The 49,136-nt window shown below is 61.5% G+C and carries 47 protein-coding genes; 30 read left to right on the top strand and 17 right to left on the bottom strand.

From position 1 onward, the window contains the following. Window positions 1-203: 203 nt before the first annotated feature. The 3 genes from NR126_RS26870 (at window position 204) to NR126_RS26860 (ending at window position 1,303) form a co-directional block, all read left to right on the top strand. Complete coding sequence (locus tag NR126_RS26870) at window positions 204-488, top strand: hypothetical protein (protein WP_027617271.1); 285 nt, start codon at window positions 204-206, stop codon at window positions 486-488. A gap of 98 nt (window positions 489-586) precedes the next feature. After that, window positions 587-883, top strand: a complete 297-nt coding sequence (locus NR126_RS26865; protein WP_027617270.1) for a hypothetical protein — start codon at window positions 587-589, stop codon at window positions 881-883. 66 nt (window positions 884-949) lie between these two features. Then, a complete protein-coding gene (locus NR126_RS26860; protein WP_027617269.1) occupies window positions 950-1,303 on the top strand; it encodes a DUF1493 family protein in 354 nt (117 codons plus the stop codon). Window positions 1,304-1,363: 60 nt separating this feature from the next. Here NR126_RS26860 and NR126_RS26855 read toward each other — a convergent pair whose 3' ends face one another. Together NR126_RS26855 and hslO are read right to left on the bottom strand one after the other, a co-directional pair. Continuing rightward, window positions 1,364-2,905: a phosphoenolpyruvate carboxykinase gene (locus NR126_RS26855; protein ID WP_027617268.1), complete on the bottom strand. Its 1,542-nt coding sequence runs from the start codon at window positions 2,903-2,905 to the stop codon at window positions 1,364-1,366. A gap of 179 nt (window positions 2,906-3,084) precedes the next feature. Further along, window positions 3,085-3,987: an Hsp33 family molecular chaperone HslO gene (hslO, locus tag NR126_RS26850; RefSeq protein WP_027617267.1), complete on the bottom strand. Its 903-nt coding sequence runs from the start codon at window positions 3,985-3,987 to the stop codon at window positions 3,085-3,087. Between the two features lie 100 nt (window positions 3,988-4,087). On the opposite strand from hslO, the gene NR126_RS26845 reads away from it, so the two are divergent. Continuing rightward, window positions 4,088-4,888, top strand: a complete 801-nt coding sequence (locus NR126_RS26845; protein WP_105754109.1) for a phosphatase PAP2 family protein — start codon at window positions 4,088-4,090, stop codon at window positions 4,886-4,888. Window positions 4,889-4,936: 48 nt separating this feature from the next. Here NR126_RS26845 and NR126_RS26840 read toward each other — a convergent pair whose 3' ends face one another. Continuing rightward, window positions 4,937-5,341: an RNA-binding S4 domain-containing protein gene (locus NR126_RS26840; RefSeq protein WP_027617265.1), complete on the bottom strand. Its 405-nt coding sequence runs from the start codon at window positions 5,339-5,341 to the stop codon at window positions 4,937-4,939. Window positions 5,342-5,621: 280 nt separating this feature from the next. Between NR126_RS26840 and NR126_RS26835 the strand changes: the two genes are divergently transcribed. Next, window positions 5,622-6,044 (top strand): ATP-dependent zinc protease, encoded by a 423-nt coding sequence (locus NR126_RS26835; RefSeq protein WP_256351100.1) that lies wholly within the window; start codon window positions 5,622-5,624, stop codon window positions 6,042-6,044. Continuing rightward, window positions 6,041-6,946: a 30S ribosomal protein S6--L-glutamate ligase gene (gene rimK, locus NR126_RS26830; protein WP_010214091.1), complete on the top strand. Its 906-nt coding sequence runs from the start codon at window positions 6,041-6,043 to the stop codon at window positions 6,944-6,946. Before NR126_RS26835 ends, rimK begins: the two co-directional genes overlap by 4 nt. 118 nt (window positions 6,947-7,064) lie before the next feature. Here rimK and NR126_RS26825 read toward each other — a convergent pair whose 3' ends face one another. Together NR126_RS26825 and ompR are read right to left on the bottom strand one after the other, a co-directional pair. Beyond that, window positions 7,065-8,378: an ATP-binding protein gene (locus NR126_RS26825; protein ID WP_027617263.1), complete on the bottom strand. Its 1,314-nt coding sequence runs from the start codon at window positions 8,376-8,378 to the stop codon at window positions 7,065-7,067. Window positions 8,379-8,486: 108 nt separating this feature from the next. After that, window positions 8,487-9,230, bottom strand: a complete 744-nt coding sequence (gene ompR / locus NR126_RS26820; protein WP_027617262.1) for a two-component system response regulator OmpR — start codon at window positions 9,228-9,230, stop codon at window positions 8,487-8,489. Between the two features lie 361 nt (window positions 9,231-9,591). Here ompR and NR126_RS26815 point away from each other — a divergent pair, with 361 nt between their 5' ends. The 8 genes from NR126_RS26815 to NR126_RS26780 all read left to right on the top strand — a co-directional run bounded on the left by NR126_RS26815 (window position 9,592) and on the right by NR126_RS26780 (window position 18,152). Further along, window positions 9,592-11,916: a Tex family protein gene (locus NR126_RS26815; protein ID WP_105754110.1), complete on the top strand. Its 2,325-nt coding sequence runs from the start codon at window positions 9,592-9,594 to the stop codon at window positions 11,914-11,916. After that, window positions 11,916-12,299, top strand: a complete 384-nt coding sequence (locus NR126_RS26810) for a PaaI family thioesterase (protein WP_256832371.1) — start codon at window positions 11,916-11,918, stop codon at window positions 12,297-12,299. Before NR126_RS26815 ends, NR126_RS26810 begins: the two co-directional genes overlap by 1 nt. A 196-nt stretch (window positions 12,300-12,495) precedes the next feature. Then, complete coding sequence (gene gshA, locus NR126_RS26805) at window positions 12,496-14,079, top strand: glutamate--cysteine ligase (RefSeq protein ID WP_027617260.1); 1,584 nt, start codon at window positions 12,496-12,498, stop codon at window positions 14,077-14,079. A 228-nt stretch (window positions 14,080-14,307) separates the two neighbouring features. After that, window positions 14,308-15,285 carry a taurine ABC transporter substrate-binding protein gene (gene tauA, locus NR126_RS26800; protein WP_027617259.1) on the top strand — a complete coding sequence of 326 codons (978 nt, stop codon included), beginning with the start codon at window positions 14,308-14,310 and terminating at the stop codon, window positions 15,283-15,285. Window positions 15,286-15,300: 15 nt separating this feature from the next. After that, window positions 15,301-16,095 carry a taurine ABC transporter ATP-binding subunit gene (gene tauB / locus NR126_RS26795; protein ID WP_027617258.1) on the top strand — a complete coding sequence of 265 codons (795 nt, stop codon included), beginning with the start codon at window positions 15,301-15,303 and terminating at the stop codon, window positions 16,093-16,095. Then, window positions 16,092-16,925, top strand: coding sequence for a taurine ABC transporter permease TauC (tauC, locus tag NR126_RS26790; protein ID WP_027617257.1), 834 nt, complete (start codon window positions 16,092-16,094; stop codon window positions 16,923-16,925). Before tauB ends, tauC begins: the two co-directional genes overlap by 4 nt. A gap of 67 nt (window positions 16,926-16,992) precedes the next feature. After that, complete coding sequence (tauD, locus tag NR126_RS26785; RefSeq protein WP_256832370.1) at window positions 16,993-17,829, top strand: taurine dioxygenase; 837 nt, start codon at window positions 16,993-16,995, stop codon at window positions 17,827-17,829. A 62-nt stretch (window positions 17,830-17,891) separates the two neighbouring features. Beyond that, window positions 17,892-18,152: a hypothetical protein gene (locus NR126_RS26780; protein ID WP_256832369.1), complete on the top strand. Its 261-nt coding sequence runs from the start codon at window positions 17,892-17,894 to the stop codon at window positions 18,150-18,152. Window positions 18,153-18,169: 17 nt separating this feature from the next. Here the strand turns inward: NR126_RS26780 and betT are convergent, their stop codons facing one another. Further along, a complete protein-coding gene (gene betT / locus NR126_RS26775; RefSeq protein WP_256832368.1) occupies window positions 18,170-20,170 on the bottom strand; it encodes a choline transporter BetT in 2,001 nt (666 codons plus the stop codon). Between the two features lie 232 nt (window positions 20,171-20,402). After that, window positions 20,403-21,329, bottom strand: coding sequence for a serine O-acetyltransferase EpsC (gene epsC / locus NR126_RS26770; protein WP_027617253.1), 927 nt, complete (start codon window positions 21,327-21,329; stop codon window positions 20,403-20,405). 193 nt (window positions 21,330-21,522) lie between these two features. Here epsC and NR126_RS26765 point away from each other — a divergent pair, with 193 nt between their 5' ends. From NR126_RS26765 to NR126_RS26710, 12 genes are all read left to right on the top strand, one after another. Further along, window positions 21,523-22,518 (top strand): D-cysteine desulfhydrase, encoded by a 996-nt coding sequence (locus NR126_RS26765; RefSeq protein ID WP_256832367.1) that lies wholly within the window; start codon window positions 21,523-21,525, stop codon window positions 22,516-22,518. Between the two features lie 194 nt (window positions 22,519-22,712). Next, entirely contained in the window at window positions 22,713-23,513 is an 801-nt protein-coding gene (gene tcyJ / locus NR126_RS26760; RefSeq protein WP_027617251.1) for a cystine ABC transporter substrate-binding protein, read from the top strand. Continuing rightward, window positions 23,513-24,178, top strand: a complete 666-nt coding sequence (gene tcyL, locus NR126_RS26755) for a cystine ABC transporter permease (protein ID WP_033865998.1) — start codon at window positions 23,513-23,515, stop codon at window positions 24,176-24,178. The genes tcyJ and tcyL overlap by 1 nt, the downstream gene beginning before the upstream one ends. A gap of 4 nt (window positions 24,179-24,182) precedes the next feature. Then, the gene (tcyN, locus tag NR126_RS26750) at window positions 24,183-24,929 is read left to right on the top strand and encodes an L-cystine ABC transporter ATP-binding protein TcyN (protein ID WP_256832366.1); all 747 of its coding nucleotides are present in this window, start codon (window positions 24,183-24,185) and stop codon (window positions 24,927-24,929) included. Window positions 24,930-25,391: 462 nt separating this feature from the next. Further along, window positions 25,392-26,168, top strand: a complete 777-nt coding sequence (locus NR126_RS26745; protein ID WP_027617248.1) for a hypothetical protein — start codon at window positions 25,392-25,394, stop codon at window positions 26,166-26,168. A gap of 193 nt (window positions 26,169-26,361) precedes the next feature. Next, a complete protein-coding gene (locus NR126_RS26740; RefSeq protein WP_027617247.1) occupies window positions 26,362-27,603 on the top strand; it encodes an SfnB family sulfur acquisition oxidoreductase in 1,242 nt (413 codons plus the stop codon). Window positions 27,604-27,629: 26 nt separating this feature from the next. Continuing rightward, window positions 27,630-28,823 (top strand): SfnB family sulfur acquisition oxidoreductase, encoded by a 1,194-nt coding sequence (locus NR126_RS26735; RefSeq protein WP_105754114.1) that lies wholly within the window; start codon window positions 27,630-27,632, stop codon window positions 28,821-28,823. Further along, the gene (locus tag NR126_RS26730) at window positions 28,823-30,187 is read left to right on the top strand and encodes an LLM class flavin-dependent oxidoreductase (RefSeq protein WP_033865997.1); all 1,365 of its coding nucleotides are present in this window, start codon (window positions 28,823-28,825) and stop codon (window positions 30,185-30,187) included. Before NR126_RS26735 ends, NR126_RS26730 begins: the two co-directional genes overlap by 1 nt. Window positions 30,188-30,304: 117 nt before the next feature. Then, complete coding sequence (locus tag NR126_RS26725) at window positions 30,305-31,114, top strand: MetQ/NlpA family ABC transporter substrate-binding protein (protein ID WP_027617244.1); 810 nt, start codon at window positions 30,305-30,307, stop codon at window positions 31,112-31,114. Between the two features lie 2 nt (window positions 31,115-31,116). Beyond that, on the top strand, window positions 31,117-32,238 hold the full coding sequence (locus tag NR126_RS26720) for a methionine ABC transporter ATP-binding protein (RefSeq protein ID WP_105754115.1): 1,122 nt from the start codon (window positions 31,117-31,119) through the stop codon (window positions 32,236-32,238). Then, the gene (locus NR126_RS26715; protein ID WP_105754116.1) at window positions 32,228-32,872 is read left to right on the top strand and encodes a methionine ABC transporter permease; all 645 of its coding nucleotides are present in this window, start codon (window positions 32,228-32,230) and stop codon (window positions 32,870-32,872) included. The genes NR126_RS26720 and NR126_RS26715 overlap by 11 nt, the downstream gene beginning before the upstream one ends. 53 nt (window positions 32,873-32,925) lie before the next feature. Beyond that, window positions 32,926-33,555 (top strand): bifunctional 2-polyprenyl-6-hydroxyphenol methylase/3-demethylubiquinol 3-O-methyltransferase UbiG, encoded by a 630-nt coding sequence (locus NR126_RS26710; RefSeq protein ID WP_027617241.1) that lies wholly within the window; start codon window positions 32,926-32,928, stop codon window positions 33,553-33,555. 47 nt (window positions 33,556-33,602) lie between these two features. On the opposite strand, the gene NR126_RS26705 is transcribed toward NR126_RS26710, so the two are convergent. The 3 genes from NR126_RS26705 to NR126_RS26695 are packed head-to-tail and all read right to left on the bottom strand — an operon-like array spanning window position 33,603 to window position 38,814. After that, entirely contained in the window at window positions 33,603-36,656 is a 3,054-nt protein-coding gene (locus NR126_RS26705) for an efflux RND transporter permease subunit (protein ID WP_027617240.1), read from the bottom strand. Further along, entirely contained in the window at window positions 36,653-37,720 is a 1,068-nt protein-coding gene (locus NR126_RS26700) for an efflux RND transporter periplasmic adaptor subunit (protein ID WP_256832365.1), read from the bottom strand. The genes NR126_RS26705 and NR126_RS26700 overlap by 4 nt, the downstream gene beginning before the upstream one ends. Beyond that, entirely contained in the window at window positions 37,717-38,814 is a 1,098-nt protein-coding gene (locus tag NR126_RS26695; RefSeq protein WP_027617238.1) for an efflux RND transporter periplasmic adaptor subunit, read from the bottom strand. Before NR126_RS26695 ends, NR126_RS26700 begins: the two co-directional genes overlap by 4 nt. A gap of 206 nt (window positions 38,815-39,020) precedes the next feature. On the opposite strand from NR126_RS26695, the gene NR126_RS26690 reads away from it, so the two are divergent. Continuing rightward, complete coding sequence (locus NR126_RS26690; RefSeq protein WP_105754119.1) at window positions 39,021-40,190, top strand: AAA family ATPase; 1,170 nt, start codon at window positions 39,021-39,023, stop codon at window positions 40,188-40,190. 153 nt (window positions 40,191-40,343) lie between these two features. On the opposite strand, the gene NR126_RS26685 is transcribed toward NR126_RS26690, so the two are convergent. The 7 genes from NR126_RS26685 to NR126_RS26655 form a co-directional block, all read right to left on the bottom strand. After that, complete coding sequence (locus NR126_RS26685) at window positions 40,344-41,126, bottom strand: MetQ/NlpA family ABC transporter substrate-binding protein (protein WP_256832364.1); 783 nt, start codon at window positions 41,124-41,126, stop codon at window positions 40,344-40,346. 153 nt (window positions 41,127-41,279) lie between these two features. Continuing rightward, complete coding sequence (locus tag NR126_RS26680; protein WP_027617235.1) at window positions 41,280-42,212, bottom strand: sigma 54-interacting transcriptional regulator; 933 nt, start codon at window positions 42,210-42,212, stop codon at window positions 41,280-41,282. A gap of 57 nt (window positions 42,213-42,269) precedes the next feature. Continuing rightward, window positions 42,270-42,851, bottom strand: coding sequence for an alpha/beta hydrolase (locus tag NR126_RS26675; RefSeq protein WP_027617234.1), 582 nt, complete (start codon window positions 42,849-42,851; stop codon window positions 42,270-42,272). A 177-nt stretch (window positions 42,852-43,028) separates the two neighbouring features. Next, window positions 43,029-43,430 carry a biopolymer transporter ExbD gene (locus tag NR126_RS26670; protein WP_027617233.1) on the bottom strand — a complete coding sequence of 134 codons (402 nt, stop codon included), beginning with the start codon at window positions 43,428-43,430 and terminating at the stop codon, window positions 43,029-43,031. A 1-nt stretch (window position 43,431) separates the two neighbouring features. Then, complete coding sequence (locus NR126_RS26665; protein ID WP_027617232.1) at window positions 43,432-44,154, bottom strand: MotA/TolQ/ExbB proton channel family protein; 723 nt, start codon at window positions 44,152-44,154, stop codon at window positions 43,432-43,434. Window positions 44,155-44,199: 45 nt separating this feature from the next. Then, window positions 44,200-45,006, bottom strand: a complete 807-nt coding sequence (locus NR126_RS26660) for an energy transducer TonB (protein ID WP_256832363.1) — start codon at window positions 45,004-45,006, stop codon at window positions 44,200-44,202. 333 nt (window positions 45,007-45,339) lie between these two features. Next, the gene (locus NR126_RS26655; protein ID WP_027617230.1) at window positions 45,340-46,206 is read right to left on the bottom strand and encodes a LysR substrate-binding domain-containing protein; all 867 of its coding nucleotides are present in this window, start codon (window positions 46,204-46,206) and stop codon (window positions 45,340-45,342) included. 108 nt (window positions 46,207-46,314) lie between these two features. On the opposite strand from NR126_RS26655, the gene NR126_RS26650 reads away from it, so the two are divergent. The 3 genes from NR126_RS26650 to NR126_RS26640 all read left to right on the top strand — a co-directional run bounded on the left by NR126_RS26650 (window position 46,315) and on the right by NR126_RS26640 (window position 49,013). Beyond that, window positions 46,315-46,977, top strand: coding sequence for an ankyrin repeat domain-containing protein (locus NR126_RS26650; protein ID WP_372827498.1), 663 nt, complete (start codon window positions 46,315-46,317; stop codon window positions 46,975-46,977). 16 nt (window positions 46,978-46,993) lie between these two features. After that, window positions 46,994-48,253, top strand: a complete 1,260-nt coding sequence (locus NR126_RS26645) for a CynX/NimT family MFS transporter (protein WP_256832362.1) — start codon at window positions 46,994-46,996, stop codon at window positions 48,251-48,253. 376 nt (window positions 48,254-48,629) lie between these two features. Next, window positions 48,630-49,013: a DUF6124 family protein gene (locus NR126_RS26640; RefSeq protein WP_218424819.1), complete on the top strand. Its 384-nt coding sequence runs from the start codon at window positions 48,630-48,632 to the stop codon at window positions 49,011-49,013. Window positions 49,014-49,136 lie beyond the last annotated feature (123 nt).

Genomic DNA, 49,136 nt, shown 5'->3' with positions numbered 1-49,136 from the left:
CATACATGCACCTCTTACTCATGTTATGCCCGAACACAAAATTTCTGACACCCCCGCCGCCCGACAAAAAAACACATTGAAAGTCCTGTAGGCCAAGATCTGAATAGCCCGTAAATCCCCTACAGGAGCCGTCCACATACACCGTATTGCCGCGCTCCGGCGCCACTCCCTATAGTTGGCGAACGCTTCCCGGAACCCTGCACATGACAAGCCTGACGCCTCCTAACGAGCGCTATAAGCCCCTGACAGCAAACGCGGGCGATGCCCCGGTACTCGTCATCGATACCCAGGCCAACAGCCTAGATTTGCTTGAGGCCGCCCAGCAACGCGTCCGCGCCGCCAGCGAGCTATTGGAAACCCTCTACTGCCTGTGCTTCAACCAGGCTGATGGCAAGGACTTGGCACATGTCGTCAGTGCGTTATACCTGCTGACCCAGGATGGCAGCGACTTGCTGGATGTAGTTCAGCAGCAACTATCAACACCCTAAAAACAGTCATAACCAGACGAAAAACTGACCGTGCCAGACTCGATCATTCCCGCAGGAATGATTCACTCTACTCAATGTCGGACCAAAGGAAGCTTTCAGTGGCCACGCTGGACCCGTTCATCACCCGCCGCCGAGCGCTGCGCAGCAACCTGGGCGACACCCCGATTCTGCTGATCGACACCGAAGCCGATCCACAGGACATCCTGGAAGTCGCCCTGCAACGCATCCGCGCTGCCAGCGACCTGCTCGACGCCCTGCACCGCCAATCCTTCAGCCACGCAGACATCAAGGACATCTCCCATCTCACCCGTGCCCTGCGCCTGCTGACGCTGGACGGCCGCGACCTGTTGCAAGTCGCCCAGCAGCGCTTGCTCGACTGGCAGGCCTCGAGCTGACGACCAGGCTTTGCACCCGGCCTCACCACGCTCTACCATCCAGCCTTACCCCGGACGGATAGCACCATGAATCTCGCTCCCCACTTCCCCGACGACCGCGCCATGCACCTGCTCATGCAGCTGCTGCACGAAGAGCTCGGCCTGCCCGAACGCAAAACCATCAGCCTCGGCACCTGCGTCAATTTCGACCTTGGCTGTGACGGCGCCGACGCCCGGCAGTTGATGGAAGCCCTGGAAGAACAGTTCGATGTCGATCTGAATGACTTCGACAGCCATCGCTACTTCCACCCCGAAGGCCAGGACCTGTCGCTCAAACGCCGCGCCAAGGGGCGTGGCGAAAAGCTGCCGATGACCATTGGCATGCTTTATCAACTGATCAAGACCCAGCACTGGGATACCGCAGAACTGGAGCGCCTGTAATGATGCAGGCAAAAAAAAACCGCCTCGAAAGGCGGTTTTTTCAGTGCATCAGACTAACGCTTACAACTGCGGACCCGCAGCCTTGATCGCGTCGCTCACGTCGAACTTCTTGAAGTTCTCGATGAACAGGCCAGCCAGTGCTTTGGCGGCTTCGTCGTAGGCAGCTTTGTCAGCCCAGGTGGTGCGCGGGTTCAGCAGCTCGGTCTCAACACCCGGCACGGCTTTTGGCACGTCGAGGTTGATGGTGCCCAGGTGCTCGGTCTCTGCACCGACCAGTGCGCCGCTCTGGATCGCTGCAATCACTGCACGGGTAGTCGGGATGCTGAAACGCTTGCCCGAACCATAGCCGCCACCGGTCCAGCCAGTGTTGACCAGGTAGACCTTGGAGTTGAAACCGCGGATGCGCTTGATCAGCAGTTCAGCGTATTCACCAGCCGGACGCGGGAAGAACGGAGCGCCGAAGCAGGTGGAGAAGGTCGACTTGATGCCGCTGCCCGAACCCATTTCAGTCGAGCCCACCAGAGCGGTGTAGCCGGACAGGAAGTGGTAGGCCGCTTGTTCTTCGTTGAGGATCGACACGGGCGGCAGGACGCCGGTCAGGTCGCAAGTCAGGAAGATCACCGCGTTCGGCTCGCCACCCAGGTTCGCTTCCGAACGCTTGGCAACGTGCTCCAGCGGGTACGCCGCACGGCTGTTCTGGGTCAGGCTGACATCGTTGTAGTCGGCGTGCTTGGCATCATCGATAACGACGTTTTCCAGGACCGCACCGTGCTTGATGGCTTTCCAGATGACCGGCTCGTTCTTCTCGGACAAGTCGATGCACTTGGCGTAGCAGCCGCCTTCGATGTTGAAGACAACGCCTTCGCCCCAACCGTGCTCGTCGTCACCGATCAGGTAACGACTTTCGTCAGCCGACAGGGTGGTCTTGCCAGTGCCGGACAGACCGAAGAACAGGGTCACGTCACCCTCTTCACCGATGTTGGCGGCACAGTGCATTGGCAGTACGTCGGCAGCCGGCAGCAGGAAGTTCTGCACCGAGAACATGGCTTTCTTCATTTCACCGGCGTAGCGCATGCCGGCAATCAGCACTTTCTTCTGCGCGAAGTTGAGGATCACGCAGCCGTCGGAGTTAGTGCCGTCACGCTCTGGCACGCACTCGAAGTTGGCAACGTTGAGGATTTGCCACTCTTCACGGCCAGCCGGGTTGTACTGGGCCGGGTTGATGAACAGGCAACGACCGAACAGATTCTGCCAGGCAGTCTGGGTGGTCATCTTCACGGCCAGGTAGTGGTCCGCTGCCGCACCTACATGCACATGGGAAACGAAATGCTCTTGAGCGTTGTTGAACGCTTCAACGCGGTCCCACAGGGCATCGAACTTGTCGGCCGGGAACTTGCGGTTGATTGGGCCCCAAGCGATGGCATCCTGAGTGCTTGGCTCTTCAACGATGAAACGGTCAACTGGCGAACGGCCGGTACGGTGACCGGTGCGAACTACCAGTGCGCCAGTATCGGCAAGCTCGCCTTCACCACGATTGAGGGCTTCTTTAACCAGATCATCAACACTCAGATCGGTGTACACGGCGTTATTGGCTTGCGTCATGAGGTTCCCCGTCGGCCATTGGCCGAGTGCTCCGAACGTTTTGTAGTAGAAAGTCCTGCACTACTACCGTGAAAAAAGTGGGCCGGATTATGCCAGAAAAGCCTGAAAAGAGTAGAGTCCTCCCGTCAGTACGGCGCAAATCCGGCGCAAAGCAGTGAATTCACCTGTGCTGAAGCGTTTTAGTGCCGAGTATCCGATGGCGTATCCACGCCCGCTCCGGAGAACAATTGAGCGATATCGGCCGAATCGAACAGGTAGCGCTGGTTGCAGAACTGGCAATCGATCTCGATGTTGCCACCATGTTCGACGACCAATGCCTGAGCATCTTCCTGCCCCAGGCTGACCAATGCATTGCCCGAACGCTGACGCGAACAGCTGCAATGGAAACGCAACTTCTGCACATCGAACAGGCGTACCTGCTCTTCGTGATACAGGCGATGCAGAACGGTTTCGTTGTCCAGGCTCAACAGCTCGTCTGCCTTCAGCGTGCCGCCCAGGGCCGTCAGATGCTGCCAACTGGCGGCGCGATCTTCTTCATCCTTCAGGCGATCGGCCGGCAGTTGCTGCAGCAGCATGCCGCGGGCGCGACGGCCGTCGGCGCACAGCTGAATGCGCGTGCCAATCTGCTGGGACATGACGAAGTAGTTGGTGAAGCAATCGGACAGGGTTTCACCATCCAGATCGACGACGCCCTGGTAGCGTTGGCCATGTTGCGGGTCGACGGTCAAGGTCAACGAGCCTTCCGGCATCATGTCGGCGAGTGTCGCGCCTGCAGCAATCTTCGCTTCGTCATAGCGCGCCAGACCACGGATTTCACGCTCACTGGAACACTCGATCATCAGCAGCGGAATCGGCCCTTCGGAACGCGCCTGGAGAATCAGCAGGCCATCGAACTTGAGGGTGCCAACCAGCAACGCAGCAGCCGCCATCAGTTCGCCGAGCAACTGCGCAACCGGCTCCGGGTAGGGGTGTTTGGCGAGGACTTCGGCGTAGCTACGCTCCAACGCAACGAGCTCGCCGCGGGTGTCGCTGTCATCGAAGATGAAGCGTTGGGTGAAGTCGGTATCCGGTAGATCAGTCATAGGTCTAGGTATCTGAAGTAATGACAAAATATGTCCAAGGGCTGAAAATCACGACATCGCACTATTTTGGTGCGTGATTTTTTGCCATGGGAGGCATTTTATGAACAATCCGAGTCTGTTCCAAGCAAGGTGGAACCTCGGCCGATTGACGCTGTGTAATTTGATCCCGCTCGCTTTACTGAGTTTCTGGTTATGGCCTGCGGGACAAATGCTGTGTGTAATTTTCGACGAATGGCTTTTTCATCTGCTCAACGATCCGCTGGCGACCAGTGCCAGCTGGCTGCATATCTGGGCAATCGCCAGTCTGCGCCCCTTCGACGCAATAGTCGGCGTCATCCTCCTGGCGCTGCTGATACGCGGCAACTGGGTGTTCAAAGCCAGTGATGTGCGCCGGGCTTTCTTCGGTTTCTTCGCCATCCTGCTGTTGATGCTGGTGATCCGCACGCTGTTCTCCAAAGTCGCCGCCCACCTGGGCTGGCAGCATCAGAGCCCGTCGATGGTGATCGCCGGCGCTGTACAAATGAGCGACTACTTCCCGGGCCTGGAAAAAACCTGGGAGCTCAAGGACCGCTCCAGTCAGAGCTTCCCTGGCGATCATGCGTCCGTACTGATTATCTGGGCCCTGTTCATGGGCCTGTTCAGCCGCACCCTCGGGCAACGGCTGGTGATCTGGGGCCTGGCCGTCGTGTTCATGCTGCCGCGCCTGGTGGCGGGGGCACACTGGGGCCAGGACGACTACATCGGCGGCTTGTTGCTGGCGGTCTGGGCCCTGGGTTGGGGCTACTACACCCCATTCGCCGCCAAGGCGTCGGAACTGTTAATGCGGCTGACGGCACCACTTTTCAAGTTGCTGGGCGCATTACCGGTGATTTCCCGGATGAGCGTGGTGCGTAGCGCCTGACCACAGCCTTACGCCAGGATCGCATCGACAGGTCGCGATCCTGGCTGTTCAGTCCTGGGTGCTGCCCTGGAATTTGAACAGGTCACGACGTTGTTTCTTGCTTGGCTTGCCATCGGTGCTGACGCCCAGGGCTCCCGCCTTGCGCAAAGCTGCGGCGTTCTCGCGCTTGGCGATGCTGGCCTCAGTCTCGCGGTACAGGGTCTGTGCCTCCGGAGCGCCACGGCGAACAATCGAGAGGGCCTGTACGACCACCGTGCGCTCGTCGAAACCGGCGCGAATCTGAAATTCGTCACCGACTCGCGGCTCCTTGCCCGGCTTGCAGCGCTCACCCCGACAATGCACTTTGCCACTCTCGATGGCCGCCTTGGCCAGCGCGCGGGTTTTGTAGAATCGCGCCGCCCACAACCATTTATCGAGACGGACTTTGTCGTCCTCTTCGGTTTTTTGTGCCATGGGATTTCCTCATTCTGAAATATTTCTGAACTGTACTACCGTTTCTGGCGTGCCATGATTTTCACCGGCTCAGCATACAATGCGCGACCTCCTCGGACTGCGTTCGAGGGCCGGCAATCCGGGCTGTAGATATCTGTCGCCTTTTAACCACTATTCTGCGTGAATACCGCTCATTCGTCCGCGTTGCGCGGCGAGCGGGTCTCTCACCGGCTGAGCACATTTGAAGACATTTGACCATTTGACCGTTGTTGGTCTGCGCGAGTGGGTGGCCCTTCCCGACCTGGGAGTCGCCGGCCTGCGAGCGAAAATCGACACCGGCGCCAGTACCTCCAGCCTGCACGCCACGGAGATCGAACCCTTCGAACGCGACGGCGAAAAATGGGTGCGCTTTACCGCGCATCTGGGCACCGTGGTGCAACTGCGGCACCGCCGCTGCGAAGCACCGCTGGTGACCCGCAAGACCATCAAAAGCTCCAACGGCCAGGCCCAGGTTCGCTACGTGATCAGCACCACCCTGGCGCTCGGCGATCGAGTATGGCGAGTCGAGTTCACCCTCGCCTGCCGCAAGTCCATGCGTTATCGCTTGCTACTCGGCTCCAAGGCACTGATCGACGGCCATCTGGTCGTCAATCCCGGCATCAAGTACGTTCAAGACAAGCCGGTGTTCCCGGTGTCCAATCTTTCCCCCACAGGTGTTGCATGAAGATCGCTGTGCTTTCGCGGAACCCGCGTCTGTATTCCACTCGTCGTTTGGTTGAAGCCGGGACCGAGCGCGGGCATGAGATGGTGGTGATCGACACCCTGCGCGCCTATATGAACATCGCCAGTCACAAGCCGCAGATCCACTATCGGGGCAAACCCCTGGAAGGCTTCGACGCAGTGATTCCACGGATCGGCGCATCGGTGACGTTTTATGGCTGCGCGGTTTTGCGCCAGTTCGAAATGATGGGGGTGTTCCCGCTCAACGAATCAGTGGCGATTGCCCGCTCGCGAGACAAATTGCGCTCACTGCAATTGCTCTCACGCCGTGGCATTGGCTTGCCGGTGACCGGCTTTGCCCACTCCCCGGACGACATTCCCGACCTGATCGATATGGTCAACGGCGCGCCACTGGTGATCAAGGTCCTGGAAGGCACCCAGGGCATTGGCGTGGTGTTGTGCGAAACGGCGACTGCGGCGGAGTCGGTGATCGAGGCGTTCATGGGCCTCAAGCAGAACATCATGGTCCAGGAGTACATCAAGGAAGCGGGTGGCGCCGACATTCGCTGCTTCGTGGTCGGCGACAAGGTCATCGCCGCGATGAAACGCCAGGCCAAACCCGGCGAATTCCGCTCCAACCTGCACCGTGGTGGTAGCGCCAGTCTGATCAAGATCACCCCGGAAGAACGCATGACCGCATTGCGTGCCGCCAAGGTGATGGGCCTGTCAGTGGCCGGTGTGGATATCCTGCGCTCCAATCACGGCCCTCTGGTCATGGAGGTCAATTCGTCTCCCGGCCTGGAAGGCATCGAAACCACCACTGGCAAGGATGTGGCGGGAATCATCATTCAGCACCTGGAGAAAAACGGCGGGCCGAATATGACCAGAACAAAAGGAAAAGGATAAGGATAAGAGCAGCTGTGAGCTTTTAGCTGCAAGCAAGGGCCGTACGCGTCGCTCATTCCAGGCGCGGACTGCCTTTGCTCCTGACTTGCAGCTTGTCGCTTGAAACTCACCTCTGCTTTTAAACCGCATCCCTGGGCAACATCAGCCCCAGCGGCAATCGCACCCGCGCTTCGAGGCCGCCACCGGAGCGGTTGCGCAGTTCGACATTGCCGCCATGCATCGCCGCAATACGCTTGACGATGGCCAGGCCCAGCCCGGTACCTTTGCCGCCCCGGGCGCGGTCGCCACGGGTGAACGGGTTGAAGATCGCCTCCAGCTCCGACGGATCGATGCCCGCCCCACGGTCCAGCACGCTCAGCACTACGTAAGGCGCGCTGACGTCGCCCGAGACGTAGGCCGCTACCTCCACACCGCTACCGGCATGGTTCAAGGCGTTGCCAATCAGATTGTTGAGCAGGCGTTTCATCGATACCCGGCGCAGCGGAAATGGCTGGATCGGCTCCAGACGCAGACGTACGCGCTCTTCGTTCTGGTTGTAGGGCGCCGCCACCTCGCGTACCAGGTCACTGAGGTCGACCTCCTCCACCGACTCGTCACGACCGTCACGGATAAACGCGAGGAACTGGTCGAGGATCGCGTCCATGTCCTCGATATCGCGCACCATATCGTCCGTCAGATCGCTGCGGTTACCCATCAACTCCAGCGACAGGCGCAAGCGAGTAAGCGGCGTGCGCAGGTCATGGGAGACCCCCGCCAGCATCAACTCGCGTTCACGCCCGGCCTGCTCGACATCCTCAGCCATCTGGTTAAAGGCGCGATACACCTCGGCCATCTCGCTAGGCGTATCACTGATCGGTAGGCGCACACTGCGCCCCTGGCCCAGTTGCCTGGCCGCATTCACCAGGCGCTTGAGTGGCTGGTTGAGCTGGCTGACGAAAATCCACGCCGAAGCGGTGGATAACAAACCAATGGCCAGGAACCAGCCCAGCACGCTCCAGATTTTCTGCCCGCGCAGCGGATGCGGATACAGCGGCACCTTCAGCCAGCCGTCCCCGAGGCTCGGCGCCCGCACCCAGAGGGCGGGAGGGGCGTGCATGCGCAAGCGCACTTCGGTGTCGCCACCCAGTTCGGCCTGCATCTGCCGCTGATAGATCTCGCTGTATGGCCAGTGCTGCTCGCCTTCGGGCACGCCTGCGCCAACCACGCGGATCAATCCGGCGGCGTCGGCAATTTTGGTTCGGTTGTCTTCATCGGCTGCCCAGTAGGCACGCAGGGTCAGCGCGACGCCGTGGCTGTATTGACGGTCCACCAGCACGTCCTCGTTCATCAACAGATAAACCAGGGTCAGCGCCTTGGAAAACAGCACGACGATCAGCACCAGCCAGAGGGTGCGGGAGAAGAAACTCTGGGGAAACCACACGGGGGTTTTCATGGGAGGCAGCTACACATTTTGCATGAGCGAGAGAGCCTCGCAGAATTGCGGACCGCGAATCAACCGGATAACGCATTATCCGGCGGACCCGCTCCTACAAATCGCCCATCACTTGGTCGCGGTACCGTCCGGAACGAACACGTAACCCACGCCCCAGACTGTCTGGATGTAGCGTGGTTTCGATGGATCAGGCTCGATCATCCGGCGCAGGCGGGAGATCTGCACGTCGATGGAGCGCTCCAGGGCGTCCCACTCACGGCCACGGGCCAGGTTCATCAACTTGTCGCGGGTCAGCGGCTGGCGAGCGTTCATCACCAGCGCCTTGAGCACGGCGAATTCGCCGGTGGTGAGCATGTGCACTTCATCGCCGCGCTTGAGCTCGCGAGTCGCCAGGGACAGCTCGTAATCACCGAAGGTAACGCTCTCGTCCTCGCTACCCGGTGCGCCCGGCACAGGAGCCGATTGGCGACGCAGGACGGCCTTGACGCGCGCCACCAGTTCATCCGGGTTGAATGGCTTGGGCAGGTAATCGTCGGCGCCCAGTTCCAGGCCCTTGATACGGTTCAGCTCATCGTTGCCCTTGGCGGTCAACATGATGATCGGGATCTGGTTGTTCTCCCTACGCAGGCGGCCGCAGGCCGTGAGGCCATCTTCGCCCGGCATCATTACGTCGAGAACAACCAGGTTGAACACTTCACGTGCCAGCAGGCGGTTCATCTGTTCGGTGTTGGGCACCGTGCGGGCGCGATAACCCTTGCCGACGAGAAAACGCTCCAGCAGGCTGCTCAGCCCCGGATCGTCGTCAACAATAAGAATTTTTTCGCCTTCAGCAGTTTGTGCAGTGCTGCTCATTGGATGCTCCTTTGATCTCGGCGCGCATTATGGCGTAGCTGCCGTTATACGTACCGTGTGCATTGTTAGCAGATTTTTCCTCTACCGCCACTCTGACAGGCATTGTGCCTACAGGTCGGGATGCCCCCCGAAGCACGGAACGCTGGTTATAATGCGCGGCGTTTTGTGTCAGGCAACGTCAGATCGTTGCTGCCCCTGGCGACTTTTTATTTTTCATCGCCGGGCAGTAATTGTTCGATTTCACGGGTCAATGGGCTGCCTTTGATCCAGGTAGCGGCGCAGGCCAGGCCGCTCAACCAGACTCGCCGGGCCTTGATCCCTGTGCCCGCGAGCCTGCTTTCACAATTTGTCAGGTGGTTTTATGGACAGCATCAACAGCCGCATCGCCGAGGAACTCGGTGTCCGCCCACAACAGGTCGAAGCGGCCGTCGCGCTACTCGATGAAGGCTCCACGGTGCCCTTCATCGCCCGCTACCGGAAAGAAGTGACCGGCAGCCTCGACGATACGCAACTGCGTCATCTGGAAGAGCGCCTGCGCTACCTGCGAGAACTCGACGAACGGCGCATCAGCATCCTGGCCAGCATCCAGGAGCAGGGCAAACTGACCCCGCAACTGGAACGGGACATCAAGCTCGCCGACACCAAGACCCGTCTTGAAGACTTGTACCTGCCATACAAGCAAAAGCGTCGCACCAAGGGCCAGATCGCCCTGGAAGCCGGCCTCGGCGAGCTGGCCGACGGTCTGTTCAACGACCCGAGCCTGACCCCGGATGTCGAAGCGGCGCGCTTCGTCGATGCCGAAAAAGGTGTCGCCGACGTCAAGGCTGCCCTTGAAGGCGCCAAGTACATCCTCATGGAGCGCTTCGCCGAAGACGCCAGCCTGCTCGACAAACTGCGCAGCTACCTGAAGCAGGAAGCCACCCTCAGCGCCCGCGTCATTGCCGGCAAGGAAGAGGAAGGCGCCAAGTTCCGCGATTACTTCGAACACGATGAACCGCTGAAAAGCATGCCGTCGCACCGCGCGCTGGCGATTTTCCGTGGGCGCAACGAAGGCATCCTCAGTTCGGCGCTGAAAGTCGGCGATGAACTGCCAGGCACCATGCACCCATGCGAAGGCATGATCGGCCAGCAGTTCGGCATCTCCAACCAGAATCGCCCGGCGGACAAATGGCTGTCGGAAGTGGTGCGCTGGACCTGGAAGGTCAAGCTCTACACCCACCTGGAAACCGATCTGCTGGGCGAACTGCGCGATGGCGCCGAAGCCGAGGCGATCAACGTCTTCGCCCACAACCTGCATGACCTGCTGCTGGCGGCTCCGGCCGGTCCACGCGCCACCCTGGGCCTCGACCCGGGCCTGCGTACCGGCTGCAAGGTCGCGGTGGTCGACGCCACCGGCAAGCTGCTCGACCACGCCACGGTCTACCCGCACGTGCCGCACAACAAGTGGGACCAGACCATCGCCGTGCTCGCGGCCCTGTGCGCCAAGCACTCCGTCGACCTGATCGCCATCGGCAACGGCACCGCCAGCCGGGAAACCGACAAGCTGGCCGCCGACCTGATCAAGAAATACCCGGCGATGAAAATGACCAAAGTCATGGTCTCCGAGGCCGGTGCTTCGGTGTATTCGGCGTCCGAGTTGGCGTCCAAGGAATTCCCCGACCTCGACGTGTCGATCCGTGGCGCGGTGTCGATTGCCCGTCGCTTGCAGGATCCACTGGCCGAGCTGGTGAAAATCGATCCGAAATCCATTGGTGTTGGCCAGTACCAGCATGACGTGTCGCAGCTGAAACTGGCGCGCGGCCTGGATGCAGTCGTCGAAGACTGCGTGAACGCCGTCGGCGTCGACGTCAACACTGCGTCCGTGGCGCTGCTGGCACGCATCTCCGGGCTCAACGCGACCCTGGCGCAGAATATCGTCAGTCACCGTGACGAACATGGCGCGTTCAAAACCCGTGCAGCGCTGAAAAAAGTCGCACGCCTGGGTGAAAAAACCTTCGAACAGGCCGCCGGCTTCCTGCGCGTGATGAATGGCGACAACCCGCTGGACTCGTCCGCGGTTCACCCGGAAGCCTACCCGCTGGTGCAGCGCATTGCCGCCGAGACCGACCGCGACATTCGCTCGCTGATCGGCGACAGCGGTTTCCTCAAGCGCCTGGACCCGAAAAAGTACACCGACGAAACCTTCGGCTTGCCGACGGTCACCGACATTCTGCAAGAGCTGGATAAACCCGGCCGCGATCCGCGCCCCGAGTTCAAGACCGCTGAGTTCCAGGAAGGCGTCGAAGACCTCAAGGACCTGCAACCGGGGATGATTCTGGAAGGTGTGGTAACCAACGTGACGGCCTTTGGTGCCTTCGTCGATATCGGCGTGCATCAGGACGGTTTGGTACATATCTCCGCGCTATCCGAGAAGTTCATCAAGGACCCGCGTGAAGCGGTGAAGGCCGGCGACGTGGTCAAGGTCAAGGTCATGGAAGTCGACATCCCACGCAAACGCGTGGGTCTGTCGATGCGCATGAGCGACACCCCGGGCGAGAAGGTCGACGGTGCCCGTGGTGCCCGTCCTGGCTCGGCGCCCCGTCAATCGCAGGGCAACGCGCCACGCAAGGAAACCACGGCGGCAGCACCGAGCAACAACGCGATGGCTTCGCTGTTCGCCAACGCCAAACAGTTGAAGAAGCGCTGATGGAAATCCCTGCCGGGTACACCGAAAGCGCCTTTTTCAAGTTGCTGGGTTGCCGCTTGCACAGCCTCGAAACCGGGGTTGCACAAGTGGCCCTGGAGTGGGTGCCGGAGCTGCGCAACCGTGCCGGGAAACTGCACGGCGGTGCCCTGTTCAGCCTGGTGGACATTGCCATGGGGCTGGCCTGTTCCAGTTCCCATGGTTTTGACCAGCAGAGCGCGACCATCGAGTGCAAGATCAACTACATCCGCGCCGTCGCCGACGGCGAGGTGCTGTGCACGGCCCGGGTAATTCACCCCGGCCGGCGCACGCTGGTGGTCGAGGCCGATGTGACCCAGGGCGACAAATTGGTCGTAAAAGCACAAGGCACGTTCGCTGTCCTGTAGCTAGCCGTCATCAATTTGGGTTAATTTCGGTGCTGTGACCGCAGCACCGGGATTTTCTGTGGGAGCGAGCCTGCTCGCTCCCACAATGGTTTTGATGAGTCGAAAAACAAGGCGAAAACGCCAGTTTCTACTTCACCCTTGTAGACCGTCCGGCCCACCCCCATATTGGGGCGACTGACGCGTGAAGGAATCCAACTTGAGCGAACTTCTCAACCGCCGCCTGGCTCTGCTCGGCGAGCGCGCCCACCTCTCTCTGCTCGAGCAGTGTCTTCACGGAATTGAACGTGAATGCCTGCGCGTGACCGAGGAAGGTCGCCTGGCGCAAACGCCGCACCCTGAAAGTCTGGGTTCCGCGCTGACCAACGAACAGATCACCACCGACTATTCCGAGTCGCTGCTGGAGTTCATCACGCCCGCCCTGCCCGACCCGGCCGACACCCTGGCGAGCCTGGACAGCATTCATCGCTTTGCCTACAGCAAACTCGGCAACGAGTACCTGTGGAGTCCATCGATGCCGTGCCCGTTGCCGGCCGAGGAAGACATCCCGATCGCCTACTACGGCACCTCCAATATCGGGCAGCTCAAGTACGTGTACCGCAAGGGCCTGGCCCTGCGCTACGGCAAGACCATGCAGTGCATTGCCGGGATTCACTACAACTTCTCGCTGCCGGAAAAGCTCTGGCCCCTGCTCAAGCAGGAAGAAGGTTTCGTTGGCAGCGACCGCGATTATCAGTCGGTCGCCTACATTGCCCTGATCCGCAACTTCCGCCGCTACAGCTGGCTGCTGATGTACCTGTTCGGCGCCTCGCCGGCACTCGACGCCGGTTTCCTGCGCGGTCGTGCGCATCAGTTGGAGCAACTGGACGCCGACACCCTGTACCTGCCCTACGCCACCAGCCTGCGCATGAGCGACCTGGGTTACCAGAGCAACGCCCAGGCCGGCCTGACGCCGTGCTACAACGACCTGAACAGCTACACCGACAGCCTGCGCAAGGCCGTCGCCACGCCGTACCCGCCCTACGTCGAAGTCGGCACGCACAAGGACGGTGAGTGGGTGCAACTCAACACCAACATCCTGCAGATCGAAAACGAGTACTACTCCAACATCCGCCCGAAACGCGTGACCTACACCGGCGAGCGGCCGATCCAGGCGCTGATGGCCCGGGGCATTCAGTACGTCGAAGTGCGCCTGCTGGACATCAACCCGTTCCTGCCGCTGGGCATCGACCTGCCGCAAGCGCGCTTCCTCGACGCCTTCCTGCTGTATTGCGCGTTGAACGACAGCCCGCTGCTGACCGGCGACACCTGCAGTAACGCCACCTCGAACTTCCTCAGCGTGGTCAAGGAAGGCCGCCGTCCGGGCCTGCAATTGCAGCGTGACGGTCAGTCAGTGGACCTCAAGGACTGGGCCAGCGAGCTATTGGAAAACATCGCACCGCTGGCGGCTTTACTGGACCAGAGCCATGGCGGCGACGCCCACAGTCAGGCCCTCGATGCACAGTTGGCGAAGGTTCGCGATTCGTCGTTGACCCCGTCTGCCCAAGTGCTGGCGGCGATGAAGCAGCACCAGCAGAGCTTCGCCCAATTCTCCCTGCACCAGAGCGAGGCCCACGCCGAGTTCTTCCGCAGCGAGCCGTTGCCGGCTGAGGAGCAGGCCAAGTTCGAAGAGCTGGCGCGCACTTCACTGCAACAGCAAAGCGAGCTGGAACAGAACGAAGTCGGTGACTTCGATGTGTTTGTCGGTTCGTACCAGGCGAGCATCCTGGCGATCAGCAACTAGCGGTTGAAGGTCCTGCGGACCTCTATCGCGGGAGACCGCTCCCACAGGCTTACAGTGGACCTGTGGGAGCGGTCTCCCGCTTGCGGTTGCCCGCGAAGACAGCACAGCGGACCTTCCTGAAAAACTTCCTCACATAAGCTAATTCGAAAAGGTTATTTATTTTCGGATTCTTAGATCATTTAGTCTCATTACTCGCCGAAACCCCGGCCGCCTGATGAGACCTCGATCATGAAACGACACTTCCCCCTACGCCTCCTGGCGGCCGCGTCCCTGGCGGCTGCAAGCTTCTTCGTTCAAGCGGCAGACTTCACCGTCGCCTACCAGACCACCGTTGATCCGGCCAAAGTGGCCCAGGCCGACGGCAGCTATGAAAAAGCCACCCAGGCCAAGATTGACTGGCGCAAATTCGACAACGGTGCTGACGTGATCACTGCCATCGCCTCGGGCGATGTGCAGATCGGTTACCTCGGTTCCAGCCCGCTGACCGCCGCCATTACCCGCAAAGTACCGGTGCAGACCTTCCTCATTGCCACCCAGATCGGCGCCGCTGAAGCGCTGGTTGCTCGTGACGGTGCCGGGATCAACACCCCGCAAGACCTGATCGGCAAGAAAATCGCCGTGCCCTTTGTCTCCACCGGTCACTACAGCCTGCTGGCCGCGCTCAAGCATTGGAACATCGACCCGTCGAAAGTCACCGTGCTCAATCTCGCCCCTCCTGCAATCATCGCTGCGTGGAAACGCGGTGACATCGACGCCACTTACGTCTGGGACCCAGCGCTGGGCGTCGCCAAGGAAAACGGCAAGGTGCTGATCACTTCCGGTGAACTGGCCAAATTCGGCGCGCCGACCTTCGATGCCTGGATCGTGCGCAAAGACTTCGCAGAGAAACACCCGGAGATCGTCAGCGCTTTCGCCAAGGTCACCCTCGATGCCTACGCCGATTACCGCAAAGACCCACAAGCCTGGCTGACCAATCAAGGCAACGTCGACAAGCTGGTGAAACTTTCCGGCGCCAAGGCCAGCGATATCCCGCTGCTGTTGCAGGGCAACGTCTACCCGTTGGCCGCTGACCAGGTCATCAGCCTCGGCGCGCCGACCACCAAAGCCATCACCGACACCGCCGCATTCCTCAAGGAACAAGGCAAGGTCGAGGCCGTCCTGCCGGACTACGCGCCGTACGTCAGCGCCAAGTTCATCCCCAACTGATCGGAGCGCCCTGCGATGGCCTTGCTACAACTGGAGCGCATCAGCGCACAGTACCCAGGTAACCCGGAACCGGTACTGGCGGATATTTCCCTGACCCTGGGGCCTCAGCAACTGCTGGTCGCCCTCGGCCCATCCGGAAGTGGCAAGACCTCGCTGTTGAACCTGATCGCCGGCTTCGTCGAACCCAGCGCCGGGCGGATCACCCTGGATGAGGTACAGGTCAAAGGCCCGAGCGCCGAACGCGGCGTCGTGTTTCAGGACGACGCCTTACTGCCCTGGCAGGATGTTCTGGCCAACGTTGCTTTCGGTCTGGAACTGGCCGGAATACCCCGTGCGCAACGTGAGGCCCGCGCCCGGGAAATGCTCGCCCTGGTCGACCTCGCCGGCTATGACAGTCGGCGTATCTGGCAGCTTTCCGGCGGGCAGAAACAGCGCGTCGGCCTGGCGCGCGCCCTGGCCGCCGATCCACGTGTGTTGCTGATGGACGAACCTTTCGGCGCTCTCGACGCTTTCACCCGCGAACAGATGCAGGAGTTGCTCCTGCAAGTCTGGCGGCGCACTTGCAAGCCAGTGTTTTTGATTACCCACGACATCGAAGAAGCGGTGTTCCTCGCCACTGACCTGATTCTACTGGCGCCCAATCCTGGACAGATCGTCGAACGGCTGCAACTGGATTTCGGCCAGCGCTATGCCGCCGGCGAATCGGCCCGCGCGATCAAATCCGACCCACGTTTTATCGAAACCCGCGAGCACGTCCTGGCCCGTGTGTTCTCGCAACGCAGCGCCGCCCAGCGGCAGGAGCGCGCATGAGCACTTATGAAATCAGCAGCGCAGCGGCGCCGACCACAGCTCCATCGCGCCCGGGCCGACGCAGCCTGAATATTCGCTGGATCAGCATCCTGACGCTGATCAGCCTGATTGCCCTGTGGTGGGCGGTGACCGCCACCGGCCTGATCGAACCGCTGTTCCTGCCGCCGCCCTCGGCCGTTGTGCAAAAAGGCTGGATGCTGGCGACCAGCGGCTACATGGACTCGACACTGTGGCAGCACCTCGCCGCCAGTCTCCAACGTATCGGCCTGGGCCTCGGCTTTGCGGTACTGACCGCAGTGCCGGTGGGTATTGCCATCGGCCACAACCGTATCGCCCGTGGCGTGCTCGATCCGCTGATTGAGTTCTACCGGCCGATTCCGCCACTGGCCTACCTGCCGTTGATCGTGATCTGGTGCGGTATCGGCGAGCTGTCCAAGGTGCTGCTGATTTACCTGGCGATCTTCGCCCCTATTGCCATCGCAACCGCGACCGGGGTGCGCACCGTTGACCCGGCGAAATTGCGCGCCGCGCAGTCACTGGGCGCCACCCGCAGCCAGTTGATCCGCCATGTGATTCTGCCCAGCGCCCTGCCGGACATTTTAACCGGCGTGCGCATCGGCCTGGGTGTCGGCTGGTCGACCCTGGTCGCCGCCGAACTGATCGCCGCCACCAGCGGCCTCGGCTTCATGGTGCAGTCGGCGGCGCAGTTCCTGGTCACCGATGTAGTGGTGCTAGGGATCCTGGTGATCGCGCTGATCGCCTTTGCCATGGAAATGGGCCTGCGCGCCCTGCAACGCAAGCTGGTGCCATGGCACGGCCAGAGCCATTGAGTTGCACCCTGCCCCCCTTGTAGGAGCGAGCCGGCTCGCTCCTACAGTTTGTAATGAAGAGAATCCCATGAGCAGCCTGACCATCACCCCACTCAGCAGTGCCCTCGGCGCGCAGATCGGCGGCGTCGACATTGCCCAGCCGCTGAACGTCGAACAACGCGACACCATCGAGCAAGCCCTGCTCAAGCATCAAGTGCTGTTCTTCCGTGATCAGCCCGTCACCCCGGAACAGCAGGCGCGGTTCGCCGCCAACTTTGGTGACCTGCACATTCACCCGATCTACCCTAACGTCCCGGAACAGCCGGAAGTGCTGATCCTCGACACCGCCGAAACCGACGTGCGCGACAATGCCGTGTGGCACACCGACGTGACCTTCCTGCCGACTCCGGCGTTAGGGGCGGTGCTCAGTGCCAAGCTGTTGCCCGAGTTTGGTGGCGATACCTTGTGGGCCAGTGGCATTGCCGCCTATGAGGCATTGTCCGAGCCGTTCAAGAGTTTGCTGCAGGGCCTGACCGCGACCCACGACTTCGTCAAATCCTTCCCGCTGGAGCGCTTTGGCAGTACCCCGCTAGCCCTCGCCCAGTGGGAAGCCACGCGCAAGAAAAATCCGCCACTGTCGCACCCGGTCATCCGCACCCATCCAGTGAGCGGACGTCAATCGCTGTTCGTCAATGAGGGCTTCACCACCCGCATCAACGAGCTGTCGGAGACCGAAAGCGAGTCGGTCCTCAAGCTATTGTTCGCCCACGCCACCCGCCCGGAGTTCACCATCCGCTGGCGCTGGCAAACTCATGACGTGGCTTTCTGGGACAACCGGGTGACCCAGCATTTTGCCGTTGACGATTACCGTCCGGCACGCCGGGTGATGCACCGCGCCACGGTGTTGGGCGACGTGCCGTTCTAACTTTTCGGACTGTGCGCCTGAACGCCGCCTATGCTCGTTAGACGGCACAGGAGCGCTCGCCCATGCACACCACCATCATCATCGCGTTCGGCCTGATTCTGCTGGCGCTGATGCTATTCATCGGCCAGCAACTGGGCTTCACGCCCGAGGTCCGGACCTACAGTTTCATCCTGCTGTGGCTGGCGCTGACGACGATCAACGGCGCCATCGGCGTGAAAATCGCCGAGCGCTCGCTGCGCGACGATCTGATGACCGGGTGCATGGTGTTTGCCGTACCGGTGGCCACCCTGGTGCTGTACATGGCCTTGACGGCCAACACCTGAGCAGCCCCGGCACTCGCTCAACGCACCAGATGCAGGAACTGCATGTGCCGCTCGTACTGGTCGAGGATGTCGTTGATGATCTGCTCCTTGGTGTAGCCCATCAAATCGTAATCCTGACTGCCTTCGCTCAAATGCACCTCAGCCCGGTAGTAGCGCCGATTGCGCAGTTCCTTGGGCCCCATCCCGCCACGGGCAAAGGACGGCGTGAAGTAGCCGCGCATCTGCACCTGGTAAATGAACGGATGCTGGTCGCCATGGCCGATCTCCAGGCTGACGCTGTCGTTGGCCGGGTCGGGCTGCGCGATCACGTTCAAGCCCTTCTCGACAAACACCGCTGTGACCTCCTCGATGGCCGGGCGCACCGTCGTGTCGAGGAAGCGATAGACCTCGTCGCGCGACGGGAAGTGCACCGCCTGGCTCAAGCGCTGGCGCCAGCCGCCCTTGCCCCGACGCGAAGCCGAGACCGGCGCCAGCGAATGCATCTGCGCGATTTTCTTCTGCGACTCGAGATAGAACGCCTTGTGCAGCCCCCACATCATCAGCAGCAGAATCATCGAGAACGGCAATGAAGTCAGGACCACCGCCGACTTCAGCGAGTCGATGCTGCCGGCGAACAACAGGGCACTGGTGACCAGCGCCGTCATCGCGCCCCAGAACACCCGCAGCCATTTCGGTCCGTCTTCGTCGGCACTGCCGCCCCTGGCGGACAAGGTCGACAGGACCACGGTACCGGAGTCGGCCGAGGTGACGAAAAACACAAAGCTGATGAACACCGTCACGGCGATCACCGTCTTGCTCCACGGATAGGTTTCCAGCAGCAGGTAGAGGGTCATCGACGGATTGTCGATGGCCGACATGCCCAGCGCGCTCATGCCGTGATTGAGCACCTGATCGATGGCGCTGTTACCGAAGATCGACATCCACGCCAGGGTAAAGCCCAGGGGAATCAACAGCACGCCGAAGACGAATTCACGGATGGTCCGGCCGCGGGAAATGCGCGCAATGAACAGGCCCACGAACGGCGACCAGGCAATCCACCAGGCCCAATAGAACACGGTCCAGCCGCCCAGCCAGTCGCTCGGCTTGTCGTAGGCGTAGAGGTCGAAACTCTTCATCGGCAAGGCGCCGAGGTAGTCGCCGAGATTCTGGATCAGCGTATTGAGCAGGTGCTGGGTGGGGCCGGCGAACAACACGAATAGCAACAGCGCGCAGGCCAGCAGCATGTTGATGTCAGACATCACCCGCACGCCCTTGTCGACGCCGGCGACCGCGACGATGATCGCCGCGCCCATCATCAAGGTGATCAGGCCGACCTGCACCCATTGGGTATGCGCAATGCCGAACAGGTAGTCGAGCCCGGAGTTGAGGTGAAGCACGCCAAAGCCCATGTCGGCACCCAGGCCGAACACGGTGGCGATGATGCCGAAACCATCCACCGCGTAACCGATCGGGCCATTGATGCGCTTGCCGATCAGCGGGTACAGCGCTGAGCGCAGGGCCAACGGCAGGTTATGCCGGTAGGCGAAGTACGCCAGGGCCATACCGACGAAGGCAAACACTCCCCAGCCGTGCAGGCCCCAGTGCAAGAACAGGATCTGCATCGCCTGGCGCGCCGCATCGGCAGTACCGGCTTCGCCCTGGGGCGGCAGCGACAGGTGGGTCAGGGGTTCGGAAACACAGAAGAAAAACAGGGTGATGCTGATCCCGGCAGCGAACAGCATGCCAGCCCAGGACAGGTAACTGAATTCGGGTTCGTCGTGGTCGGCACCGAGCTTGATCTTGCCGTAGCCAGACAAGGCGGTGACCACCACGAAGACCAGATACAGGGTCATCGCCAGCATGTAGTACCAGCCGACCGTATTGGCCGCCCAGTCCTGTGCCGCCAGCAGCCAGGCACCGGCCTGTTGCGGAAAAGCGATGACCACCAGGCCGAAGAGCAGAATGAAGGTCGCGGCGAAGTAAAACACCGGCGGATTCATGCGGATTTGACTGTTTGCAGCAGGAGTGGATGCACTCATGTTCGGTGCACCTTTTGTGGGTGGGACGTGGCTGTAAAAATCGGACTCAGCAAAGGCAAGCCTCCTGTTGTGAGCGGGCAGCGAGCTGCCGGTTTAACTTGAATGAACGTTCAAGTTAAACATGAATAGGGGGCTAAGGACTAATCCCGGGGCTCGACGGCAGCCCCTCGCCAATCGCTATCACGCTCGCAAAGCCCCTGCTGGCAAGGGCTCGCGTCCTTTCGGCAAATACTTATTTCTGCGTCCCGTCATCGTGCTGCAGGTTGGCCTGAGTCAGGTTGCAACCGGCGGGAACGCTGCGGGTCAGCCAGACGTTGCCGCCAATGGTCGAGCCCTTGCCGATGGTGATTCGCCCGAGAATAGTCGCCCCGGCGTAAATCACCACATCGTCCTCGACGATCGGGTGACGCGGGTGACCCTTTTGCAACTGGCCGTCTTCGTCCGCCGGGAAGCGTTTGGCACCCAGGGTCACTGCCTGGTAGATGCGCACCCGCTCACCAATGATCGCGGTTTCGCCGATCACCACGCCGGTACCGTGATCGATGAAGAAACTGCGGCCGATTTGCGCGCCGGGGTGAATATCGATGCCCGTGGCCGAGTGGGCAATTTCCGAACTGATCCGCGCCAGCAACGGTAAACCGGCCCGGTACAAGTGGTGCGCCAGGCGATGGTGGATCACCGCCAGAATCCCCGGGTAGCACAGCAGCACCTCGTCGACGCTGCGCGCCGCCGGGTCGCCGTGGAAGGCCGCCAGCACATCGGTGTCCAGCAGGCTGCGCAGCGCCGGCAACGCCAGGGCGAAATCCTGGATCAGGCTGATGGCGCGTGCGTCGACTTCGCTGTCGACCTGCGCACTCTGCCGGGCGACGTAACGCAACTCCAGGCGGGCCTGGCCCAACAGCGCGTTGAGCGCCACATCCAGGGTATGCCCGACGTAGAAGTCCTCGCTTTCCTCGCGCAGGTCCACCGGCCCCAGGCGCATCGGGAACAAGGCGCCACAGAGCGCTTCGAGAATCTCCGCCATCGCCGCGCGTGAAGGCAGCTCACGGCCGCCCTGCTCGCCGCTGCTGCGACCATTCTGCGTGCGCCACTGGTCGCGGGCTGCGCGCAGTTGGCCAACGATGGTCTGTAATTGCCAATGGCTGGAACGTTCACTCACGGTCAAGACTCCTCACACGCTGCGACCGCACCATAGGGCCGCTGAAATGCCGATCACTGTACGACATCGGCTCAAAACGCGTTTAAGAACGAATTTTCCTGCTCTCAGCACTTTTGGCTATAAGTGATTGACGGTTGCCCGAGTAAATCCCCCTGCCTATAGTCCAGAGACTTCCTACAACCCGTGCGGCCCCATGATCAAACAACAGCTGGCTCGTTTTAACCGTCTGGACCTGCTCAACCACGCCACGCCCCTGGAAAAGCTCGAGCGCCTGTCGAGCTGGCTGGGCCGTGATGTCTACGTCAAGCGTGACGACCTGACGCCGCTGGCCATGGGCGGCAACAAGCTGCGCAAACTCGAATACCTCGCCGCCGATGCGTTGGCCCAAGGCGCCGACACCCTGATCACCGCCGGTGCCATCCAGTCCAATCACGTGCGCCAGACCGCAGCCATTGCCGCGAAACTGGGCCTGGGCTGCGTCGCCTTGCTGGAAAATCCGATCGCGACCGAAGACCCGAATTACCTGGGCAATGGTAATCGCCTGCTGCTGGACCTGTTCGATGCCAAGGTCGAATTGGTCGACAACCTCGACAACGCCGACCAGCAACTGCAAGCCCTCGCCGAGCGCCTGCGCAGCAACGGCAAGCAGCCTTACCTGGTGCCGATTGGCGGCTCGAACGCCTTGGGTGCCTTGGGTTATGTGCGCGCCGGCCTGGAGCTGGCCGAGCAAATCAAGGACACCGGCCTGGAGTTCGCCGCGGTGGTCCTGGCCTCGGGCAGCGCCGGTACCCACAGCGGCCTGGGCCTGGCCCTTGGCGAAGCCCTGCCGGAGTTGCCGGTGATCGGCGTTACCGTGTCGCGCAGCGATGAAGATCAACGGCCCAAGGTCCAGGGCCTGGCCGAGCGCACCGCTGAATTGCTGGGCGTGAATCTGCCGCCAGCGTTCAAAGTGCAACTGTGGGACGAGTACTTTGCCCCGCGCTACGGCGAGCCGAATGCCGGCACCCTGGCCGCCGTGAAACTCCTCGCCAGCCAGGAAGGTCTGCTGCTTGATCCGGTCTACACAGGCAAGGCCATGGCCGGTCTGCTGGATGGCATTGGCCGCCAGCGCTTCGATGAGGGTCCGATCATTTTCCTGCACACCGGCGGCGCCCCGGCGTTGTTTGCCTATGCAGATTCCTTCGCTTGAGCGGAAAGATAGTGGTTATAAGCAAGTAGTTTAATAGTATTTTCCAATCTAAAAGCGGCGTCATATAGTCCCGCCGCAGGCGCAATCGCCGCGGGACGCATACGCTGCTTTAATGCAGGATGCTGCAATCGCTCGATAACCGATGTTGCCTGCTCGATAACAAACGTCTTGATAAAAACACACAGGGGCTTGTCATGAATTTTTCCGCACTACGTCGAAATCTGCTGGTGGGTTCGCTGGGTCTGGCGCTGGGCGCCGGTCTGTTGGGGCAAGCGGTAGCGGGTGAGCAACTGCAGAAAATCAAGGACGCGGGCACGATCAACATCGGCCTTGAAGGCACCTACCCACCCTTCAGTTTCGTCGATGCCGACGGCAAGCTGACCGGTTTTGAAGTCGAGCTTTCCGAAGCCCTGGCGCAAAAACTCGGGGTCAAAGCCAAACTGCAACAGACCAAATGGGATGGCATCCTCGCCGCCCTTGAGTCCAAACGCCTGGACGCCGTGGTCAATCAGGTGACCATCTCCGAAGAGCGCAAGAAGAAGTACGACTTCTCCGAGCCCTACACCGTGTCCGGGATTCAGGCGCTGGTGCTGAAAGACAAGGCAGCCACGCTGAACATAAAGACCGCCGCTGACCTGTCTGGCAAGAAAGTCGGTGTCGGCCTGGGCACCAACTATGAGCAATGGGTTCGTGCCAACGTGCCGGGCGCTGACGTGCGCACTTACGACGATGATCCGACCAAGTTCGCCGACCTGAACAACGGCCGTACCGACGCTATTCTGATCGACCGCCTGGCTGCACTCGAATACGCCAAGAAAGCACCGAAAACTGTCGCCGCCGGTGACGCCTTCTCCCGTCAGGAAGCCGGTATTGCCCTGCGCAAAGGCGAACCTGAACTGCTGGCCGCAGTGAACAAGGCACTGGATGAACTGCGCGCCGATGGCACCCTGAAAAAGCTTTCTGAAAAGTACTTCAACGCTGACGTCACTCAATAATGGAAGCAGCTTTCCAACTCGCACTGGACTCCGCGCCCTTTCTGCTCAAGGGCGCGTACTACACGGTGATTCTCAGCCTCGGCGGGATGTTCTTCGGCCTGCTGATGGGCTTTGGCCTGGCGCTGATGCGCCTGTCACGCCTCAAGCTGGTGAGCTGGATAGCTCGCATCTACGTATCGTTCTTTCGTGGCACGCCGTTGCTGGTGCAACTGTTCGTGATCTATTACGGCTTGCCGCAACTGGGCGTCGAACTGGACCCGCTGCCGGCCGCGCTGATCGGCTTCTCCCTGAACATGGCGGCCTACGCCTGCGAGATCCTGCGTGCTGCCATCAGCTCGATCGAGCGCGGTCAGTGGGAAGCGGCGGCCAGTATCGGCATGACCCGGGCGCAAACCCTGCGCCGTGCGATCCTTCCACAAGCGGCACGCACCGCGTTGCCGCCGCTGGGCAACAGTTTCATTTCGCTGGTCAAGGACACCGCGCTGGCTGCCACCATCCAGGTGCCGGAGTTGTTCCGCCAGGCGCAGCTGATCACCGCCCGCACCTTCGAAATCTTCACCATGTATCTAGCCGCCGCGCTGATCTACTGGGTTCTGGCAACGGTGCTTTCGCACCTGCAGAACAAGCTGGAAGAGCGGGTCAATCGGCATGACCAGGAGTCCTGACCCAATGATTGTCGTGGAAAAACTGACAAAGCAGTTCAAGGGTCACGTGGTGCTCAACGGCATCGACCTTGAGATCAAGGAAGGCGAAGTGGTCGCCATCATTGGCCCCAGCGGATCGGGCAAGACCACGTTCCTGCGCTGCCTGAATTTTCTCGAAGAGCCCAGCAGCGGGCGAATCAAGGTCGGCGACATCGAGATCGATGGCAGTCGACCGCTGAGCAAACAGCAAAACCAGGTGCGCACCCTGCGCCAGCATGTGGGCTTCGTGTTCCAGAATTTCAACCTGTTCCCCCACCGCACGGCCCTGGAAAACGTCACCGAAGGGCCGCTGGTGGTAAAGAAAGTCCCTCGCGAACAAGCCTTGGCACTGGGTCGCAAGCTGTTAGCCAAGGTTGGTCTGGCGGGCAAGGAGGACGCCTACCCAAGGCGCCTGTCCGGCGGTCAACAACAACGCGTGGCCATCGCCCGGGCGCTGGCCATGGAACCCGAGGTGATCCTCTTCGACGAACCGACTTCAGCACTGGATCCGGAACTGGTGGGCGAAGTCCTGGCCACCATTCGTGGCCTGGCCGAAGAAAACCGCACCATGGTCATCGTCACCCATGAAATGGCATTTGCCCGCGACGTGGCCAATCGAGTGGTGTTTTTCGACAAAGGCGTGATCGTCGAACAGGGAGAAGCCAAAGCTTTGTTTGCCAACCCAAAAGAAGAGCGAACACGGCAGTTCCTCAGCAAGTTTCTTAACGCATGAAGCACTAAACCCTCGTCCACAACACTCTCTAAGCCCCTCATTCTCCACGGATGGAAATGACGTTTAACGAAACAATAAAGCCTGAAACCCTTCCAACTTCTCTCTGTACATCCTCACCATAAATAGATACCACTCCCTCCACCGACATGTGCCGTAACTTGGCACAGGCGCGGTTGCTTCCAGCGAGCAAAGTCCCCGCACAATCTGGCTTCCGGCCGACGCACCACGAAGAAATTGCCAGGCCTGCCGTACGCTAAACAACCCCTACATGTAAGAAAACTCTGATTATCGGAACCCCTGGCGTACTCCCAAGTTATCTCTATTGACTGCTTGTCGAGCGCACTTTTATCTATTCGTCGATGGGGTCCCAACCTGGCTTAGCAACTTCCCCACGCTTCAACCGATATGAACTAACAAACTTTCGAAATGGACTTCGCAGCGGTACTTCAAGGAGATACACCTATGACCTGCCTGTCGACCCACATTGAACTGTCGACCCCCTGCCTGGCGCAGTCTCCAGGATCAGCCATCAATCTCGCCTCAGCCGCCCATTTGCTAATCGAGATCCCGCCCTGCGCCTGTATGGACGAAGGCGACTTGATCGAATTGTTCTGGGACAACTGCTACGTCGCCTCGCGGATGCTCTGCCGCGAGGACATCGGCCACCCGGTGAGCCTGCGGATTCCGGAGAGCTTCATCCACAACGGCCAGTCGCAGGTTCACTATCGACTGATGCAGGTCGGACAGCATCCGGCAACCTCACCGGCCAGACAGCTGGAGGCCAAGCTGGACTGCCCCGGCGGCCAGCCGCTGAGTGAATGCGCCGAGGAGAATCAACGCCTGAAGCCGCTGATCATTCCGCTGATGATTGCCCGCCACGGGGTCAATGTGAACCAGATCAGGCGTGGCGTACCCCTGACCATCGCGCCTTATCTGAACATGGCAGCGCAAGACTCCATCACCCTGCGTTGGGGCGATGTGCGCATGGACCTGCCCACGATTGCGCCCGATGAGGTTGGCCAGCCCATTCATGTCTGGGTGCCGCCAGAGGTGATCAGCGAAGCCGGTGAGGACAATCGGCTCGAAGTCACCTATTGCATCCTCGACCGGGTCGGCAATAACTCACGCTGGGCCCCCAGCCGCACGCTGAAGGTCGGTGACAGCGATCCCGGCCTGAAGTCGCTGTGCCAATCCGCCCTGCGCAATGGCACCGCTCACTCGAAAAGAAAGCAACGCTGACCTTCTATGTATATTCCCAAAAGTTAGTTCATTTATTTTTTATAAGTCATTAAGGTATATAAACCGGACCACCGGACATTCTTGAATTTGATTACGCCGCATCGCGCGGCTTATCCATGAGATGTGAGGTAGGTATGGTCCGGAACCCAATCACCCCAGCCAGGGCATTGCGTGCAGCCAAGGAGTGGCAGTGATGTCCAATCTGGCCGAAGCAACTATCCAGAGCGATCTGGACGTCTCCCCGGCATTGTTGCCTGCACAGGTGCTGAGCAACGATGCCGAGGCTCTCGAAGCCGCCCGCCAACTCGCCGCAGTCGCCCGCCAGCAAGCCGCGCGACGCGATCAGCAGCGCAAATTACCCTGGGCCGAGATCGAGCAATTCACCCGCAGTGGCCTGGGCAGCATCACCCTGGGCAAGGCCTTCGGTGGCCCCGAAATTTCCCATGTCACCCTGGCTGAAGTCTTCGCGATCATCAGCGCGGCGGACCCGGCCCTGGGACAAATTCCGCAAAACCAGTTCGGCATCCTCAACCTGCTGCAGCAGGTCGCCAGCGAAGTGCAAAAACAGCAGTTGTTCCGCAGCGTGCTCGATGGCTGGCGCATCGGCAATGCCGGGCCGGAACGCGGCAGCAAGAACACCCTGGAGCTCAAGGCCCGTATCACCGCCGACGGTGATGGATTTGTCCTCAATGGCGAAAAGTTCTACTCAACGGGTGCCCTGTTCGCTCACTGGGTCGCCGTCAAGGCACTGAATGATGAAGGCCGCCAGGTGATGGCGTTCGTGCGGCGCGGTACCCCGGGCTTGCGCATTGTCGATGACTGGTCCGGCTTCGGCCAGCGCACCACCGCCAGCGGCACCGTGCTGCTGAACGAAGTGCGCGTCGACGCAGAGCTCGTGGTCGAGACCTGGCGGATCAATGACACGCCGAACATCCAGGGCGCAGTCTCGCAATTGATCCAGGCCGCCATCGACCTCGGCATTGCCCGTGGCGCGTTGGATGACGCCATCGAATTCGTCCGCACCCGCGCCCGGCCCTGGATCGACGCCAAGGTCGAGCGTGCCAGCGATGACCTCTACGTGATCGCCGATATCGGCAAGCTGAAGATCGAGCTGCACGCCGCCGAGGCCTTGCTGCGCAACGCCGGCAAAGTCCTCGACCAGGTCAAGGCCGCGCCGGTCACCGCAGCCGCCGCGGCTCGCGCTTCGATTGCCGTCGCCGAGGCCAAGGTCCTGACCACCGAGATCTCGCTGCTGGCCAGCGAAAAGCTGTTCGAACTGGCAGGCAGTCGCGCCACCCTCGCCGAGTTCAATCTCGACCGTCACTGGCGCAACGCCCGGGTGCACACCCTGCACGACCCGGTGCGCTGGAAGTACCACGCCGTGGGTAACTATCACCTCAACGGCACCCTGCCCAACCGGCATTCCTGGATCTGACCGACCAGACCTCTGGAGAGAAAAACATGACGTACTCCCCCTCAGTCGCGGTCATTACCAGCGATGAACAAGCCCTTATTGTCGCCAGCGACCTGGCCGAAGACTTCCAGCGCGACAGCGCCCTGCGCGACCGCGAACGCCGTCTGCCGCACCCGGAGCTGGAAGTGTTTTCCCGCTCGGGCCTGTGGGGCATCAGCGTGCCGAAAGAATACGGTGGCGCCGGCGTCTCCAACGTCACCCTGGCCAAGGTCATCGCGCTCATCGCCCAGGCGGACGGCTCCCTCGGACAGATCCCGCAGAATCATTTCTATGCCCTCGAAGTGCTGCGGGTGAACGGCAGCGAGGCGCAGAAAAAACGCCTGTATGCCGAGGTCCTCGCCGGACAACGCTTCGGCAACGCCCTGGCTGAACTGGGCACCAAAACCGCCCATGATCGCCTGACCCGCTTGAGCCAGGACGGCAGCGGCTATCGCATCAACGGACGCAAGTTCTACGCCACCGGCGCGATCTACGCGCAGCGAATTCCGACGTCGGTGGTCGATGAGCACGGCGTCCAGCACCTGGCGTTTGTCCCGCGTGACAGTCAGGGCCTGAGCGTGATCGACGACTGGAGCGGTTTCGGCCAGCGCACCACCGGAAGCGGCTCGGTGGTGTTCGAGGACGTCTACGTCGCGGCAGATGATGTGATCCCTTTCCAGAGCGCGTTCGAGCGACCGACCACCGTCGGCCCGCTGGCGCAGATTCTCCATGCTGCCATCGACACCGGTATCGCCCGCGCCGCCTACGAAGACGCGCTGCATTTCGTGCGCACCAAGACTCGCCCCTGGATCGACTCCGGCCATGACCAGGCGACTGCCGACCCATTGACCATCAAAAGCTTCGGCCACCTGAGCATTCGCTTGCACGCCAGCGAAGCCCTGCTGGAACGTGCTGGCGAGTTTCTCGACCTGGCCCAGGCCAACACCGACGCACAGAGCGTCGCGGCGGCCTCGATTGCCGTGGCCGAGGCCCGCGCCATCAGCACCGAGATCTCGCTGCAAGCCGGCAGCACTCTGTTCGAATTGGCCGGCAGCCGGGCGACCCTGGCCGAACATGGCCTTGATCGCCACTGGCGCAACGCCCGCGTGCACACCTTGCACGATCCGGTGCGCTGGAAGTACCACGCCGTCGGCAATTACTACCTCAATCAGGAAAATCCGCCACTGCGAGGGACGATCTGATGAGCGTCCAGCCAGCCCGGAAAAAAATTCTCCTCAATGCGTTCAACATGAACTGCATCGGCCACATCAATCACGGCCTATGGACCCATCCACGGGACAATTCGACCCAGTACAAGAGCGTCGAATACTGGACCGAACTCGCTCAGTTGCTGGAGCGCGGTTTGTTCGATGGCCTGTTCATCGCCGACATTGTCGGGGTCTATGACGTCTACCAGCAGTCGGTCGATGTGACGTTGCAGGAGTCGATCCAGTTGCCGGTCAACGACCCGTTGCTGCTGGTCTCGGCCATGGCTGCGGTGACAAAAAATCTCGGCTTCGGCCTGACCGCCAACCTGACTTACGAACCGCCCTATTTGTTCGCCCGGCGCCTGTCCACCCTCGATCACCTGAGCCGTGGACGGGTGGGCTGGAACATCGTCACCGGATACCTCGACAGCGCCGCCAAGGCCATGGGCTTGCAAGAGCAGGTCGAACATGACCGGCGCTACGACCAGGCCGACGAATACCTGCAGGTGCTCTACAAACTCTGGGAAGGCAGCTGGGAAAACGATGCGGTGCTGAATGACCGCGAACAGCGGGTTTATGCCCAACCCGACAAGGTGCACAAGGTCGAGCACCGTGGCGAGTTCTATCAGGTCGAGGGTTATCACCTGTGCGAACCCTCGCCGCAGCGCACCCCGGTGCTGTTCCAGGCCGGCAGTTCGGCGCGCGGTTTGCAGTTCGCCGGGCAGCACGCCGAATGCGTGTTCATCAGCGGGCAAACCAAGGCCTCGACCAAGGCCCAGGTGGACAAGGTTCGCGCCAGCGCCTTGAGTGCGGGGCGTAACCCCGAGGACATCAAGGTATTCATGGGCTTGAACGTGATAGTCGGTGCCAGCGAAGAGGCGGCCTGGGCCAAGCATGCCGAGTACCTTAGCTATGCCAGCGCCGAAGCCGGCGTCGCGCATTTCTCGGCATCCACGGGCATCGATTTTTCCGAGTACGAACTCGACGAGCCGATCCAGTACGTCAAGAGCAATGCTATCCAGTCCGCAACCCAGCACCTGAAAAACAACGACTGGACCCGGCGTAAATTGCTCGAACAACACGCCCTCGGTGGGCGCTACATCACCCTGGTCGGCTCCCCGGAGCAGGTCGCCGACGAACTGGAATCGTGGATCGCCGAAACCGGCCTGGACGGCTTCAACCTGACGCGCATCGTCTCCCCGGAAAGCTACGTGGACTTTATCGAGCTGGTGATTCCCGAATTGCAGCGCAGGGGGTCGTACAAGACTGCTTATGAGCAAGGGACGTTTCGCGAAAAGCTGTTCCAGGAACAAGCGCAATTGCCTGACCGACATACGGGCGCGACCTTCAGACGCTAAGCGCTTCGCGGGCAAGCGCGCTCCTACAAGGGTTAGGTGAACTGTGTAGGAGCGAGCCTGCTCGCGATGAGGCCCCACCAGACACCCAAAATTCATGCACTGACTGGAAAAACCAACATGACCAAAACCTACCTCACCCACCCAGTCAAAGCACTGGCCCTGGCCCTCGGCCTCTTCAGCTCGGCAGTCTTCGCCGCCGACGCCCCTCTGAAAGTCGGCACCACCGCCGCCTTCGCCATTCCCCTTGAAGCCGCCGTCGAAGAAGCCGGCAAGCAAGGCCTGAAAGTCGAGCTGGTGGAGTTCAGCGACTGGATCGCGCCCAACGTCAGCCTTGCTTCCGGGGATATCGACGTGAATTACTTCCAGCACATCCCCTTCCTGGAAAACGCCAAGGCGGCCGCCGGTTTTGACCTTGTGCCGTTCGCGCCGGGGATCATCAACAACGTCGGCCTGTACTCGAAGAAATACAAAAGCTTCGACGAGTTGCCCGAAGGCGCCAGCGTGGCGATCGCCAACGACCCGATCAACAGCGGTCGCGGCCTGCAGTTGCTGGCCAAGGCCGGTCTGATTACGCTCAAGCAAGGTGTTGGCTACAAAGCCACTGAAGACGACATCGTCGCCAACCCGAAGAAGATCAAGATTCTCCAGGTCGAGGCTGTGCAACTGGTCCGTGCCTATGACGACGCCGATCTGGTCCAGGGCTATCCGGCCTACATTCGCCTGGCCAAGACTTTCGACGCCGGCTCGGCGCTGCTGTTCGACGGCCTCGATCACAAGGAATACGTGATCCAGTTCGTGATCCAGCCGGACCACAAGACCGACCCGCGCCTGATCAAGTTCGTCGACATCTACCAACACTCGCCCGCCGTGCGCGCCGCCCTCGACAAGGCCCACGGCAAGCTCTACCAAGCCGGCTGGGAAAGCTGAGGATGAATGCCGCGAGCCAACGGCGACTGGAAATTCCAGAGCCCCTTTCGGCGGTGCGTAGCGAGCTGCACCCCGAGCTTAATCACGCCCACGTGCGCTTCGTCGGCCTGGGCAAGACCTACAACGGCCAGCAGGGTCCGGTCGCGGCGCTGCAGGGCATCGACCTGGCGATCCAGCGTGGCGAGGTGTTCGGCATCATCGGCCGCAGCGGCGCCGGCAAGTCGTCGCTGATCCGCACCATCAACCGCCTTGAGCAACCGACTTCAGGTCGGGTGCTGATTGATCAGGTCGACATTGGCGAGTTCGACGAAGACCGGCTGGTGGCGCTACGACGACGCATCGGCATGATCTTCCAGCACTTCAACCTGATGTCGGCCAAGACCGTCTGGCAGAACGTCGAGCTGCCGCTCAAGGTGGCGGGCGTGGCCAAGGCCGAGCGGGAAAAAAAGGTCCGGGAACTGCTTGAGCTGGTGGGCCTGCAGGAGAAACACAAGGCTTACCCGGCACAGCTCTCCGGCGGCCAGAAACAGCGCGTCGGCATCGCTCGCGCGTTGGTCCATGACCCGCAGATCCTGCTGTGCGACGAGGCCACTTCCGCGCTCGATCCGGAGACCACCCAGTCGATTCTCGGCCTGTTGCGCGAGATCAATCAGCGCCTGGGCCTGACCATCGTCCTGATCACCCACGAGATGGCGGTGATCCGCGACATCTGCGACCGGGTGGTGGTGCTCGAACATGGGCGCATCGTCGAACAGGGTCCGGTCTGGGAAGTGTTCGGCAACCCACAACACGAGGTCAGCAAAACCCTGCTGACGCCGCTGCAACACGCCCTGCCGGCTGAACTGCAGAACCGTTTGCACACTCAGCCACCCTCGGCGGATGCCGCTGTGGTGCTGCGCCTGCAATTGACTGGCAGCAGCGCCGACGAGCCCGATCTCGCTGCGCTGTTCAGCGCCCTGGGTGGTCGTGTGCGGCTGCTGCAGGGTGGGGTCGAACGGATCCAGGGGCATGCCCTGGGGCAACTGCTGCTGGCGGTCACCGGCTCGCCGCACACGGCCGATGCACTGCGCCAGCGCGCCGGCAATTGGGCACAACAGGTGGAGGTACTGGGTTATGTGGTTTGATCGCTTGCTGCAAGGTTTCATCGACACCTTCCTGATGGTCGGCGTGTCGTCGCTGATCGCCCTGCTGGCGGGGATTCCGTTGGCGGTGATCCTGGTCACCAGCGCCAAGGGCGGGATCTACGAAGCACCGACGCTGAACCGCGCGCTGGGCGCCTTCGTCAACCTGTTCCGCTCGATTCCGTTCCTGATCCTGATGGTCGCGCTGATCCCCTTTACCCGCCTGATCGTCGGCACCACCTATGGTGTCTGGGCCGCCGTGGTGCCACTGACCATTGCAGCCACACCGTTTTTTGCGCGAATAGCCGAAGTGAGTTTGCGCGAGGTCGATCACGGGCTGATTGAGGCGGCACAGGCCATGGGCTGCCGGCGCTGGCACATCATCCGCCACGTATTGTTGCCCGAGGCACTGCCGGGGATCGTCGGCGGTTTCACCATTACCCTGGTGACCATGATCAACTCATCGGCGATGGCCGGGGCCATTGGCGCCGGTGGATTGGGAGACATCGCCTACCGCTATGGCTACCAGCGTTTCGACAGCCAGATCATGCTGACCGTGATTGTGTTGCTGGTGATTCTGGTGGCCGTAATCCAGCTCGGCGGCGACCGATTGGCGCGGGTGCTGAACAAGCGCTGAGCGACGAAAAGCGCTTATAGTCGCAGGCAACTCCCTTGCCTGCGCAGCCGATCATGAAACACACCGACGCCGACCTCGAACAGATCACCCGCACCACTCTGGGCCATTACAACTCGGTGGCCGAAGGCTTTCGCGAAGGGACTCGCGATCACGACGTCAGCCAGAACATCGCGGCGCTGCTGCGTCATATCAACGCCACGGCGCCCTTCACCCTGCTGGATTTCGGCTGTGGCCCGGGGCGTGACTTACAAACCTTCACCCGCATGGGCCATGTTGCCGTGGGCCTGGATGGCTCTGCCGAGTTCGCCCGAATGGCCCGCGAGGACAGCGGCTGTGAAGTCTGGCAGCAGGACTTCCTCAAACTCGAGTTACCCCGCGAACACTTCGACGGGATTTTTGCCAACGCCGTGCTGTTCCACATCCCGCTGCAGGAACTGCCACGGGTGCTGCGACAGCTGCACGCGACGCTGAAACCGGGGGGCGTGTTGTTCAGTTCCAATCCGCGCGGTGACAACCAGGAAGGCTGGAACGGGCCGCGTTATGGGTCGTATCACGATCTGCAGGCGTGGCAGCAGTTGCTGACCGAGGCAGGGTTTGTCGAGCTGGAGCACTACTACCGCCCGGCAGGGCTACCGCGTGAGCAGCAGCCGTGGTTGGCGAGTGTTTGGCGCAAGGTGGTGTAATCAACTCGCACATCGCGGGCAAGCCCGCGATGTGCGCAGCACGCGATTTATGCGGCTTGTTGGCTCGGCTCCTTGATCTTGTACCAGGCCACATACAGCGCCGGCAGGAACAACAGGGTCAGCAAGGTAGCCGCCACAATCCCGCCGATCATCGCGTAGGCCATCGGCCCCCAGAACACCTCCCTGGCAATCGGAATCATGCCCATGCTCGCCGCAGCGGCCGTGAGCAGAATCGGTCGCCGTCGGTGTTCGGTGGCCTGCACCACCGCATCCCAGGGCGTCGAGCCATTGCGTTCGAATTCGTCGATCTGGGTCACCAGGATCACCGAGTTACGGATGATGATACCGATCAACGCCAGAATCCCGAGGATCGCCACAAAGCCCATGGGCGTGCCCGTCGGCACCAGCGCCAACACCACGCCGATCAAGCCCAGCGGCGCGACGCTGACCACCAGGAACAGCTTCTGCACGCTGTGCAACTGGATCATCAGGAAGGTCGCCATCAAGAACACCATCAACGGCAGCACCTTGGCGATCGGCCCCTGGGCCTTGGCGCTGGACTCCACCGTACCGCCTGTTTCCACGGTGTAACCGGCTGGCAACGCCGCGGCGAACTCGTTGATCTTCGGCTCGAGCAGGCGCACCAGGTCCGTGGGCTGGATCTCGTCGCGCACCGCCGCCTTTACCGTGATCGTCGGCTTGCGATCACGGCGCCACACCAGTGGTTGCTCCAGTTCATAACGCACCGTGGCAAACGCCAGCAGCGGAATCGAGGTGCCGCTCGGGGTGACGATCTGCAGGTTTTGCAGGGTCTTGGTGCTGCCCCGTTCGGAATCCACGGCCCGCCCAATCACGTTGATCAGGTAAATATCGTCGTCGACCTGAGTCACGGTCGAGCCGCTGACAATGCCGTTCATCAAGCTGGCGACGTCTTCGGATGACAAGCCGAACTGACGCGCCTTGTCCTGCGCAATATCGACGCGCAACACCTTGCCCGGCTCGTTCCAGTCGAAAATGATCTCGCCGATGTGCGAGTTCTTGTCTAGCTCAGCGGCCAGGTCGATGGCATGTTTGCGCACCATATCGACGTCCTTGCCACTGAGCCGGTACTGGATCGGACGCCCTACCGGCGGGCCCATTTCCAGTGCCTGGACGTAGCTGCCGATGCCAACGAAATCCTTGCGCAGGCGTTCGCGCAGGCGCTGGCTGAGCATCTCGCGAGCCTTGAAGTCCTTGCTGACGATCACCAATTGCGCGTAGTACGGGTTCTGCAATTGCTGGTCGAGCGGCAGGTAGAAACGGATCGCGCCCTGGCCGATGTAGCTGCTCCAGCGCACGATGTCCGGGTCACCCTTGAGCGTGGCCTCGAGGCGATCGACCGCCTTGCGCGTTTCCTCCAGCGAAGCGTTTTGCGGCAGGTTCAGGTCGACCAGAATTTCCGGCCGGTCCGAGGCCGGGAAGAACTGATTCTGCACAAAGCGCATGGAGAACAGCGCCAGGGCGAAGCACAGCACGGTGATGCCGATGGCCCACCAGCGATTGCGCATGCTCCACAGCAAGCCGTTGTTGAACGCCCGACCGACCCGCCCGGGTTCGGTGGAGTGGGCTTTGACCTTGGTGCTGAGGATATGCACGCCGATCACCGGGGCAAACAGCACCGCCACGATCCAGGACACGATCATCGCCACCGCAATCACCGCGAACAGGGTGAAGGTGTACTCACCGGCCGAACTGGCGTTGAGGCCGATCGGCACAAAACCGGCGACGGTGACCAGGGTCCCGGTGAGCATCGGGAACGCCGTCGAGGTGTAGGCAAAGGTCGCCGCCTGCTCCTTGGTGTCGCCCATCTCCAGACGCGAGACCATCATCTCCACGGTGATCATCGCATCGTCCACCAACAGCCCGAGGGCGATGATCAAGGCGCCGAGGGAAATCCGCTGCATGGTGATGCCGCTGTATTCCATGAACACAAAGACCATCGCCAGCACCAGCGGAATCGAGCAGGCCACCACCAGCCCGGCACGCACCCCGAGACTGATGAAGCTGACCACGAGCACGATGATCACTGCCTCGAACAAGGCGCTGGTGAAGCCACCGACCGCTTCTTCCACCACTTGCGCCTGGTCGGAAACGACATGGATGCCGATGCCCACCGGCAGGTCGGCGGTCAGTTGGTTCATGCGTGCGTGCAGCGACTTGCCGAATTCCTGGATGTTGCCACCAGCCTTCATGTTGATCGCCAGGCCAATGGCAGGCTCGCCGTTGAAGCGGAACATCGGCGCCGGTGGGTCAACGTAGCCACGGGTAATTTCGGCAATATCGGCCAGGCGGTAGAAGCGGTCGTTGAGTCGCAGGTTGACGGCTTGCAGGTCCTTTTCCGAGACAAACTGCCCGGAGGTACGCACGGAAATACGCTCGGGACCGGCCTCGATCACCCCCGCCGGGGTCACCGCGTTCTGCGATTGCAGGCTCTGCAGCACCTGGCGCTGGTCGAGGCCCAGGGCCGCCAGTTTGCGGGTCGAGAAGTTCAGGTACAGCACCTCGTCCTGCTGGCCGACCATCTCGATCTTGCCCAGCCCTGGCACGCTATGAATCTCCAGGCGGGCCTGCTCGACGTAGTCGCGCAACTGGCGCATCGTCAAGCCGTCAGCGGTAAACGCATAAACCGAACCGTAGACGTCACCGAACTCGTCGTTGAACGAAGGCCCCTGGATGCCGGAGGGGAAGCTGCCACGGATATCGCCGATCTTCTTGCGCACCTGGTACCAGATATCCGGAATGGACTCGGCCGGCGTGGTGTCGAGCAAGTTCACATACACCGTCGACTCGCCCGGACGGGTGTAGCTTTTCACATAGTCGAGGGAGTCCAGCTCTTCGAGCTTTTTCTCGATCCGGTCAGTGACCTGTTTGAGGGTTTCATCCTGGGTCGCGCCCGGCCAGCGGGTCTGGATCACCATGGTTTTGATGGCAAACGACGGATCTTCCTCGCGCCCCAGGTTGAGGTAGGAGAACACCCCCATCAACAAGGCGACGAACATCAGGTACCAGACGAATGACTGATGCTTCAGAGCCCATTCGGATAAGTTGAAACTCCCTTTCATTGCGGGCTTCCTTCGTCGATTTTGACTGTTTGTCCGGGTTTCAGGCTGTGCACCCCGGCAGTGACCACGCGCTCACCCTGGCTCACGCCACCGGCAAGCGTCGCGCTGCCGCCGCTGCGGCTGATAACGGTGATGTCCCGAGGCGAAACGGTCTTCGTCGCAGGGTCGACGACCCAGATGCGCGGCTTGCCATCCACGTCCTGCAGGGCCGTCAACGGCAGTTCGACTCGCGGCGCGACGCTCGAGCTGAGACTGACCCTGATCGAAGTGCCGAGGCGAAAGCCCGGCGGGGTCTCGGCCAAGGTCAGGCGCGCACGTCGGGTGCGGGTGGCGCTTTCAGCCTGAGGTTCGATTTCACGGACCACAGCCGTGGTATGGATGCTCGGGTCCAGTTGTGCCGTCACCTCAAACACCACATCGGCCGGCAACTGTTCGGCAAGCTCCGCCGGCAAGTCGATCACTGCTTCCTTGATGTCCGGACGCGCCAGGGTGACCACCTGCTGACCGGCTGTCACCACTTGCCCGGCCTCCGCACTCCAGGCGGTGATGACCGCCGCGTGATCGGCACGCAACTCGGTGTACGACAATTGATCACGGGCCTGGTCGACCGCGGCCTTGGCCTGATCCATCGAAGCCTGGGTGGTTTTCAGGTCGGTGTTGGCCGTGTCCAGTTGCGCCTGGGCACCGACGCCTTTATTGAACAACTCCTGTTGTCGCCGAGCCGTGGCCTGAGCATTGATCAGTTGCGCCTGGATCTGCGCCAGGCTGCCCTCGGCGGCGCGCAACTGGTTCTGTTGATCGGTCGGATCGAGGGTTGCCAGCAACGTACCAGCGCTGACCTCGCTGCCGACGTCAACACTGCGACTGGCAATACGTCCGCCCACGCGAAACCCGGTATTGCTCTCATAACGCGCCTGGATACTCCCGGCAAATCGCCCCAGATCCTGCTGCCCCATCGCCTCGACCACCACCGAGAGGACCGGGCGAATCGGTGCCGGCGGTTCTTCCTGTTTCGAACAAGCCACCAGTAACAGGCCCGCCGACATTACTAACAAACGCTTCATGGCAGGCTCTCCGAGCTTTTATCAGACGGCGAGGCGATCTCCACCAGAACCCCCGGATGGAGCAGTTGCCCCCCGGCCGTGACTACCTTCTGCCCCGGCGTCAGACCGTCGCGAATCAGCACGCTGCCAGTCTGGTAGCGTCCAACCTGAACCGCATGCAGGCTTGCCTTGCCCTCGTCGTCCACCAGCCATACCGCCGGTTCATGGATTTTTTTGGTCAGGGACGACCATGGCAACTCGACGACCTTCTGCGCCGCGACATTGCCGGTGGCGCTGACCACCGAGCCCAGGCGCATGCCTGCGGGCAGCTCCTTGAGCGCCACCTTGACCTGCACCGTGCCGGTTTGCGCCGACACCGAGGGGGTCACTTCACGCACCGTGCCGGTGACCTGGATCTTTGGGTTGTCCAGCAGGCTGACCACAATATCCTTGGCGCTGGGCGCCTCCATCAGCAGCGATTCGTAAACGTTGAACACCGCATCCCGTTCGCCATCGCGGGCCAGGCTGAACACCGGCACCGTGGCCTGCACCACCTGACCAACTTCAGCCTGACGAGCCGTGATCACGCCGGGGGCATCGGCCACCAGCGCGGCATAACTCAGTTGATCGCGGGCGTTGGCCAGTTGCGCCTGAGCCGCCACCAGGGCGCTCTTGCTGCTGAGCAAGGCGGCCTTGGCCGAGTCGTATTCGCTCTGGCTGGTGTAGCCCTTGGGCAGGAGTTTTTCCTGACGCACGAACGCCGCCGCCATCTGTGTGACGCGCGCCTGCTCGGCAACCACTTGAGCCTGGGCCGAGTCGACATTGGTCTGCAGGTCCTTGGGATCAAGGCGGGCCAGGACCTGATTAGCCGTCACCCGGTCGCCGACATCCACCGTGCGCTGGATGATCTTGCCCGCGACGCGGAAGGACAGATCGGTCTGCACCCGCGCCTGAATATCCCCGGTCAGCGTCACCGACGCCGCAAAATCAGCGGGTTTGACCTCTTGTACAAACACCCTCGGGCGTTCTTTTTCTACTACCGGCTTGTCGTTGCATGCGGTCAGCAACCCACAGAGACTCAGGTAAACGATGAACTTCATTGCGGGACCAGTCATGCAAGCTCCTTTGCTTGTTTCCTACAATTGCGCGACGTACGACCGATGAGCTTAGATCAGGGAAGACACAGCGCCTGCAGCCATTGAAAAATCAATGCAAACTGCACGAATTAAACAGTCCGGATCATGACATTCAGCATCGATTGCTTGGTGTCCGACATCAAAACCCGGCCACATTTCCCGTCGCGCATCAAAGGAATTTGCGGATGCTCAAGACCCTGGCGGTCGCCAACTACCGCTCGATCAACACACTGGTGATTGCGCTGGGTCGGCTGAACCTGATCACCGGCCCCAACGGCAGCGGCAAATCCAACCTGTACCGCGCCTTGCGCCTACTGGCCGAGACGGCCCAGGGTGGCGTGGTCAATGCGCTGGCACGGGAAGGCGGGCTGGACTCCACCTTCTGGGCCGGCCCGCAGACCCTGAGTCGACGCATGCGCAATGGCGAAGTCGCCATCGAGGCCAGTGTGAGCCAGGGGCCCAAGCGCCTGCGCCTGGGATTCGCCGGTGAGGATTTCAGCTACGCCATCGCACTGGGTTTGCCGAAGCCATTGCCCGAAGAAGTCTCCTATTTTTCCCTGGATCCGGAAATCAAGCGTGAATGCATCTGGGCGGGCGCGGTGTATCGACCGGCGAGTCTGCTGGTCAATCGCGCCGGGCCGATGATCAAGGCCCGTGAAGGTCGCGACTGGGATGTCCTGGCCCAACACACGCCGGCCTTCGACAGCCTGTTTGACCAGGTCGGCAGCCTGCGCGCTTCACCCGAGGTATTGCTGCTGCGCGAACAGATTCGCGGCTGGCGCTTTTATGATCATTTTCGCAGCGACGCCGAGGCGCCCGCGCGCCAGGTGCAGTTGGGCACCCGCACGCCGGTGCTGCATCACGATGGCCGTGATCTGGCCGCCGCGCTGCAGACCATCCGCGAAATCGGCGATCCCCAGGCGCTGCAACAGGCTGTCAGCGATGCCTTCCCCGGCGCCCGACTGAACATCGTGACGCTGCATGGCGGGCGCTTTGCCATTGAGTTCCATCAGGAGGGTTTGCTGCGGCCACTGTCGGCTGCCGAACTGTCCGATGGCACCTTGCGCTATCTGCTGCTGATTGCCGCCCTGCTGACCCCGCGCCCGCCGACCCTGATGGTGCTCAACGAGCCGGAAACCAGCCTGCACCCGGACCTGCTGCCCGCGCTGGCCCGCCTGATCATCCGCGCCTCGCAGGATTGCCAGGTGTGGGTGGTGTCCCATGCCAGCCGGCTGATTGCGGCGCTGCAGCAGGATGAGCAATGCAATTGCATCGTGCTGGAAAAGAATTTCGGCCAGACCGAGGTGGTGGGTCAGGGAATGCTGGACGAGCCCGCGTGGAAATGGCCGGATTAACGGCGCAAAACACAGCGGTCTCAGGTTTTTCGTCGGAACGCCGCCCGGAGCAAGCTCGCTCCCACAAGGGCACAGCTCACAGTTGCAGGCAAAAAAAACGCCGACGCTGCATCAGCCGTCGGCGTTATAACCTTGAAGGGGTTTAGAGCGTTATCAGAACGCAGGCAATACCGCGCCGCTGTACTTCTTGGCGATGAATTCCTTCACCTCAGGGCTGGTCAGGGCTTTGGCCAGTTTCTGGATGGCGACGCTGTCCTTGTTGTCTGGACGAGCCACCAGGAAGTTCACATAAGGCGAATCCGCGCCTTCGATGACCAGAGCGTCCTTGGCCGGGTTCAGACCGGCTTCCAGCGCGTAGTTGGTGTTGATCATGTCCAGGTCGACCTGATCCAGCACACGCGGGAGCATGGCCGATTCCAGTTCCTTGAACTTGAAGTTATGCGGGTTCTTGGCAATGTCCTTTGGCGTGGCCAGGGCGTTTTTCGGATCCTTGAGCTCGATCAGGCCGGCTTTCTGCAGCAGGATCAGGGCACGGCCGCTGTTGCTGCCTTCGTTGGGGATGGCGATGGTGGCGCCGTCTTTCAGCTCTGTCAGGCTTTTGACTTTCTTCGAGTAGCCGCCGAAAGGTTCGACGTGCACGCCGATCACGGTCACCAGGTTTGTGCCTTTGCCTTCGTTGAAGCTATTCAGGTACGGCAGGGTCTGGAAGTAGTTGGCATCCAGACGCTTCTGGTCGACCTGTACGTTCGGTTGCACGTAGTCGGTGAAGACTTTGATTTCCAGATCCACGCCTTCTTTGGCGAGGGTCGGCTTGATCAGTTCAAGAATCTCGGCATGCGGCACCGGCGTCGCAGCGACCACCAGTTTCTCTCCGGCCTGGGCCAAACCAGCCGTCAGGGCAGCCGCCAATGCGGTAAACAACAGAACCTTTTTCATGCAGTGTCCTTAATTGTCGTTGTCGACAACGGCGTAAAAGTGGGTTGCCAGTGAAGTGCTATCGCTGGCGTGAAGCGGAAGATACCGAGGTTTTTTATTCCTGAACAATATCTTTTATTCACTTTCATATTCCATTTTGCTCATACAGAACCGTTACAGCAGTCCGGTCTGTGTGAGTACCCGCTTCAGCGCTTCACGTTCCGCCGCTGAACCCGATTGGACAATACGTTGGACCTGCGCCTCCACCTGCTGCACCGGTGACAGCAGCGGCGGCAGGTTCAGGTGCTCCGGCAGAATCTCGTCGCCCGTGCTGACCAGCAACGCAAAGTGAATGACGTTTTCCAGCTCCCGGGTGTTGCCCGGCCAGCTGTGGCGCTCCAACGCCAGCTGCGCGGTTTCGCTGATCAGCGGTACTGGCAAGCCCAGCCGCTGGCTGTAGATCCCCAGGAAATATTCAGCCAGGGACAAAATGTCACCCGGGCGCTCGCGCAGCGCCGGCAGTTGCAACTGGCCTTCGCTGAGGTAGCGATACAGCCGCTCAAGAAACTTCCCGGCCGCCACTGCCTGGGCCAGGTCGATGCTGGTTGCCGCTACCAGGCGCACATCCACCGGGCTTGGATGTTGGGCGCCGACCCGGGTGACCTCGTGGTTTTCCAGGGCAGCGAGCAATTTGATCTGGATCGGCAACGGCAAATCGCCGATTTCGTCCAGGTACAGCGTCCCGCCGTTGGCCGAGCCGAACCAGCCGGCGCGACTGCTGGCTGAGCCATTGAAACTGCCGGCGGCATAGCCGAACAGTTCGGCGTCGGCGTAAGTCGGACTGATTGCGCCGCAATTGACCGAGACGAACAGCCCGCCGCGATCACTGGCCCGATGGATATGCCGCGCCAGCAGCTCTTTGCCGCTGCCGGTTTCTCCGCGAATCAGCACACTGGTCGAGCGCGGGGCCAGTTGTTCAAGTTCATGACGCAAGGTGCGCGAGCGCGGGTCGACGAACACCAGCGCCTTGGCGCGAATGCTCAACGGGCTTTTTTCAGCGTCGGGAAAGGTCAGCAACGGCTGACCGAAAGATTCATGCAAACTCATGGCAGGCTCCCGCCCAAAACCGCCGGCGGACGGGGGCGTTTAAATGAAAAAGGACAATCAGGCGCGTCGCAGCTGGTGATGTTCCATGCGGTTTTGCAGGCGATACAGGTAGGCAAAGCCCTGCTCCCAACGCTGGTGCCCCGACTTCACATTGATGTGCCCGGCACCGGCCAGGATGCCGGCCTCGGCGCCCCAGTGGCGTGCCAGTTCCAACGCACGCGGGGCGCTGACGGCAGCATCGTTGTCGGAGCCCACCACCTGACTCGGGAATGGCAACAACTGCGTGGGGATCGGCGCGAAGTTGCGCAACGCCGGGGCGCACGCCGGACGCTCGACATCGGCCGGCGCCACCAACAAGGCACCGCGCACCTGGCGCAGCATCTGCAGCGGTGCAGTGGCCGCCCAATGCGCCACCGTGATGCAACCCAGGCTGTGGGCGATCAGGATCACCGGCGTGCTGTCAGCGGCAATCGCCTCGGCCAGGGCCGCTACCCAATCTTCACGGCGCGGCGTCAGCCAGTCGGCCTGCTCGACCCGTGCGCTATTCGGCAAACTGTTCTGCCAGTGGCTCTGCCAATGATCTTCTGGCGATCCCTGCCAGCCCGGCACAATCAGATAGCGAATGGATTCGTTGCGCATGGGGAAGCTCTCCTGTGCGTGTCTGTTCCTGATCCAGTATAGGGACGAGTCATATGTTCGTTAAGGAATAAGAAGCTATTTATTAATACCCATAAGGAATATAAAACCATTTTCCTTTTTGCATAAAAAAAGGGCCGCACCCTGCCAAGGAGACGGCCCTTGAAAAGCAAAATTTAATTACCGTGCGGTGATCACCGACAACTTGGTGATGCCCGCTCGCTCGATCGAAGCCATCGCCCGCGCCACTTCGCCGTAATTCACACCGTCGTCGGCCTGCAGTTGCACACGCACCTCCGGGTCCTTGGCCTTGGCGGCCTGCAGGTTGAACTCCAGCAGGTCAGGGGCGATTTCATCCTTGTTGATGAACAGCTTGCCAGCGCCGTCGATGCTCACCACCAACGGGTCTTTCTGCTCCACCGGGGCGACCGCCTCGGTCTTCGGCAAGTTGATCGGAATGGCATTGGTCAACAGCGGCGCAGTGACGATGAACACCACCAGCAGCACCAGCATTACGTCCACTAGGGGCGTGACGTTGATCTCGCTCAGCACCTCATCGCTGTCTTGGGTGGAGAAGGCCATATCAGGACGCCTCCTTCACTTTCAGCGCGCCGCCCTGCACCGCCGGTTTCTGTGCGGCGGGGTGCAGCAGCACGCGGAACGCACTCTTCTGCGCCAGGCTGTAAAAGTCGTGAGCAAAGTCATCGAGATCGGCGGCGGTCAGCTTCAGGCGCCGCAGGAAATAGTTGTAAACCAGCACTGCCGGGACAGCGACCGCGATCCCCACGCCGGTCGCCACCAGTGCCGCGCCGATCGGCCCGGCCACGGTTTCCAGACTCGCCGAGCCGGCGGCGCTGATGCCTTTCAAGGCTTCCATGATTCCCCACACGGTGCCGAACAAACCAATGAACGGCGACGTGCTGCCAATGCTCGCGACCACCGCCAAACCGGTTTCCAATGAACGCCGCTCCCGCACAATCTGCTGGCGCAAGGCGCGCTCCAGGCGATCTTGATGGTTGATCGCCTGGCTCAGATCGGCCGCCGGTGCGTCGCCGACCTGGATCGCTGCGTAACCGGCCTGCGCCACTCGGGCTGCAGCGCCGGGCTGGGTCTCGCTCAGCTCGGCCGCCGCGTCGAGGCTGGAGGCGGCCCAGAACTGCTTATGGAATTTGCGATCCTGCGCCTTGAGGCGAGCGAACTGCACGCCCTTGAGCAACGCCAGGCCCCAGGTGGCGACGGAAAAAACCACCAGCAGCCAGATCACCGCGCTTTCGATGGATTCGAGTGGAGATGCCAGTAACGTCATGATGTGTTCCCTCTGTGTAAACGTTTAGCGCGAATAGGTTGCTGTTCAATGAATCTTGAAATCGATGGGCACGCTGACCCAGCCGTCCTGGGCCACGTCGCCCTGTTTGGCCGGGACGAAACTCCAGCGCTTCACCGCGCTTAAAGCCGCGTCGTCGAGTTGCTGGCGGCCACTGCTTTTCTGAATCTGGATCTCACCCGGCTTGCCGCTGGCCAACACATGCACCCTTAACAGCACCGTGCCTTCCCAACCGCGGCGCTGAGCCAGCGACGGGTATTCCGGCGCCGGATTTTTCAGGTAAGCGGCGTTGGCCGAGGCCGGCGTCACAGGCGCGGGCGCCGACGGTGCAGGGGGGGCCGGAGCCGCCACAGGCGCTGCCGGTTGCGCGGGTGCAGGCGGTTGTTGAACCGCCTTGGGCGCAGGTTTGGGCGTCGGTTTCACCACCGGTTTGGGCTTGGGCTTTGGCGCCGGCTTGGCGGCCAGTTCATCGACCACCGGTGGCGGTGGTGGTGGCTCAACCACGGGCGGCGCAGGTGCAGGTGGCGGCGGCTCGACCACCGGCGGTGCCGGACGCGAGAACTCGATGGTCATCGGCGGAATTTCCGGCGGGACAATCGGCAGCGCCGGGGTCGGTTGTTGATTGACCCAGTAAATCACCGCGCCATGCACCAGCACTGCCAGCACCGCGAGCGCAATCGCCTCACGCCGACGCAGACTGCTTTTCGGCGTCTGCTGCAGGCGCAATTGGCCCAGCGGCGTGCGGTACGGTCGACCTAGATCGACCAGCTCGGCACTCGGTGCCTGGCGCCACGACACCTCATGTGCGCTGGCGGCGGTCTGGACGTTGCCCATTGAATGACTCCCTAAGGTCTCTTTGCGAATAACCCGCCACCCACGCTTGTACAGCCCCCCGCGCTGGTGTCAGGGGGTGAATGATTGGCGTGGATGGCTTATCCCTTAAAGTAATTTTTAAGGCTTCGTATAGATCAGAAAGGAATATGTAACTTTGCGGAATGACGCAGAACCGCGCCGATCAAGGGCTGCAGCGAAGGGAGCGAAAGTCGATGCTTTGCAGGCATCAAAAATATTCACGCAAGGCATGGAAAACCCACCTTCCCTGTGGGAGCGAGCCTGCTCGCGAAGATTTTGAGGGCGCTGCGGACTTTCAGGTACAACGCGTCATCGTTAACGTTTCTCGCGAGCAAGCTCGCTCCTACGACCCAACGCCAGCAACTGCTCTTCCAGCGCCTTACCCGCCCGGCTCAAGCCACTGCGCGCATACAGCGCCAGCCGCACGCCCTGGATATCCGGCAAGCCGCTGCTGGCCTCGAGCACCCGATGTCCAGCCGTCACCACGCGCACCGGTAACAGGCTGATGCCCAACCCGGCAGTCACCGCCGAGCAAACACTGGCCAGGCTCGCGCTGGAATACGCGATGCGCCAGCGCCAGCCACCGACCTCCAGGTGATGGAGCATTTCGTGGCGATACAGCCCGCCCACCGGAAACGCCACCAGGGGCAACGGCTCGCGACCGAATGCCGGGTTCTCGACACTGTCGACCCAACACAGGGGCTCCGGCCAAGAGGCCAGGCACTCATCGTTGTGGCCCATCTGCTTGACCAGCAACAGATCGAACTCACCGCGCTGGTACAAGCGGCGCAACTCCGGCCCCAGGCCGCTGGTGACCTCCAGGCGCACCCCGGGATACTCCACGCCAAAAGCCGAGAGCAACGGCATCAGACGCTCGGCGGCGAAGTCCTCCGGCACCGCCAGGCGCAACACCCCTTCGCTTTGCTGATGAATCAACACGTCCGCCGCTTCGTCATGCAAGGCCAGAATGCGCCGGGCATACGCCAGCAGGCGCTCGCCTTCCGCAGTAGCGACCACGCGGCGTTGATCACGATCGAGCAGCTTGCAGCCGAGGCTCTCTTCAAGCCGGCGCACCTGCTGACTGACGGTGGATTGGGTCAGGTGCAGGCGCTCGGCGGCGCGGGTGAAGTTTTCGCTGTCGGCCACGGCAACAAAACTGCGCAGCAATACCGGATCGAACATGGGCGCCACCATTACGTTTGCCACTGATTGGCATGGTTATATTTAATTTCAGAATACAACAGGGCCTCACCATACTGGCGGCCAATCTGTCGTCTCGGGAGTCTGTCGATGACCCTGCGCAAAAAGCTTAAATACAGCCTCCTGTTCGCTGGGCTGTTTATGGTGGGAGAGGTCATGGCCAATAACGATGCATTGCTCAAAGCTGTACGCGAAGGGCAACTGCAGCAGGTGCAAAGCCTGATCCAGCAAGGCGCCGAGGTGAATGTTAGGGGGCTGGATGGCAGCAGCCCACTCCTGTTGGCCACCGCCGACAATCAGGTCGAAATCGCCCGGGCGCTGATCGAGGCCGGGGCCGACGTCAATCAGAAAAACCTGATTCAGGACAGCCCCTACCTGCTGGCCGGCGCCAGCGGTTACAACCAGATCCTCAGCCTGACCCTGAGCCACGGCGCCGACCTGAAAAGCACCAATCGCTACGGCGGCACGGCGCTGATCCCGGCGTGCGAGCGCGGCCACGTCGAAACCGTGCGCCTGCTGATTGCCGCCGGTGTCGACCTGAACCACGTCAACCGCCTGGGCTGGACCTGCCTGCTGGAAGCGATCGTGCTGGCCGACGGCGGCCCGGCGCACCAGCAGATCGTCGCCCAACTGATCGCCGCCGGGGCCGACCTGAACCTGCCGGACAACGCTGGCGTCAGCCCGTTGCGTCACGCCGAACAACGCGGCCAACAAGCCATCGCCAAACTGCTGCGCGACGCTGGCGCCTCGTAACCTCCCAGGATTTTCCATGACCTCATCGCGCCTGCAGTCCTTCGCGGGCTGGCTGTTATTGATCGCACTGGGTGTGAACCTGCGGCCGATCCTCAGCTCAGTCAGTCCCCTGCTCAACGAGATCCGCGGCGCCACCGGCATGAGCTTTCAAAGCAGTGCCTGGCTGACCAGCCTGCCGGTGATCTGCATGGGCCTGGTCGCCCTGCTGGGCATTCGCCTGGAAGCGCGCCTGGGTGAACGTCGCGGGATTGCCCTCGGCCTGCTGTTGATCGCCCTCGCCTGCCTGCTGCGCCTGCTGCTCGACCAGGCCGCGCCCCTGCTCGCCACGGCCCTGCTGGGCGGTGTCGGCGTGGCCTTGATCCAGGCGCTGGTGCCAGCCCTGATCAAGCGCCGCTTCGCCGGCCGCGTGGCCCTGGCGATGGGCGTGTACTCGGCGTCGCTGATGGGCGGTGGCGGCTTCGCGGCCTTGCTCAGCCCGCACCTGGCGAGCCATTTCAGTCATTGGCAGGCTGGGCTCGGCGTCTGGTTGTTGCCGGCGTTGGCGGCCCTGATGCTGTGGCTGTGTGTACCGGCGAGCGGCGCACACAACGCCAGCGTCGCCACGTCCGACGAAGCGCTGTGGCGGCAGCGGCGAGCGTGGATGCTGGCGCTGTATTTCGGCCTGATCAACTGCGGCTACATGAGCATGGTCGCCTGGCTGCCGGCCTATTACCTGCAACTGGGCTGGAGCGCTACACAGAGCGGCTCGCTGCTGGCGTTCATGACCATTTTCCAGGTCAGCGCCGCCCTACTGATGCCAGCCCTGGCGCAACGGCGTATTGACCGGCGTCCGTTGCTGACTATCAGCCTCGTCGCCCAGGCCCTGGGTTTTTCGGGCCTGGTGCTGTGGCCGCTGGATGCACCGCATGTCTGGGTAGCACTGATCGGTTTCGGCCTTGGCGCCTGCTTTGCCCTGAGCCTGCTGCTGACCCTCGACCACCGCCGCGACCCACGGCAAGCCGGGCAACTGGCGGCCTTTGTGCAAGGCGTAGGGTTTCTGATCAACGCCATCTCGCCGTGGCTGAGCGGCTGGCTGCGCGAACTCACCGGCAGCTTCACCAGCGCCTGGTGGGTATTGATTGTCACGGTGCTGGCAATGCTGGTGCTGACGCGGGTGTTCAGTCCGGCGAGTTACCAGCGCAAGGCCAGTACTGACAACACCCCCTGTAGGAGCGGGCTTGCCCGCGAAGAACCTGAGGACGCCGCGTGGATTCAGGCTGCCGCGCGTCATCGTTGACGAGCATCGCGAGCAGGCTCGCTCCTACGATGGGATGTGGCTGATCTCGGGATCTGCGGTCACCACAAACCCTGCGGGAAATATCTGACAAGGCTTTCAGGTTGTCGCTCGGAAGCGGTCTCTTTAGGCTTCGACGGTCGCTGCCCATTCAGCGATCGGGCGTCGCGGCCCGGATCAATCAAGGCGCACAGCGCCATCATTCGCTTTGAGTTGGCGCTTTTTTATCGTCTACTGCTTTGCGTTATGGCAGCTGTGCGCGGGATACCTTCGGGTATGCCGGGTTCCTTGATTCCCGGTCCGCGAACCTGCGTACAGCTGCCACCCTCCATCGCGTCGCGGCGATGTGTGGCAGCTCCGCCAATCAAGGAGCTTTACCATGCACAAAATCACTCAAAATCCCCCGCCACCCCACACCTTTTCCCCCTACGCCAGCCCCGACACCCGCACCCTCCACGACGCCGCCGAACGCGCGCTGAACCACTACTTCGGCCCGGCCTCCCGACCTTCCGAACCACCAGAAAAACCCGCCTCGCATGTCTTTAGCGTGATCCCCAATCAGGACACCGAAACCCTGCTGATCCACGCCTCGCAAACCCTGGCGGCGGTCGATGTCATGAGCACTGATCTGGCCTTCGAGCTGGAAGGCAAACAGCGCCATGTGGCGCTGGCGATCCAGCAGATGGTTTCGCTAGGCGCTCTGTTGGTGGAGCAGACACTGGAGCGGATTGATCAGCCCAGGGCTATGCATTTGGGCGAATGATCCACGCTCTGTTGACCGACCCCAAACCCTGGAGCGGGCTTGCCCGCGAAGAACCTGAGGACGCCGCGTGGATTCAGGCTGCCGCGCGTCATCGTTGACGAGCATCGCGAGCAGGCTCGCTCC

Origin of the sequence: Pseudomonas sp. Pse1, assembly GCF_024519635.1 — a bacterium.
In the GTDB taxonomy this organism is placed as follows: domain Bacteria; phylum Pseudomonadota; class Gammaproteobacteria; order Pseudomonadales; family Pseudomonadaceae; genus Aquipseudomonas.
This window is presented reverse-complemented; position numbering and strand designations above follow the sequence as displayed.

Bases quoted from the DNA above. Each gene is read 5' to 3' on its own strand.
- NR126_RS26870 (WP_027617271.1), top strand. From the start codon at position 204: ATGACAAGCCTGACGCCTCCTAACGAGCGCTATAAGCCCCTGACAGCA.
- NR126_RS26860 (WP_027617269.1), top strand. From the start codon at position 950: ATGAATCTCGCTCCCCACTTCCCCGACGACCGCGCCATGCACCTGCTC.
- NR126_RS26855 (WP_027617268.1), bottom strand. From the start codon at position 2,905: ATGACGCAAGCCAATAACGCCGTGTACACCGATCTGAGTGTTGATGAT.
- hslO (WP_027617267.1), bottom strand. From the start codon at position 3,987: ATGACTGATCTACCGGATACCGACTTCACCCAACGCTTCATCTTCGAT.
- NR126_RS26845 (WP_105754109.1), top strand. From the start codon at position 4,088: ATGAACAATCCGAGTCTGTTCCAAGCAAGGTGGAACCTCGGCCGATTG.
- NR126_RS26840 (WP_027617265.1), bottom strand. From the start codon at position 5,341: ATGGCACAAAAAACCGAAGAGGACGACAAAGTCCGTCTCGATAAATGG.
- rimK (WP_010214091.1), top strand. From the start codon at position 6,041: ATGAAGATCGCTGTGCTTTCGCGGAACCCGCGTCTGTATTCCACTCGT.
- NR126_RS26825 (WP_027617263.1), bottom strand. From the start codon at position 8,378: ATGAAAACCCCCGTGTGGTTTCCCCAGAGTTTCTTCTCCCGCACCCTC.
- ompR (WP_027617262.1), bottom strand. From the start codon at position 9,230: ATGAGCAGCACTGCACAAACTGCTGAAGGCGAAAAAATTCTTATTGTT.
- NR126_RS26815 (WP_105754110.1), top strand. From the start codon at position 9,592: ATGGACAGCATCAACAGCCGCATCGCCGAGGAACTCGGTGTCCGCCCA.
- NR126_RS26810 (WP_256832371.1), top strand. From the start codon at position 11,916: ATGGAAATCCCTGCCGGGTACACCGAAAGCGCCTTTTTCAAGTTGCTG.
- tauA (WP_027617259.1), top strand. From the start codon at position 14,308: ATGAAACGACACTTCCCCCTACGCCTCCTGGCGGCCGCGTCCCTGGCG.
- tauB (WP_027617258.1), top strand. From the start codon at position 15,301: ATGGCCTTGCTACAACTGGAGCGCATCAGCGCACAGTACCCAGGTAAC.
- tauC (WP_027617257.1), top strand. From the start codon at position 16,092: ATGAGCACTTATGAAATCAGCAGCGCAGCGGCGCCGACCACAGCTCCA.
- tauD (WP_256832370.1), top strand. From the start codon at position 16,993: ATGAGCAGCCTGACCATCACCCCACTCAGCAGTGCCCTCGGCGCGCAG.
- NR126_RS26780 (WP_256832369.1), top strand. From the start codon at position 17,892: ATGCACACCACCATCATCATCGCGTTCGGCCTGATTCTGCTGGCGCTG.
- betT (WP_256832368.1), bottom strand. From the start codon at position 20,170: ATGAGTGCATCCACTCCTGCTGCAAACAGTCAAATCCGCATGAATCCG.
- NR126_RS26765 (WP_256832367.1), top strand. From the start codon at position 21,523: ATGATCAAACAACAGCTGGCTCGTTTTAACCGTCTGGACCTGCTCAAC.
- tcyJ (WP_027617251.1), top strand. From the start codon at position 22,713: ATGAATTTTTCCGCACTACGTCGAAATCTGCTGGTGGGTTCGCTGGGT.
- tcyL (WP_033865998.1), top strand. From the start codon at position 23,513: ATGGAAGCAGCTTTCCAACTCGCACTGGACTCCGCGCCCTTTCTGCTC.
- tcyN (WP_256832366.1), top strand. From the start codon at position 24,183: ATGATTGTCGTGGAAAAACTGACAAAGCAGTTCAAGGGTCACGTGGTG.
- NR126_RS26745 (WP_027617248.1), top strand. From the start codon at position 25,392: ATGACCTGCCTGTCGACCCACATTGAACTGTCGACCCCCTGCCTGGCG.
- NR126_RS26740 (WP_027617247.1), top strand. From the start codon at position 26,362: ATGTCCAATCTGGCCGAAGCAACTATCCAGAGCGATCTGGACGTCTCC.
- NR126_RS26735 (WP_105754114.1), top strand. From the start codon at position 27,630: ATGACGTACTCCCCCTCAGTCGCGGTCATTACCAGCGATGAACAAGCC.
- NR126_RS26730 (WP_033865997.1), top strand. From the start codon at position 28,823: ATGAGCGTCCAGCCAGCCCGGAAAAAAATTCTCCTCAATGCGTTCAAC.
- NR126_RS26725 (WP_027617244.1), top strand. From the start codon at position 30,305: ATGACCAAAACCTACCTCACCCACCCAGTCAAAGCACTGGCCCTGGCC.
- NR126_RS26720 (WP_105754115.1), top strand. From the start codon at position 31,117: ATGAATGCCGCGAGCCAACGGCGACTGGAAATTCCAGAGCCCCTTTCG.
- NR126_RS26715 (WP_105754116.1), top strand. From the start codon at position 32,228: ATGTGGTTTGATCGCTTGCTGCAAGGTTTCATCGACACCTTCCTGATG.
- NR126_RS26710 (WP_027617241.1), top strand. From the start codon at position 32,926: ATGAAACACACCGACGCCGACCTCGAACAGATCACCCGCACCACTCTG.
- NR126_RS26705 (WP_027617240.1), bottom strand. From the start codon at position 36,656: ATGAAAGGGAGTTTCAACTTATCCGAATGGGCTCTGAAGCATCAGTCA.
- NR126_RS26700 (WP_256832365.1), bottom strand. From the start codon at position 37,720: ATGAAGCGTTTGTTAGTAATGTCGGCGGGCCTGTTACTGGTGGCTTGT.
- NR126_RS26695 (WP_027617238.1), bottom strand. From the start codon at position 38,814: ATGACTGGTCCCGCAATGAAGTTCATCGTTTACCTGAGTCTCTGTGGG.
- NR126_RS26690 (WP_105754119.1), top strand. From the start codon at position 39,021: ATGCTCAAGACCCTGGCGGTCGCCAACTACCGCTCGATCAACACACTG.
- NR126_RS26685 (WP_256832364.1), bottom strand. From the start codon at position 41,126: ATGAAAAAGGTTCTGTTGTTTACCGCATTGGCGGCTGCCCTGACGGCT.
- NR126_RS26680 (WP_027617235.1), bottom strand. From the start codon at position 42,212: ATGAGTTTGCATGAATCTTTCGGTCAGCCGTTGCTGACCTTTCCCGAC.
- NR126_RS26675 (WP_027617234.1), bottom strand. From the start codon at position 42,851: ATGCGCAACGAATCCATTCGCTATCTGATTGTGCCGGGCTGGCAGGGA.
- NR126_RS26670 (WP_027617233.1), bottom strand. From the start codon at position 43,430: ATGGCCTTCTCCACCCAAGACAGCGATGAGGTGCTGAGCGAGATCAAC.
- NR126_RS26665 (WP_027617232.1), bottom strand. From the start codon at position 44,154: ATGACGTTACTGGCATCTCCACTCGAATCCATCGAAAGCGCGGTGATC.
- NR126_RS26660 (WP_256832363.1), bottom strand. From the start codon at position 45,006: ATGGGCAACGTCCAGACCGCCGCCAGCGCACATGAGGTGTCGTGGCGC.
- NR126_RS26655 (WP_027617230.1), bottom strand. From the start codon at position 46,206: ATGTTCGATCCGGTATTGCTGCGCAGTTTTGTTGCCGTGGCCGACAGC.
- NR126_RS26650 (WP_372827498.1), top strand. From the start codon at position 46,315: ATGACCCTGCGCAAAAAGCTTAAATACAGCCTCCTGTTCGCTGGGCTG.
- NR126_RS26645 (WP_256832362.1), top strand. From the start codon at position 46,994: ATGACCTCATCGCGCCTGCAGTCCTTCGCGGGCTGGCTGTTATTGATC.
- NR126_RS26640 (WP_218424819.1), top strand. From the start codon at position 48,630: ATGCACAAAATCACTCAAAATCCCCCGCCACCCCACACCTTTTCCCCC.